The following is a 55,461-nucleotide window of genomic DNA, read 5'->3' as shown; positions in this document are numbered from 1 at the left end:
CGGGACCGCGGCGTACGCCGAGCTGCGCGAGCTGGCCGGGTCCGTGCAGCCCGCCAAGTAGCGCTGGGCTCTAGATCTCGTCGTCCTGGTGGGCGTTCTCGATCGCTGCGTCGAGGCGCTCCTGGGCGCCATCCAGCAGCCGCTGGCAGGTGTTGGCGAGCTTCTCACCGCGTTCCCACAGCGCGATGGACTCTTCGAGCGGGATCCCTCCCGCCTCCAGCTTCTGCACGACCTCCCCGAGTGCGTGGCGCGCCTGCTCGTAGGTCAGGCCGTCGTCGGCGGACTGGGTCATCAGGTCTCCTTCGGGTGGGTCTGCTCGACGGTCAGGTCGATCCGTCCGTCGGTGACGAGCGCGCTGAGCCGGCTGCCCGGGGACACATCGGTGGAGGTGACGACGGCGCCGTCCGTGCGTTGCAGCACGGCGTAACCGCGCTGCAGTGTCGCGGTCGGGGACAGTGCGGTGACGCGAGCCCGCGCGGCTGTCAGCGTCTCACGCTCGATCGCCAGGCGGTGTGTGGTGGCGCGACGGATCCGGTCGCGGCCCCGCTCGATGTCGTCGCGGCGATCCAGAATCATCGACTCCGGTGCGGCGAGCACGGGCCGGGAGGTGAGCTGCTCGATCAGGTGGTAACCCTGGTCGATGGACCGTTGCAGCGCAGCCCGGATCCGGTCGCGGCCCTGCGCGATCCGTGCATTCTCCTCGCCGACGTCGGGGACGACCCGCTTGGCGGCGTCCGTCGGGGTCGAGGCGCGGACGTCCGCGACGTAGTCCAGCAACGGCGCGTCCGGTTCGTGCCCGATGGCGCTGACCACCGGCGTGCGGGCCTGCGCGACGGCACGCACAAGCGACTCGTCACTGAAGGGCAGCAGATCCTCGACCGACCCGCCGCCGCGCGCGATCACGATGACGTCGATCTGGGCGTCGGAGTCCATCCGGCGCAGCGCCGCGACCACCTCACCGGCTGCGGTCTGGCCCTGGACCGCAACATTCAGCACGCTGAACTGGACGGCCGGCCAGCGCTTGCGGGCGTTGCTGAGCACATCCTTCTCCGCAGCACTATCGCGTCCGGTGATCAGCCCGATCCGGCGCGGCAGGAACGGTAGCGGCCGCTTCAGCTCGGCCGCGAACAGGCCCTCGGCCTCCAGCGCCTTGCGCAACCGCTCGATGCGCGCCAGCAGGTCGCCGAGGCCCACCTGGCGAATCTCCCGCGCGCGCATCGAGAACGCCCCGCGTTGAGCCCAGAACTCCGGCTTGCAGTGCACGATTACCCGGTTGCCTTCGGTGAGGCCGCCGTCGACGGCCTGCACCACGCCGACCTGGGCGGTGATCGGCAACGAGTACTGCGCCTCCAGATCGCGTAGCGTCAGGTAGGCCAGTTTGGTGCCCGCCCGAACGTTCAGCTGCGCGATCTCGCCCTCCAGCCAGATCGGCCCCAGACGGTCGATCCAGCCGGCGATCTTCATCGCGATGACGCGGACCGGGTACGGGTTCTCGGGCCCGCGAGCGATCTGCGGCACCGGCTACTTCTGCAGGGTCTCTGCGCGGGCGCGCAGCATCTGCACCACCGCCGGGCGGTTCGTGGCCGCCTCCTCGTAGTCGATGAGCTCGCGCACCTCCGCGAGCTTGAGAGTCTTCAGACGCGAGCGGAGCTGCGGAATGGTCAGCGAGTCGAAGTCCGGCAACGACTGCGGCGTGGCCGGCGCCGCGGCGGGCTGCGTCGAGCCGGCCGCCCGGTCATCGGAAGCCGGGTTCGAGACAGACGCGTTCGTCGTGCTGGAGGTCGCAGGGATCTTGGGGGCGGGCACGTCGAAGGACGCCGGTCCTCCTGGCTGCTCCACGGGCGCGGCGCTGGTTGCCGGCGCAGCCTTCGCGACCGACGGGGCCCTCTTCACCGGAGTCTTCGTGCCGGGGGCCGCCTCCGTTGCAGCGGTGTTCTTGACCGGCGGCGCCTTCTTGACCGGCGGCGCCTTCTTGGCCGGCGCCGTGTTCTTCGCGGGAGTGGCCTTCTTGGCCGGCGCCGTCTTCTTGGCCGGCGCAGCCTTCTTGACCGGCTCCGACGTCTTCGCGGGGCCGACCCGCTTCGCCGGTGCCCGGCGGCGGGCGACCGGCAGGTCGTCGGCGTCCTGCAGGTCGAATGCCGATCCGGGGCCCAGCCCGTTGGACACCCGGGAAGGCGCCGAGCTGCCGGCGTCGACCTGGCTCTGCGGGGAGGCGATCCCAGCGTCCGGGAGATCCTCGTCGAAGGTGGCCCAAGCGGGGACGTCCGGCTGCGGCGCACGGAGCGAGCCGATGAACTCCTCGCCCTTGGCGACCCAGTCCGCGTACTGCTGCTGCACCCGCATGGAGCCGGTGGCGAGCGTGGTGAGCACGGTGCTCGGCAGCTCGCCGACCTTCACCGGAAGGTGGCGAGCGTCCTCGATTGCGGTGATCGTCAGGCCCGCGATCGCCTTCAGCGGCGCCGGCAGGCTCGGCGAGAGCAAGGCGGACAGGGCAGCAGACAGCGGTGATTCGGCCATGCCCTCTAGAGTGCACCATCCCGCCTGACGATGCGTACCCTGGGAGCATGGATTCGCACGCATCAGACCTCACGCCCGAGGCGCTCGCCCAGTCGTCTCGGCCCTCGAACGGCAAGAAGGTCCTGCTGGCCAACCCACGCGGTTACTGCGCGGGCGTCGACCGCGCGGTCGTGACGGTCGAGAAGGCCCTCGAGCTGTACGGCGCGCCGGTGTACGTCCGCAAGCAGATCGTCCACAACGTGCACGTCGTGCGCACCCTCGAGGAACGCGGCGCGATCTTCGTGGAGGAGACCGAGGAGGTCCCCGAGGGCTCCATCGTCGTCTTCTCGGCGCACGGTGTCGCTCCCGTCGTGCACGAGGAGGCGAAGGCGCGCAACCTCAAGACCATCGATGCGACCTGCCCGCTGGTCACCAAGGTGCACCTGGAAGCCCGCCGCTTCGCCTCCGACGACTACGACATCCTGCTGATCGGCCATGATGGGCACGAGGAGGTCATCGGCACCAGCGGCGAGGCCCCCGAGCACATCCACCTCATCGACGGCCCGGACGACGTCGCCAACGTGCAGGTGCGCGATCCGGAGAAGGTCGTCTGGCTGTCCCAGACCACGCTGTCGGTCGATGAGACTATGCGCACGGTCGCCGCGCTGCGTGAGCGCTTCCCGAAGCTCATCTCGCCACCGAGCGACGACATCTGTTACGCCACCCAGAACCGTCAGCTGGCCGTCAAGCGGTTCGCCGCCGACTGTGACCTCGTGCTCGTCGTCGGCTCGCGCAACTCGTCCAACTCCGTGCGGCTGGTCGAGGTCGCGCTCGAGAGCGGCGCCCGCGCGTCGTACCTGATCGACTACGCCAGCGACATCAAGCCCGAGTGGCTGGAGGGGGTGCGCACGGTCGGGCTGACCAGCGGCGCATCCGTCCCGGACGACCTCGTGCGCGGCGTCCTAGGACTGCTGGCCGAGCACGGCTTCGGGGACGTCGAGGTGGTCACCGAGGCCGAGGAGCGGCTCACCTTCTCACTGCCGCAGGAGCTCAAGCGAGATCTGCGGGCGGCCGCTGGCCGCTGAGGCGGCGCGTTCGGGGAGCGACGGCCCGTCGGAGCAAGGTTACGGGCGCTCGCCGACCTTCGAGGTGATCAGCCGTATACCGGCAATGACCGCGGCGACACCGGTCGCGAGCGCCATCACCGGGAACCCCCTGATCGCCATGTCGGCGACGCGGGTCAGGCGGACCTCGCCGCTCATCAGCAGCACCACCGAGGCGATGCCCGCGTACACCAGCGGCGGAGCGACCATTACCGACATGAGATCGCGTTTGCGGGTGGCGAGTGCGGCGAGCGCCGCCCCGACCGTCAGCCCGACGGTGGTCAGCAGCCCGAGACGATCGGTGAACAAGTAGTCGATGATCGCGCCCACCAGGCCGAGCACGATGATCAGCACCACGCCGCCGAAGCCGGCCAGCACGACGCCTCCTCCGCTCGAGGACGACGAGGTGAGGGGGGTCAGCTCGCGGCGCTGCCCGAGCTCGGGCTCGACCCGCGTGGACTCGTCGTGCAGCGGGGCGCGCGCCGCACGCTGCACGCGGCCCGCGGTGTGCGCCGGCGGCTCAGTGCTCGGGCGACGAAGGGGCGGGTGCGCCGCCTTGGGAACCTGCGGGCGGCGCGAACTGATCCGCGTCGGTTGGTCGTCGCGGAAGGGCGCCTTGGTCGCATCGTCGATGATCTCGCGGGCGCTGCGCCGGGGAGTGACGGCGTCCGGGTCACCTGCCGACTCGACCGGAGCCTGGGACGCGCGTTCGGACCGTCGGTCGAATGCGCTACGCACCGAGCCCGGTGCGACGGTCCACCGCGAGCGTGCCGGGGCGTCGTCGGCATCGGCTCCATCACGTGGCGTGTACTCGTCGTTCACTCGGTTACCTGTGCGGTCGGTGCGGGCATTGACTCACTCAGGATAGGGCCGCTCCGTACCGGTTGCCCGCGCGACGCGCGGCGCGACGGCAGCGGCTGGGACCTGGGGATCTTTGGACCCCGACGGCGGGTCGGCAACGTGCAGCTCCCGCACGGCCCGGTCGATCGACTCGGGCACCTCGGTCACGACGCTCGTGGCGCCCAGCTCGTGCAGTCTGCGCGAGGTGCTCAGCAAATTCCGCTCAAGGGATCCGACGGCACTGTTGTAGCTCTTGACGCTGGACTCCAGCGAGCTGCCCACCTTCGCGAGGTGCGCGGTGAAGGTGCCGATGCGCTGGCCGAGCTGCTGACCTAGCGCGAGGATCTGCTTGGCCTCCCGCCCGACGGTGTCCTGCCGCCAGGTGTGCGCGACGGTGCGCAGGAGCGCCAGGAGCGTCGATGGTGTCGCGATTACGACGTTTCGGTCGAAGCCGCGCTCGAGCAGCGCCGGCTCATGCTGCAGAGCCAGCTGCAGAAACGCATCGCTAGGCAGGAACATCACAGTGAAGTCCGGGGAGTCGTCCAGGGCGTCCTGGTATCCCTTCGAGGACAGCAGGTCGAGGTGTGCGCGGACCTGCTTCGCGTGCTCGCGCACGAGCCCGGCCCGCGCCCGGTCGTCGGCATCGATCGACTCGATGAACGCCGTGAACGGGACCTTCGCATCGACCGCGATCGCCCGGCTGTGGGTGAGGTGGACGACCAGGTCGGGGCGCACTCCTCGGTCGTCTCCTCGGACGGCGTACTGCTCGGTGAAGTCGCAGTGGTCGATCATTCCGGCCGATTCGACGATGCGGCGCAGCTGCATCTCGCCCCACCGGCCCCGAACGTGCGGGGCTCGTAGTGCGTTGACCAGCGCCGTGGTCTGAGTGCCCAGCGTGGACTGCATCGCGTGCATCGCTCGGACCTGCTCGCTCAGCTCGCCCTGGGCCTTCGCCCGTTCGGTCTCGTTGCTCTGGAGAAAGCCCTCGACGCGGGACAAGGTCTCGCGCAGGGGGCCGAGCTCGGCACCAAGCTCGAGGGGCGGGTCTGCGGGGGTGGCACGTCGTCCGGCCCAGTAGCCGGCGGCCGAGCCGAGCGCCAGGCACAGCAGCGCGATCAGCAGCACGATGAGGGTGGTAAACTCCATGGCCGTCATCGTGCCGTCCAGGGCTGACGTTTTTCGATGTACCTTCAGCGCATGATCACTACCGGTGGGCGCGCTCGACCCCGGTCGGCCGGGCTTGTGGTCGCCTTGTTGGCGCTTCTCGCCTTCCTCGCGGCCTGCGGACTACCGCACGACACCGACGGCAGCCTCGATCGGATCCGCTCCGACCAGCTGCTGCGTGCCGGAGCGGCCCACCATCCGCCGTACGTAGCGGCAGATGGCAGCGGCGAGCCGGCCGGTAGCGAGGTCGAGCTCGTCGAGCAGTACGCCGAGCACCTAGGTGCGGACGTCGAATGGGAGGTCGACTCGGAGGCAGCGCTGATCGAGGAGCTCGAGGCGGGCCGGCTCGACATCGTGGTGGCGGGCTTCGAGGACACCAGCCCGTGGGCGGAACAGGCGGCCTTCACCCGCCCATACCTTGAGCAGGTCGAGGGGCCAGAGGCGACCAAGCGAGCGCACGTGATGGCGACCCGGATGGGTGAGAACGCCCTGCTGGTAGATCTCGAGCGCTGGCTGGACGAGCACGCTGGTGACAGCGCATGAACGAGCAGACCGTCCGTTTCGGGCACACGGACCTGCCGGCACAGCAGCGGGCCGCGTTGCAGAAGGCCACCCGGCTCGAGTGGATCACCATCGCCTACATGGTCTCGTGCGTGACACTCATCTACGTCGTGATGGGCTCGTCGCAGACGATGAAGGCAGCATGGATCGAGGACATCCTCGCCCTCGTACCGCCGGTCGCCTTCCTGGTCGCTACCCGGCAGGCCCGCAAGCCGCCGTCGTCCGAGCACCCGTTCGGGCGGCATCGCTCGATTGCCAGCGGTCATCTCGCGGCGTCGACGGCGCTGCTGATGGTCGGCGTACTGCTGGTGGCTGACTCGATGATGGCATTGATCGCCGCCGAACGGCCGCCCATCGGGACTCTCAGCATCTTCGGGACCCCGATCTGGGCCGGGTGGCTGATGATCGCGGTGCTGGTTTACACGCTCATCGGGCCGATCATCATCGCCCGGGTCAAGATGCCGTTGGCGCAGACCTTGCACGACCGGGTGCTGTACGCCGATGCAGACATGCAGAAGGCGGACTGGATGACCGCCGGCGGCTCGATTCTCGGCATTCTCGGTGTCGGCATCGGCTGGTGGTGGGCGGACGCCGTCGTCGCGATCGGAATCGCCTTCTCGATCGTGAATGACGGCTGGTCCAACCTGCGCTACGCGCTGCGCGGGTTGATGGATGGGCGGGCGCGAACCTACGACAACAAGCACACGCACCCGCTCGTGGCACAGGTGGAGGACGTGCTGCGTGCTGTGCCGTGGGCGGTGGATGCTCGCAGCCGGGTACGAGACGTCGGCCATCTGCTCCACGTGGAAGCGTTTCTCGTGCCGCGGGCTGGGGCAGTCTCGGCCACCCAGGTCGAAGAGGTCAGCGAACGCGTCAAGGCACTCGACTGGAAGATCCACGAAGCGATCGTGATGATCGTCCAGCGAATTCCGGACGGCCTCCCTGACCCCCTCGCCGACTGCGACTAACTGTCGCCGGCGCCCGCGGGTGGACCCGCACCGTTCTGTGGGGCAGTGGTGCACGCCCAAAGGGCCGAGAGCGTGGTCCACTGTCCCGCAGGTGGAGTCTGACTGGCTTCGCGCGCTATCGGGTGGACACCGGTGCGGGGAGGTGGGTGGTGATGAGGTCGGCGGCGTCGCGGTAGAAGGCGTCGCGGTGTGTGGTGGGGATGTGTGCGGCGATGAGCTGGATGAGCTCGTCGATGTCCTCGCCGGGATCGAGCAGCCCGCCGAGCGGGTCTGCGGGGTCGCCGGGATCTCTGCCTCCGCCGCGAGCTCGTTGTTCTCGAGCGTGCCTGACGGTCTCGGCGAGGTGGGTGATCTCGTTTTGGCAGGGGATCTTGATCCGGGCGTTGATCTGCGGTTTCTGCTCGGGGTCGAGCCACGCCGGTGGGGTCCAGACGGGGATGCCGTTGATGATGTCCACGGCCCAGCCGCGTTTGTCGAATTCGCGGTGGTGGTACCCGCAGACGAGGGTGAGGTTGTCCAGGTCGGTGTGTCCGCCGGACCACCACGCGATCACGTGGTGGCGCTGGCACCAGTCGGGTGGGGCTTGGCAGCCGGGGAAGCTGCACCCGCCGTCGCGGGCGATGAGGGCGTGGGTCTGGGCCGGGGATGCGGTGCGGCGGTCGCGGCCGTAGGCCACGATCCCGTGGATGTTGCTGATCCATACCGGGATCAGGGTCGCGTCCCGGGCCAGGCGCAGGATCTCGTTGATGGTGAGCTGCCCGCTGCCGGCGATGCGGCCGGCGGCCTGCTGCGCGGTCGTGCGGCCGGAGGGGTCGTCTTGGAGCCGCGCGATGGCTTCGATGAGCCGGTCGAGGTCGATGGTGATGTGCACCGTGGCAGCGGTCCCGCCGGACGCGGGCGCTCCGGCGAGCTCGAGGAGGCGTTGGCAGGCGTCTTGTAGGCCGTCGTGGGTGCGCTGGGCGGCGGTGCGGTCATCCGGGCCGTTGGCGTCGGCGGGGTGGGGTGCGGTGAACGGCCCGATCGCGGCATCGAACAGGGCCTTGCCCTCGCGGGTCAGGGCGCCGGAGATCTTGTGGGTGCCGTCGCGGCCTTCGGGCCCGATCATCACCCCTCGCCGCGCCGTGGCGACGTCGTCGCTGGGCAGGGTGCCGTCGGGGTTGATGACCTCCTCGACCTTCTCCGCCGCGACCTCCAGCTCCTTATGCGTCAACCCGGCGGCCTGGTGGACCAGCAGCCGCTCGGCGAGCTCGCGCTGCTGGTGATCCACCTCGGGGTTCTGCGCCACTCGCGCCATGGCCTTGCAGATCACATCCACCTGACCGCTCGACACCCCCGCACCGTCACGGACCGCGTCCGCGAGCAGCGGCAGCGTGGGTGGGGTGGTGCCGCTGCTGAACCCGTTCTGCGGCAACAACTGCTCGGCGCGTTTCGCGCGCGCGTTCGCCTCACCACTGGAGATATGCAGCACCCGGCAAAGCGCGAGGGGGATGCTGCTGGCGCACACGTGATCCTGCAACCGATCCTCCCTCGCCGCCTCGATCACGTACGAATCGACCATCACCAGCCGCGTGCGGTGCGCCTCCAGACGCTGCGCCATCGTGATCAGGCGGTCCGGGCCCAACGCGCCCAGATCGCCCTCTTCCCCGATCCCCAGCAACAGCTCATACCCACGCTGCAGATGCGCGAACGCCTCATCCAGATCGCGGTCCAGCTCCCGAGCAGACTCGCTCGCCAGCCACAACCGCTCCGCATCAGCCGGCGACGCCGCAGCCTGAACCGCCCAGTCCGGCTCCGCCGAGGCGTCCGCAGACTCAGGAGCAGGAGCAGGAGCGGGAGCAGGAGTGAAGACCACCGGTTGCTCGCTTGCCTCGCTGCGGTCCGTTCGCTGCTCGTCCATGGTCGTCACCTCCCCGACGTCTAATCATATCGTACAAGCGTTCGAATGAGTTTGCAATGGGTTCTCGCAAGTTTTTTAGAGAGGGCACCGCGCGGAGAGCGCCTACATTCCGGGGCTATACCCCGAGGTGTAGGCGGCCCAGAGATGCACCGTCAGATACGACCGGTAAGGAGCGAACTGCTCGGCGTACGCCGACAGCTCGCGAGGGGTATCGGGCATACCTAGCTCGGCGGCGCTGCGCCGAACGATGAGGTCGCCTTCAAGCAGCACATCGGCGTCCTGACCGACACGCATCGAGATGTAGCCCGCAGTCCACGGCCCGATGCCTCGGAGCGCGACGAGCTGACGCCGGACGGCGACCGGGTCGGCGCCGAGGTCGATTCGGCCTTCGGCGAGGGCATCTGCCACCCCGACGATCGCGGCGCCGCGCGCACGCGGCATCCGGAGCCGCGTGGGGTTCGCGGCCCGCAACGTGCGAGCGCTCGGGAACAGGTGCGTCAGCCCGGGATCCACGGCCAGCTCGCGTGGCAGTGGCTCGCCGTGCTCGGCAGCGAGCGCGCCGCACGCCGCGGAGGCCCGGGCGATCGAGATCTGCTGTCCCACGATGGCCCGGACGGCGAGCTCCGCGGCGTCCGCGGCCCCCGGCACCCGCAGTCCCGGACGTCGAGCGACTAGAGGGCGGGTATCTGGATGACGGGCAAAGGCCGCGTCGACCTCTGCGGGTGCCGGCCGCAGGTTGAGGACGGCCGTCGCGGCCTGCACGGCCGCCGTCCGATCGGCGCGCTCGGAGAGGAGTCCGGTGACCAGCGCGCGCCGCCCCTCGGTACGTATCAGTAGCGAGCCGGCGCCGCCGGGCAGCCGCAACGAGCGCGCGTATCGCCAGCCGCCGTCGCGGGCCACCGCCTCCACTCCAGGTATGGCGCGACTGGCGAGAAATCCCATCAGCCGGTCTGTGTCGTACGGCGATGGCAGCTCGATCGAGTGCCGAAAGCGATGCGCCCGAGCGGTCATGGCGCCATCCTCCCAGGAGTGACGGCACCGGCGACCGCGGTGCCGCGCCGCTCAGCCGGCGTCCGCGAACGCTCACCCGAGCAGCATCAGCCGCATCGCCCGCTCCGTCGCGTTGGTGACCAGCTCGTCAGCCTCGTCGACGGCTCGAGCGAGGTCCATGGGATCGGCATGATCCCCATGATCGCGTCGATGCCGATGCCGATGCCGATGCCGATGCCGATGCCGATGCCGATGCCGATGCCGATGCCGATGCCGTGGACGTCGGCGGCACCCTTGCCGATGCTGCCGGCGAGCGCGGCGACCGGTTTACGGGCGCGCTTGGCGCGGCGCGCGATCTCGGCACGCACCTTCCCGCGCAGGGTCTGGTAGTCGACCGCGCCTTCCGCCGTGAGCACTAGGTCGGGCCGAGGGATCAGTGAGTCGATGTCGATGCCGACCAGCGATCCGTCCAGCAGGACGTCGAACCGACTGGCCAGCCGCGCGCCGCAGGCTCCGAGCAGTGCGGCACCAAGTCCGCCGGGGGCCCCGGTGCCGCCGCCGGTGCGGAGGTCGCGCTCCTCCGCGACCCGTGGGACGGCCTGCTCGATCAGTCCAGCCCAATGGTCGAGCGATACCGTGAGCGCCTCCACCTGCTCCGGGGTGGCGCCCTTTTGCGGACCGAACACGCGCGCCACGCCGCGCTGCCCGCTCAGCACGTTGTGCATGTTGCAGGCGACCACGATCTCGACCTCGTGAACTCGGGGGCGAGAGTCAGCTGAGATCCAAGCGAGCGGCCCGTGACAGCTCGCCACCACCGACTCCGATCTCCTCACCGGCCCGGTCGAGGATGCGTCCGCCGAGCGCCTGAACCAGCCCGGCGCCGCCGTCCGAGGTGCCTGAGTCCCCGCACCCGATGATCAGCCGTCGGGCACCGGCATCCAGCGCCGCCTGGACGAGCTCGCCGGCACCGCGAGTGGTGGTCACCGTCGGGTCGCGCAGATCGCTGGGAACCAGCCGCATAGCGGTCGTCGTCGAGGCATGTCGCCGAACTGCGCTGTCCAGCCCGGCCGCAGCGGCCATCTCACCACTGCGGGGCTCTCGGCGTCACCGCCGAGCATGGCGAAGTGACCGCGGACGGGTTCCCCTACCGGCCCGGTCACGGTGCGCTCGACGACCCGGCCGCCGGGGCTGTCCGCGAGCGCCAGTGCGGTTCCCTCCCGCCGTCCACCATGGGGACTACGTCGATGACGGCGCCGGACGGCGCCCGGCGATCGCCTGAGCGGCGAGGACGAGCAGGCTCGGGATCGTGAGCGCTTCGAGCGTACGGCGACGCGTGAGAACATCTTCGACATCGGCGAAGACTCTCGTGGGCTCGCATGAACCCAACGTGATTTGTTCATGGGGATACTTCATGCGCATCCCTGCCGGCCTCGTCGAATGCGTGCGCACCGGGCGGTGATCGAGTGTGAGCCAGGACGACTGACCGGGGCACCTAGACTGTCGGGGTGAGTCTCACCATCGGAATCGTCGGCCTGCCCAACGTCGGCAAGTCGACCCTCTTCAACGCTCTTACCCGCAACAACGTGCTCGCGGCAAACTACCCGTTCGCCACAATCGAGCCGAACGTCGGGGTGGTGGGCGTCCCCGATCCGCGGCTGGGCGAGCTGGCCAAGGTGTTCGGCAGCGCCCGTGAGCTGCCGGCGACGGTGTCGTTCGTTGACATCGCGGGCATCGTGAAGGGAGCCAGCGAGGGTGAGGGGCTGGGCAATAAGTTCCTGGCCAACATCCGCGAGGCCGACGCGATCTGCCAGGTGGTCCGCGCGTTCAGCGACGACAACGTCGTCCACGTCGACGGTCGCGTCGATCCGCGCTCCGACATCGAGACGATCAACACTGAGCTGATCCTCGCCGACCTGCAGACCATCGAGAAGGCGCTGCCGCGGCTGGAGAAGGATGCGCGCAACAAGAAGGATCTGCAGCCCCAGGTGGACGCCGCCAAGCAGGCCCAGGAGCTGCTGGAGACCGGCGTCACGCTGTTTGCCGGCGCCGCGGGGGCGGGGATCGACATGACGCAGCTGCGCGAACTACACATGCTCACCGCGAAGCCCTTCCTCTATGTCTTCAACGTCGACACCGACGTCCTGTCGGACGACGCCCGCAAGGCAGAGCTCGCGCAGATCGTCGAGCCCGCCGAGGCGATCTTCCTCGATGCCAAGACGGAGGAGGATCTCATCGAGCTCGAGCCCGAGGACGCCGCCGAGCTCCTTGAGTCGATCGGGCAGCAGGAGTCCGGTCTGGATCAGCTGGCGCGTGCGGGCTTCCGCACGCTGGGCCTGCAGACATACCTGACCGCCGGCCCGAAGGAGTCGCGCGCCTGGACGATCCCGATCGGCGCCACTGCGCCGGAGGCGGCGGGTGTCATTCATACGGACTTCCAGAAGGGCTTCATCAAGGCAGAGGTGGTCTCCTTCGACGACCTGATCGCGAGTGGATCCATGGTCGCGGCCAAGGCCGCCGGCAAGGTGCGCATCGAGGGCAAGGACTACGTCATGGCCGACGGCGACGTGGTGGAGTTCCGGCACGGAGGAACATCTGGCACGGGCGGTAAGAAGTGAGCCAGTAACACGACCAGTCCGCCCCGCTGCCTGAACGAAAGACGATCATGATCAGAGACGCTCACGAGGCCAACGCAACGGTCAAGCCCGCCGACTTCGAGCTTGCGCGGCTCCGCGCTGCCGTGCCCGAGTACTTCGACAAGAACGGCGACTTCAGGCTCGACCGTCTTCAGGAGGCTCTGAGTTCGGCCGACGTGTCGATGACCCGCGAAGGCTACGAGCTCAAGTTCTTGGGGAAGTCGTACGCCAAGTACCTGACCTCGACGCGGACCGAGGCGGTCGTGGTCCCTGACCTCGAGCACAACGCCGAGGCGGCGAACGCTGAGTCGGAGAATCTGTACATCGTCGGGGACAATCTCGATGCGCTCAAGCACTTGCTGGGGTCGTACGCGGGCCAGGTGAAGTGCATCTACATCGATCCGCCGTACAACACGGGTTCCGATGGGTTCGTCTATGTCGACGACTTCGGCTTCACGGCGAAGGACCTGGTCGAAAAGGTAGGTCTTGACGAGGACGAGGCCGAGCGGGTGATGGCACTTCAGGGCAAGTCGTCGCACTCGGCATGGCTTACCTTCATGTACCCGCGACTGGAGCTTGCGAAGGAAGTCCTTGCGGATGATGGTGTCATCTTCATCAGTATTGATGACAATGAGCAGGCGAACCTTAAAGTCCTCTGCGACGAGATCTTTGGTGAAGCGAACTTCGTATCTAACCTAGTCTGGCAATCGCGTCGATCGATCTCAGACGATCGTGAGTTTTCACAGAACCACACCCATACCCTTGTCTACTCAAAGGATCGGTCGCTGCTCGAGGTTTGGGGGAACCAGCTGGATAGCGAGGAATACTCCAACCCTGATGACGATCCACGTGGCCCGTGGAAACTCGTACCTCTAGACGCCAATAAGCCAGGCGGGGACACCATGTATCCGGTAACGAATCCGGCCACGGGTGAGGACCACTGGCCGTCACCAGGTCGCTCTTGGGCGATCAACTCACAGACGATGTCCTCGTTGATAGAGGATGGGCGTGTCGCATTCGGGAAGCGCGGAAATGCGCGACCGCAACGCAAATTGTTCTATGAAGAGCGTGTCGCCAAGGGGGATACAAAGACTCCTAGCACGTTGCTCTTGGACGTTGGGACAACGGTGGATGGAACTGCCGAAGTTGAATCATTGGTGGGTCCGGATATTTTCTCCCACCCGAAGCCTGTCGGACTGGTTAAGAAGCTTGTTGAGTACGCCACTTTGGGCTCAAAAGATGCTGTCGTGCTCGACTTCTTTTCCGGATCTGCATCGACAGCAGATGCTGTTATGCAGCTCAATGGAAGCGACGGCGATGCGGGTCGCCGAAAGTTCATAATGGTGCAGCTTCCGGAGAAAGTAAAGGCTGGTAGTCCGGCCGCTAAGGCCGGCTATGGGCAGATTGATCAGATTGGTCGAGAGCGCATCAAGAGGGCTGCATCGAAGATTAAGAACGAGACGGGTGCCTCGATAGATTATGGTTTCCGTCTCTTCCGTCTAGAGTCGCCGAGTGCGAAGACGCTTGATCAGCTTCAGTCCTTCGATCCCAATGAGGACGGCGTGATGTTCGCTGGCGATTTCGTGTCCAAGTTCGCTTCAAACGGGACACCGGGAGACCAGGTCGCGCTTTCGACTTGGCTCGTCCAGGACGGTTTCGGCCTGACGCCTGAGGTGAGCGACGTAAGGCTCGAAGACTACAAGCTGAAGGTCTGCGAGGACTCCGGTTACGTCATCGTGCCGGGACTCAATAGTGACGACGTGATGGCGCTCGTGGCCAAGCTCGAGGCCGGTGAGCTCGATCTGAAGCGGCTCGTTGTCTTCGGGTACTCGGTGCCGTTCTCGGTCATGCACGAGCTGAAGCAGAATCTCACGTCGCTTCGGTCGGGGCAGACCGTCTCGGTGATCGAACGGTACTGACCCATGCAGATCCGACTTCAGACTCTGGAGCATCAGCAGCGGGCGCTGAAGGCGCTGACCCGCGTCTTCAAGGACGTGGAGTTTGACGCAAGCACCCTGCCGGAGGCGAACATCGCGTTCGACTCGGCCGATCCTCAGATTCGCGAGAACATTAATGCGATCCAGTCCGGTGTCGTAGACGGGATCGCTGCGATCCCTCGTCCATGGCGGGGACATGTAGATGACGGTGTTCTCGGGGTCGATGCCAAGATGGAGACCGGCACCGGCAAGACGTTGGTCTACACGCAACTCATGTACGAGCTGAGCCGGCTCTACGGCTTCACAAAGTTCATTCTTCTCGTGCCCTCGACACCGATCAAGGAAGGCGCGAAGGCGTTCATCCGGTCGGACTACGCGCGCCAGTACTTCGCTGATGCGTACGGCCCGCAGATGGAGCTGCGCCTCGATGTCCTCGATCCCCAGAAGCGATCGAAGGGGCGGAAGATGATGCCGAACTCGATCGTTAACTTCGTGCACGGTTCGCGGCTCTCGCCTGGTCGGATCTCCGCTCTCCTCATGACCGACGGCATGCTGCAGTCGAAGAAGACCATGGCGTTCGACTACGACCAGACGGTGCTCGGCGCGACCAGTGTCCCCTACGAGGCGCTTCGTGGGACTCGCCCCATCGTCATCATGGATGAGCCGCACCGCTTCCGACGCGACAACAAGGCGTATCAGACGCTCATTGACGAGATCCAGCCCTTGGCAGTCTTCCGCTTCGGCGCGACGTTCCCGGAGCTCGGCAAGACGGGGAAGACCGACTACAACAACCTCGTGTTCAATCTCGGTGCCGTCGAGTCGTTCAACGAGCAGTTGGTCAAGGGCGTCCAGGTCCAGTACCCACAGGACAGCAGCAGCGATACGACGCGCCTGAAACTCACGAGCGTCTCTGCGCGCAAGCCGAAGCAGGCGACGTTCCAGAACATCGGCACGGGGAAGTCCCTCACCTTCGATATGGGGGAGTCCCTCGGCATTGCGGACGGCGCATTCGCGGGCATCACAATCGATGGGATCGGTAAGACCGACAACCCGACTATCAAGTCCGGCGTCACGCTGTCCAACGGTCAGGCGCTGGGGACAGGGGACATCCTCTCGGCCCGGGTTTACTCCGACACCTATCAGAGCCTGATGATGCGGCAGGCACTCGACAACCACTTCGAGACCGAGTGGGAGAACTTCCGCCGCTCGTCCAGGGTCAAGACGTTAACCCTGTTCTTCATCGACTCGATCGAGTCCTATCGCGGCAGCGACGGTTCGAAAGGGCACCTCAGGCAGCGCTTCGAGGAGCTCCTTGCTGCACGGCTCACCGCGGAGATCGAGAAGCGCGAGGGCGACTCCTCGCCCGTCGCGAAGGAGTATGTCGCCTACCTGCGGGCGTCGCTCGCTGACGTCGAGGCGACGAACGGTGGATACTTCTCCGCGGACAACTCCACTACCGACGAGGCCATCCAGCGCGAGGTCGACGACATCCTCCGCAACAAGGAGGCGATGCTGTCCTTCGAGACGGCGAACGGTGCGCCGAACACTCGTCGATTCCTGTTTTCGAAGTGGACGCTCCGCGAGGGCTGGGACAACCCGAACGTGTTCCAGATCGTCAAGCTCCGGTCGTCCGGATCGGAGATCTCGAAGCTCCAGGAGGTAGGCCGTGGCCTCCGGTTGCCCGTGGACGCGAAAGGCACTCGTCTCGCGGGCGAGCAGTTCTACCTCACCTACCTCATCGACTACACGGAGCAAAAGTTCGCCGAGTCTCTCGTCGACGAGATCAACTCCGACGTCGCCGTGGGCCCAGCCAAGGTGAAGGAGCTACTGCCCAAGGTCGCCGACGAGCTCGGCAAGACGGAGACGGAACTCTTCATCGAGCTCCTGCAGCAGGGGCTCGTCGATCCCGACAAGAACGTCGTACCGGGGCGCGAAGATGACCTGTTCGCTGCCTACCCCGCGTTCAACAAGACGGGCCTGAAGCCTGACAAGGTGGTGAAGGGAAATCAGAAGGTTAAGGTCGGCATTCGCTCCGAGCGGTACTCCGCGCTCAAGGACCTCTGGGAGACGCTGAACGCCAAGTACTACCTCCGCCTCGACGAGCTCGCGGCCGACGAGATCGATGAGTGCATCGACGAGGTGCTGGGCGCTGATATCTACCGGCAGGAGTTCGGTCGATTCGCGCAAGATGTCGTCGTGCAGGCTGACGAGGGCTCGTCCCTGGAGGTTCGGACGGAGACGAAGAAGGTCTTCAACGCAACCGAGACGATGCCGTACGGCGACTGGCTGAAGCGTGTCCGTGCTCAGACGGGACTGCCGATCGATCGTGTCCACGCGGGGCTCGTCCGCCTCGACGCGAAGAAGAGCCTCCCCGCCGACTTCTTCAACAAGGCGACCCTGCATGAGTTTGTTGCTGGGTTCACGGAGTGGATGGAGCGTAACTACCTCGAGCGGTTCACGTACTCGAAGATCGAGGGGCTCGTACTCGGCACGGAACTCACCGATGCAGATGGTGCCCCGCTCGAGAGCATCACGCAGGGCAACATCGGCGTCTTCCGCGACGACAAGGCCATCGTGCCGGACAAGTTCCTGTACGACGCGTTTGTGTACGACTCACCGAAGGAGCATGGCATGATCCGCGACTCCAAGCTCGATGAAGTCGTCGTCTTCGGGAAGATCCCACGCCGGTCGATCAAGGTGCCCCTGTACTTCGGCGGAACAACAAGCCCGGACTTCATGTACGTGCTGAAGCGCGAGGACGGCGGGCTGTCGCTCAACTTCATCATTGAGACCAAGGACGTCAAGAAGCGCTCCGACCTGCGAGAAAGCGAGAAACTCAGGATGACGGCGGCGCGACGGTTCTTCGAGTCGATGAGCTCGGAGGGCATCGAGGTTACGTTCCGTGATCAGGTGCAACGAGATGACATCGCAGCACTGATCAGGCAGGTTCTGGCGGACTGATCGGGTCGGCCGACACGGCCGGGCGACCTGCACGGTGCTAATCGGAAGCCGTGACACGGTCACAGTCTTGGCGTTACGTCACGTAGACACATCTCGCGCGTACGCTCGTATACGTGACTGAATCGAAGACCCGAGCTGCCGTCTACCTCCGGATCTCGCTTGATCGCAAGATTGGACGGTCTCGCCATCGATCGGCAGCGCGAGGACTGCCTGAAGATCGCGTCCGAGCGCGGCTGGGCCGTCTACAAGGAGTACGTGGACCAGTCCAAGTCCGCGACTGACAAGACCAAGGTTCGCCCAGCCTACGACCAGATGGTGGCCGACTACGAGGCCGGCCGCTTCGACGCGATCATCTCCTACGACCTCGACCGGCTTACCCGGCAGCCCAGGCAGCTCGAGGACTGGATCGATGCTGCCCAGGAGCACGGCCTCGTCAGCGTGACGGCCAACGGTGAGGCCGACCTCGGGACCAACGGCGGCCGGCTCTTCGCCCGCATGAAGGCTGCGGTGGCGCGCTCCGAGGTCGAACGAAAATCGGCGCGTCAGTCCAGAGCCCACGTCCAGCGTGCCCAGCAGGGGCGCGCTCCCAAAGGCGTGAGGCCCCTCGGCTACGCGACGAACGGCGACATCATCGAGCACGAGGCCGCCGCCGTCTACGAGATCTTCCGGCTCTTCTCCATCGAAGACGGTCCGTCCGTCGCCGCGATCGCACGGGGCCTGTCGGGCGGCACCGGTCCAGAAGTGCCGTCCTCTCTGCCTCACCTGCCCAAGCACTCGAGGACGCTCGCGATCGAGCGCAACGAGAGTCGGAAGGAGGCGGGGGAGGAGCTGAAGCCTGTACCGGAGGACGGCCGTTGGCACTCCTCGACCGTCCTCGGCATCCTGCGCAACCCCCGGTACGCCGGCTACTCGGTCTACACCGACCGCCGTGACCGTGCGAAGAACAAGCGGCAGAGCTGGCATACCCAGATCCTGCGCGACGAGAACAACGATCCCGTCCTCGGCCAGTGGACCCCCATCGTGGAGCCCGAGGTCTGGTGGCGTGTCCAGGAGCGGTTGAACGATCCAAGGAGGATCACGAACCGCACCGGATCCACTGCGCGGCAGCACATCGGGGCCGGTCTCTACCTGTGCGGCCTGTGCGATAAGCCCGTCATCACGCACGGCACCCGGTACCGCTGTCCCGATGCCGAGCTGATCCGGACCCGCAAGCAGGTCGATGAGTGGGTCGAGCGCGTTGTCAAGGCGCGTCTGGCGCGGCCTGATCTCCAGGACGTGCGCCTGCGTGTCGATGAGCCCCGCGTCAAGGCGATCAACGCCGACATCAGCGCGCGCAAGGCAAAGCTGCTGCGCGTCCAACAGGACTACGACAACGACCTCATCGAAGCGTTCGACCTCAACCGCGTCCGCAAGCGCGAGAACACGGCGATTGAGGCACTGGAGGCCGAGCGCCGCTCGCTCATGTCCTCGACCGACCTTGACGATGTGCTCGGCGACGACGATCCCGTGGCGGCCTACGAGCGCGCGGACCTGATGATCAAGCGGCGCGTGATCGACTTCTTCTGCACCGTGCGCCTGTTTCCACACCCGCGCGGGAAGAAGACGTTCGACCCCGAGACCGTGCAGATCACGCCGAAGCTTCGGGAGGGCGAGGCGTGATCGCCGCTGGCGACCCGCTCGCGCGCGACGACGAGGGCTACCGCACCTGCGCGCACCCCGTCGGCGAGGGCGTGTGTGGGCGCGACTGCGACCCGGACCCGGTGCCGACCGACGCGGGCATGCGGATCGCCTTCACCTGCCCCGTCCACGGCGTCCACAGCGTCGTCGATCCCTTCGACGGCTGGCAGTAGGCGCGCGCAACACTGCGCGCTGAACATGGATCTGGCCCCGCGCTGCGGGGACACTTGGGGCATGGACTTCGAATCCGCATTCAAGGAGGCCGTGCAGGCCGCGGTGACGCCGAGCGAGGCGGACATTCTCGTCGCCCGCGGGGTCGTCCTCGACGCGATGGACACGGCGACGGAGCCTGTGGTCTCGACGGAGTTCGTCGATCGCTGGCTTGAGGCGATCGGGAGCCAGCGACCGGCTCCTCGGACGAGGTTCACTGCGGCCCCCGCCACGGAGAAGGGGCGTCGCCTCGCCGACCCCGACCCCATGGACCCGCACATGGCAGAGGTCCGCGGCGGGCACGCCGTTCGGTGGGCTGTCTCGCAGCTCGTCGCCGAGGGCGTGCTCACGCAGGGACCAGGCAACAATTATGCGATCCAGCCGGAGCGGATCAGCGTCGACTACCCGGGCGGCAGTTCGGGAGTTCCTGTCCTCGTTCACTCGCCGCTGGTCGGCAATCCCAGGGAATATCAGAGGTTCATGCCTGCTCGGCGCGAGCCCGCGGGGAGCGAGGTTCTGCTGCCGGTGGACGAGCTCCTCGCCGGGCTGGACGAGATCCTCGGCTCCCGCGGGGCGACGATGGTGCGCGAGAGCCGGCGCGCGCTGCAGCGGGGGCTGCACCTCGCTTCGTCGAGCCTGCTCGCCGCGGCGTCGGAGGCCGCGTGGTTCAACCTGGCCCGTGCGGTGCCGGACGCGCCGCGGGCTCTGGAGAAGAAGGTCGGCGAGGGGCGGGACGCCGCAGAGGTCATTCGCCTCACCGAGCAGAAGCTGCGCGAGCTCAAGCCCTCGCCTGGCAGCGCCACGATCACTGAAGTCGTGACGCAGGCCCACATGTACCGCGAGGTGCGCAACTACGCGCTCCACCCGGTCGAGGAGCACGACGGTGACCGTGAGACGTGGCTGACGGAGACCGGGGCGACGCTGCTGGCGATCGCCGCACGCCGGTACTTCGTGAAGATGGCCGAGCTCCAGCGTCGGTTCTTGGAGGATGGCCAGTCGAAGTAGTCGGGGCGCGCCTACCTCCTTCGAGCGCTTATTGGACGAGTAGGTGCCGATGCCGGCGACGACCAAGGAGAGGCCCGAGATGATGAGGGCAGCGATGTCCATGGGGCGACGAGTGGGAAGGGCTAGATGGCTGGCTCGACGCCGAGCGGGCGCTGGGGGCAGCTTTCGGTCGGCAAGTTATGGAGCAGGCGAGGCCGGCGGACACCATCGAGCGGCGGCTGGAGAACCTTGATCCCCTCATGACTTGGGCGCAAGCACTCAGTCACAACCTGCGGCGGCTGAAGGCAACGGGCCACGACGCTTCGGCGCTCAACAAGCTCGCTGACCATGCACAAGGGTTGGTTGCGAGCATCCACGAGCAGAACGGATGGGAGCCGCCGGCACCGACCAACTCGCGGATTCGACCACTCGACTAGGTCGAGGCCACGTGATGTGTTTATGTACCAGAACCGGGTGGAGTTCCGCTTCAACGTGTAGCACGGGTGCTACAATTGGTGCGTGAGTACGGCTGAAGCACCCAGTGAGAGCCTCTCGCAGCGCGAGTTGCGCAACGAATCTGGACGCGTGCTGCGTGAGGTGAGCGAGGGACATTCGTTCGTACTGACCAATCGCGGTATCCCCGTCGGGCGCATCGTTCCGCTCGATGCCCCGCCGTCCGCGCTACCCATCTCGCGACCGGCCAAGCGAGTCGGTGGTTGGTCCGACCTGGAGCCTCAGCCGACTGACCGCGATCGGCCGATGAACCGAATCCTCGACGAACTGCGGGGAGATCGGGTGTGAGTACCGCTCCGCTGGTGTATGTCGATACGTCCGCGCTCGGCGCACTGCTTGTTGCTCAGCCCGAGACTCAAGAGCTAGTGAACTGGCTTGATCGCGAGGATGTGCGCCTTGTCTCCAGTGATCTTCTTGAGACCGAACTACGTCGCATGGCGGTCCGGGAAGGTCGAGACCAGTCGAAAGTGAGCGCACTCTTGGAGGGTGTGTCGCTGGCGACGCTCGACCGTGCAACGTATCGATCCGCAGGCTTCCTGCCGATGCAGTATCTGCGTACTCTTGATGCCTTGCATCTGGAGGCTGCCATTCGCCTTGATGCTGATGCTGTCGTGACCTATGACCGTCGGCTTGGGGAAGCGGCGGAGACGGCTGGGCTCGATGTCATCTCCCCGGGCGCGGTCGGGTGATCCCGGAGAGGCGGCGGCGTCGTGAAGCGCGCTACACATCTGCGGAACTGGCGCTGCTGTCGAGGAGAGGTTGGATCGGGTCAGACACATGGTTGTTTCGTGAGTTGCGTGCACAGGGCGACCCCTTCAACCTGGCCGCCTGGGTCGATCGAGGAGACCGTGATGCGGAGGCATTGGTGGTGGGGGCTGTCGGGCAGTCCTGGACTCGATCGGCGGCTACTTCCAGGTCGGCTACCTCAGGGGCGAGAAGCTGGACGACTTGTAAGCACGCGGCGGCGTCGCATGTGAGCGCCGAGGCGCGGCGAGCGCTCGTCACGCAGATGGTTCTCCGTACCGGAACTCGGTGGAGTTCCGGTTTTCGCTCTAACCTCTCCACGGAACTTTGGCCCGTACCAAGCGATCTGATTCCGGTACTGCGGCGCATCTGCAGGTCTTGCCCGGCGTCTGTCTCCGGCTGACTGATTCAGGCTTCCTGACTTATCGGGAGCTCGCGCGAACGCGACGGTTCGGCGACACGCGCCTGTGTCGCAGGTGCGAGTGAGAGGACCAGGAGAGAGGCGCAGATGCCCGTGAGTCCAGCCCATCCGATAGCGGGGAGGCGCTCACCGACGATGACCACGGCTAGGAGGGCGGCGATCGCGGGTTCAGCGAGCGTGAGCGTTGTCGCGGCGCTTGGCGTGACGCGCGTGAGGCCGTACCCGAAGAGCAGATAGTCCAGGAACATCGGGACCAGTGCCATATAGATTCCGACCATCATCGGTTGGGCGGAAGCGATGAGCGGTGCGCCGGTCAGCAGGAGTACGGGCATGAGGGCAATGCCGCCCAGGCCGAAGACAGCGCCCATCGCCGCAGCGCGCCCGACGCCGCGGTTCATGAGGCGGTGAGCGCTCCACGAGTACATGGCGTAGGTCGCGCCGGCAACCAGGCCGAGGATGACGCCGGCGACCGTGGGGAGCGTCTCGCTTGGCGCGTCGTGCATCTTCGCAGCGCAAGCGCTGCGGCGAGCATCACCAGCCGCTGAGTCTGCGTCGCTCGATCGACCGCTCCAGGAGGCCCGAGGCGATCGGGGCAAAGCCGAGGGACACGACCGTGCCGACCGCGACACCGGCCAGATGCATCGAGCTGTAAAAGGCCTGTAGATCAGCACGACTCCGGCTCCGGCGAGCACTGTCCCACGTTGCGAAGACAGTGCGGGCCGTTCCCGGCGGAGCGAGGGAGCGGCGATGGCTGCCTGCAGGATGCCGCCGATGCCGAGCGCTGCCGCGCCCATGGCCAGCGGCCCGACTGACGGTGCGAATGTCGCAGCAGTCCCCGTGGTGCCCCACAGGAAGGCGGCGGCGAGCACCGCGAAGATGCCGGTGGGGGAGCCTCGCTTCAGAGCGCGGCCAGCATCCGCGATGCGATGGCCCGGGCGTGCTCTCGGCGTACTCGCGTTTGCAGTCGGGACAGGCCGCGCACCGCGGTGATTGGAACTGGCCGGGCTGACGGTGTTGGCTATGGCCAGGAGCTTTGACCTCATCGCCGAGGTGACAGATCGGCCGGTGGAGACGCTCCCGCTGCGCTGACGCGCCTGGGCGCACGCACCCTTTCGTCTTCAGTATCGGGCGTACGCCGCATAGCCCGACGAAGCCCTAGAACTCGACACGGCGGCGAGGACTGTGGACGAGGTCGCAGAAGTCTCGCCCGGCACCGCGGCACGTCCAGGCCGATGTCAGACGTGCGTACTACGCTAGCGTCATGACGACGGTGACCAAGCGTGATCTCAACCAGCGCACAGCGGAAGTCCTCGCCCAGGCCGCGGCGGTGGGCGAGGTGATCGTGACGGAGCGAGGGGAGCCCCGTTGGCGAGTGAGTTCCTACCGGGGCCAGGACGACTCCCTCGCTCGAGCCGAGCGGCAGGGACGTTACACGCCTCCGGCCTCGACGCGCGTGCCGTGGCCCGAGGCGGTCGGCGGGCCTCGCTACGAGTCCGAGGACGTTGACGCGCTGCTGGACGAGCTGAAGGGGGACCGCTGAGCCGTGAGCATCGTCTATCTCGACACTTCGGTGGCGCTGCGGACGATCCTCGACGCGCCTGAACGTCTGCGACTTCAGGATTGGATGGGCGCACCTGATACGGACTTCGTATCGTCGCGGTTGCTGCGGACTGAGGTGGTTCGCGTGCTGCGGCGCGACCGGAGACCGCTGTCTGACGCTGAACCGCTACTCAGTCGTGTGGGGCTTTTCGACATCACCCGTGAAGCGCATACCGTCGCGGAGTCGATCGAGCGGCACATCAGGACACTCGACGCCTTGCATCTAGCTACTGCGCTGTTGATCGGAGATTCAGTGACGGTCGCGACTCATGACGTGAACATGAAGGACGTGGCTGAGCATCTCGGGCTCCCTACGGTCGACCCCGTGGCGTCCGACTGATCGGGCCGCACCGCAGGTTTAAGCCGCCGGTTCGCGAGAGGCGCGGTCGGCCCTGATCGAGGCGACCGTGGAGCCTATCCGTCAGCGGTGCGGTAGCTCGGTCCAGGTGATGACGACCTCGGCGTCCGCTTGCTCGGCGACCTGGCGCAACTCCTCGGCATGATGCGCGATCGAGTCGAAGGCGTCCTCACCCTGCGAGACGATCCAGCGCTCGCAGTGAACCAGGAGAGTGACGCGTTCGCGGCCCGCAGTATTACGACCGCGCCCTACCGCCACCGGGTTCGTCTCCGTGTCGAGGCGCCGGCCGACGACGTCCGCCAGGTGTTCGGGCCGACGATCGCCCCTGGTAGACGACACCGGAGACGGCATCTGCGAGCTGACGACTGAGCCGCACGATCTGCGCGAGATCGCTCTCCACCTTGGGATCAGCGGTTTCCAGTTCCGCATCGTGGAGGGCGCCGGCTTGCGTGACATGATCGCCGACGCCGTTCAACGGCTAGCCGATGCGGTGGTGGCCGGCTGAGCACCGGGGGTATGCGGCATGAGCGTCGGACTGCACTGCTGCTCGGGATGGGACAGCACAGCCGCGTCACCATGCATCCATGAGCGCGGTCGATAGGCTGGGATCATGCTGAAACATGGCTGTGTTCCTCTGCAGCGCACGATGATGTGATGGCGCGAGATCGCGCTGGTGGCGTGCCATCACCGCTGTTGCCCATCGAGCAGGTCGAGCACGTACTCGTGGAGAGTCTCGGCGACCTTGGAGCCGTGGGCGGTGCGGTCGGCGGCGGGATTGGTGGAGGCTGGGCCGGACGGCTCAGCGGTGCGTCGGGAGGTCGTACCGGGGGACGAGCCGGCGCCCGGTACCTGACCCGCATGGACGGCGATCAGCGAACGCTGCACATCGATCGTTCGGAGGCACTCTTGCACGCCGTACGTGTCGGATTCTTCGCAGGCCGCGCCCAGGAGCGCCGCGGGGCTCTCCCAGGAGCGAGCGCCGACGCGGTGCAGATGGTGGGCGTCGTCGGCTCTGGGGCCCTGAGCATGAACCCGTGTGTCGTGCAGCTCGTCTGGTTCCCGCATGAGCTGCACGCGACGGCGCATGCGCGGGAGGGCTTGATCAAGCAGCGGACTTGCGCGAAGGCGTTGGAACGGCTCGCCAGCACGCTCGGCCTCCCCGCGTAACTCCCTTCCACCCCGCTTCGACAAGTTGGCCGTATCTCATCGTGACTCGTCGAGATGACCCAGTGAGCACTTCCGAGGCCGACTGGTCGCGGGACGGTCGTGCAAGGCGTATCGGTCGTATCCAGTTCGGTCGTCAAGCCGCTAGTGTGGCGCCATGAATCGCCGTCTGATCAGCCAGGGACCTGTCTTCGAGGAGCAGCTCAGCTGTTCGTGCAAGGTCTGCGGGCTTGCTGAGGAGTCGATGCGGATCAAGATCGAGCGGACGGCTTACTGGGCGGCCCTGGCGTGAGCGCCTGTCCGTGTGGGGGAGAGTCGTACGAGGCCTGCTGCGAACCACTCCATGACGGAGCGCGGGACGCCGAGACCGCAAGCGAGCTGATGCGCTCGCGCTACTCTGCTTACGCCATTGGAAATCTGAACTACGTCTTCCGCACCTGGGACCCGGCGACGCGGCCACCGACGATCGAGCCAGCCGGCCTGGAGTGGACCGGCTTGCGTGTCGTCGATGTCGTGGGCGGCTCGCCACACGACGACACGGGAATCGTCGAGTTCGTCGCGTCGTTCCGCGACGGCGCTCGTGATGGTGAGCTGCACGAACGCTCGCGGTTCAGATCCCGTAGAGCCCGCTGGGTCTACGTCGACGCCGAGCGGTAATCACGGCACGCCCGGGTCAACGCTCAACCACCACGCCGTACCGACAACGAATCAGCGCCGCAAAGTGTCCACCGGCAGCTCGCCGTAGGCGGCCTGGTAGGCCGCGGCGGAGCGCCCGGCATTGGCGAAACCCCAACGTCTCGCGACGGCAGCAATGGAGTCGCCACGCGTGAGATCGGCCTGCTGCAGATCCCGTCTGGCGGCCTCCAGCCGGACCCGTCGCAGGTACTGCAGCGGCGTGGTGTCGAGGGGGCGACGGAGCCCGTGCTGGACGGCGCGGGCGCTCAAGCCCGCGGCTGACGCCTGTCACCTGGAACGGCACCGGGTGAGGATCGCCTCGGCGGCCTGCTTTGGATTCTTCTCTGGGATCCAATGGTCGGCGTCGATCTCCACGAACCGGTAGTCGCCGTCACAGTAGTCACCGGTGCGCTCGGCCGCCGCTCGCCCGAGGTACTTGTCTCGCCGACCCCACAGATACGTGGTCGGAACGATGATGCGCGCGCTGCGGGGGCGCGGCCGGGTAGGTATCGCCCGATACCAGCCGAGCGCCCCTTCCAGCCCGCCGGGCTCGAGCAGCGTCTCGACGTACTGCCCGGCAAGCTCGTCGTCGATGCCGAGAGAGCGCAGCCCAACGCGGCGCAATCCCTTGCGTAAGAGGAATTCGGGTACTCGCGGGATGTTGAAGAAGCCCATGTAGGCGCTCTTCAGTGCTTGGGTGGAGTGCCGCATCGCCCACGACATCGCCGCAGGGTGCGGGGTGGAGATCACCGTCAGCGTGCGCACCCGCGCTGGCTGCTTCGCTGCCAGCTCCCACGCGAGTGCGCCGCCCCAGTCGTGCCCGACGACGTGCGCATCGGTGAGCCCGGCGGCGTCCAGCAGTGCCGTGACGTCACCAGTCATGGTGTCGAGGCGGTAGTGTCGACGCCCCTTCGGCCGGGCACCGGGGGAGTAGCCCCGCAGATCCGGGGCGAGTGTGCGATAGCCGTCGGCATTCAGGAGCGGCGCGGTGCGGCTCCAGGCCGCCGACGTCTCGGGGAATCCGTGCAGCAGGACGATCGGCTCGCCGTCCGGAGGGCCCGTGTCGCGCACCCGGAATGCCATGCTGCCGCGCAGGTATCGCGTGAGCGCGCTCATCGCCGCAGCCCTCCTCGCTGCGTCGCAGATTCCTGGACGCCGGCCGGACCGACGTGGATCGTCGCGTTGCCGAGATGGTGGACGTAGTGCATCAGGTGCGCCCCGGCGTAGTGCGCGATCTCGTGCGCCTGCGCGAGCGTGGTCTGCGGGTCGACCGAGATCTCTGCCTCGGCGTGCAACCGGTGTCCGACCCACCGCGCGCGAAGCGAGTCCAGGGTCTCGAGCCCTTCGACGTCCGTCAGGGCCTGGCGCGCGGACTCGACGACCTCGGGGGCGGCCCACTCCCAGCCGATCGCGGCGCCTCCCGCGCCGAGCAGCACGGCTAGGCTGGCGAAGCCGTCGGCTCGCGGCGTTGGCTTCGAGAGCGTCGTCGATCTGGTCGGCGTGATCGCGCGAGTGCCCGCCGAAGAAGTCCTGCACGCGGTGCCATGCCCGCGCCCGAGCGGAGCCGACGTGACCGTGATCGTGCGCGGGCGCGTGGGCGTCCTCGTGCGCACCCCCGCGACCGTGGTCGTTCGCAGCCGGGTGGGCGTGGTCGTGCCCGTCGCCGTGCGCGTGGCTGGGGGCGCCCCGCTGTGGAGATGACCCATGTCCTCATCTTCGCAGTCGCACGATCGACGACGTCAAGCCTCCGGTCAGTGTCGCGAGCAGTACGCCGGCCCCGACGACCAGCGCCGGCTCCCACAGCCAGAAGTAGCGCAGGGGTACTCCCATCAGCATCGGGGCGACGACCAGGGTGGCAATCGCCACCAGGCCGGCCAGAGCCGCCCACACGACGACCGCCCGGCGTCCGCCGGGTCGACCGCGGATCAGCGCCACGGCCGCGATCGCGGCGAGCGCCAGCAAGCCCACGGGTATCGCGCTGGCCATCCAGGCCGAGGGGATCTGCGTCTGGTCGCGGCCCGTCGCCTGGTCGTACGCGGCCCGGGTCGCGGCGGCGAGCGCCTCCTCGTGCAGGAAGCCCGATGCGTTGAGCAGGACGACGGCACCGTCCCCCGTTTCGGGATCCAGATAGATGGCGGAGAAATACCCCGGCACCGTCCCGGTGTGCCAGACCGTCGTGCGTTCATCCGGTTCGGAGGTGACCCGCCAGCCGAGTCCGTAGCGGGTGTCCGACCGACCGGTCTCGACCGGCTCGGCGATCTGGGCATCGAACGTCGCTTTCTCGCCGCCCAACTGCGCCACTGCGAAGGCCGCCAGATCCTCGACGCTGCCGCAGGTGTAGCCGTACGTCGCTCCCGCGCCGTCGTAGCCGATCCCGGCGGTCACGGCGAACGGTCCGGCGAGCCGATGGCCGGCGGCCACGCCGGAGCAGTCCTCCGCCGTCGCGCCCGCGCCGGGGGCAACACCGGCCAACGAATCGGCATAGGGCTTGCCGGTAGCCGCCTCGATGGCCGCCTGGAGATACAGATACCCAAGGCTGGAGTATCGATGCTCCCCGGCGGCGTCCAGCTCCGGGTCGAGACCGACCGCTACCTCGACGGCCGTCGTCCCCGGACGCGTGACGTCGAGATCGGCCGCGCCGAAAGGCATCCCTGAGGTGTGGTTCAGCAGGGAGCGCACCGGGACGTCCGGACCGCCGTCGAGATAGCTACTCACCGGTGCATCGAGGTCGAGGACGCCACCCTCGTGAAGTCGCACCGCGACTGCAGCAGCGACTGACTTCGAGGTCGATCCCCACAGCATCTGCGTTGTGGCCTGGACCGGCTCTCCGTCTCCCGTGCTCCCGAACGTCTCGGTGCGCTCCACTACGCCGTCCTCGATGTAGGCGATCGCCCCTCCGGGAGCGCCGGCCTGCGCTGCGAGGTCGCTGAACGACCCGTCGATGGAGTTTGCGTGCGCGGGGGACCCCAGCGCGGTGATCCCGATCGCCGTCATGGCCGCGGCTGCGCGTATCCAAAATTGAACGCTCATACGGTTATGAATACCATACGGTGATATGGTTTCGCCATGGCGCGCACCGCAGATCATCAGCAACGTCGTCGGCAAATGGTGGACGCAGCGCTGCGGATCGCTACCACCGAGGGGATCTCGTCTGTCACGGTGGCTCGCGTGGCCAGCCAGGCGGGCGTGTCCGTCGGTTTGGTTCAGCACTACTTTCCAACCAAGCGCGAGCTCATCACCGCCGCGTACGTCGAGGTTCTCCGGCGCACTGACGACCGAATCGCGGACCTCGTTCAGGACGGGGAGCGGACCGCACGGCCGATTCGCGTCATGGCGCAGGCGGCGCTCGCGCTGCTGCTGCCGCTCGATGCTCGTCGTCGGCGGGAGTGTGCGGTCCGGCAGGAGTTCGCCGGCCTCGCCGTGCGGGACGCCGAGCTGCGAAAGGTGGCCGCCGCGAACGATGCGCGCAGTGTCGCCCGACTGACCGCCGTCATCCGGAACGGGTTGGTCTGCGGCGAGGTTCCGCCCGGCGTGAACCCCGAGCGTGCGGCGCTCGAGCTGCTGGCGGTCGTAGTGGGCGCCGCGGAGCTGGGATCGCGGGCGGGTGCGCCACGGGACGCGCACGCCGCGGTCGACGAGGTGATCGCTCGGGTGTTCTCGGGGGAGTGTCGGGAGCACGCTTGACGGCGACTGGTCTTCACCCGGAAATTTAGGTCACCTGACAGAGTGAGCCGGATCACGAAGGAGCCTGCATCGCCCGTCCTTCCACGCCGATCGCCCGCATTTTCCCCATCCTGACGGCCCGGGCCGGGACGCTGCTGCTGACCGTGGCTGTTCTGAGCCTCTCGACACGCCAAGGGCGCTCACCGCGTGGTGAGCGCCCTTGGGTTTAGGTGAGTACCGGCTAGATCTTCGGGCTCTGACCGGGGGTTCCGGGAGTGCCGGGGGTCCCGTCGACCGAGGTGCCCGGCTGGTGCGCATCGGTCACCGAGCTGGTGGTACCACCGCTGCTGGCGGCCGAGGTCTCACCCGGCGTCGACACGCCCGGGTCGGTCACGGTCTGGGTGGCGGTCTGGACGTCGTCCGCCCCGGCGCCGGCCGGCTCTGCGTTCTTGTTGCGGACCTCGTCGAGCTTGGCGGACACATCGTCGATCAGTGGCTGAGCCTTCTGCTTCGCCTGGTCGAGGTACTGCGGCGCCTTCTCCTTCAGGTCGGCGATCAGCGGCTCGACCTTCGCCTTCAGGTCGCTGAACAGCGGGCCGGCGTTCTTCTTGATCAGCTCGAACAGCTCCTCGGCCTTGACCTTGATCTCGTCGACCGCCTTCTCGGTCCCCGGAACCGGACCACCGGCGTGGGGTCCACCGGCAGCGGAGGTCGTGGTTCCGGCGGTGCCGGAGGTCGTGGTCCCCGGCTCGGCGGGCGGCGTGCTGGGGGTCGTGGCCGCGGTCTCAGCAGCCTTCTGGGTGGGGTCAGGGGTGGTGTTCGGGTTGATGCTCTCGGTCATGTATTTCATCCCTTCGGGAGGTGCAGCGCTTCGTCGGGAAGCGCTCGTAATTGGATCAACGGACGAGTAGCTCTCCACAATTCCCGACCAGAGGCCGGCAGGCCAGTTCTCGGTGGCTGTTGACCTCCCTACTGAACACCCCCTTTACACCTGCGCCCGGCGGCAGGACGTTGACCACACTGGGCCACGCCGGAGGACCGGGCGCCACTACCCTTGAGGGGTTGCCCACCGATCCGCAGCGACGACGCCACCACCTCGAGGAGCTACATGAGCAGCACCATGTCCGTGCGCGAGGACTTGCGCAACGTCGCGATCGTCGCCCACGTCGACCACGGCAAGACCACCCTGGTCGATGCGATGCTGCAGCAGGCCGGGGCGCTTGGCGAACGCCACGAGGGCCAGGCCGAGTCGGCGACGAGAGTCATGGACTCCATGGACCTCGAGCGCGAGAAGGGCATCACCATTCTCGCGAAGAACACCGCCGTGCAGATCGTCCGTGACGGAAAACCCCTGACGATCAACATCGTCGACACGCCCGGGCACGCCGACTTCGGCGGCGAGGTCGAGCGCGGCCTGTCGATGGTGGACGGCGTCCTGTTGCTGGTCGACGCCTCCGAGGGACCGTTGCCGCAGACCCGGTTCGTGCTGCGCAAGGCGCTGCAGGCCGGCTTGCCCGTCGTACTCGTCATCAACAAGGTCGACCGCCCAGACGCGCGGATCGAAGAGGTCGTCGACGAGGCCTACGGGTTGTTCATGGACCTCTACGATGATCTCGGCGTGGCCGACGAGGCAGACCTGGACTTCCCGATCGTCTACGCGCAGGCGAAGGCGGGCAAGGCCTCGCTGAACCGTCCCGAGAACGGCACCAGCCCGGACAACGACGACCTCGGCCCGCTGATCGACGTCCTGCTCGAGACCATCCCGGCGCCCACCTACGACGCCGGCATGCCGCTGCAGGCCCACGTCACCAACCTCGATGCCTCGCCCTATCTCGGTCGCCTGGCGCTGTGCCGCATCCACAACGGCACCATGAGGTCCGGTCAGCAGGTCACGTGGTGCCGCCCGGACGGAAGCCAGCAGCGCGCGAAGATCGCCGAGCTGCTCGTCACCGAGGGACTCGAGCGCAAGCCCGCCGAGCAGGCCGGGCCCGGTGATCTCATCGCGGTGGCCGGGATCCAGGACGTCATGATCGGCGACACGCTCGCTGACGTCGACGATCCCCGTCCGCTGGAGGGCATCACCGTCGACGAGCCGTCGATCTCGATGACGATCGGCGTCAACACCTCGCCGCTGGCGGGCAAGAGCGGCTCGAAGCTCACCGCCCGGCTGGTCAAGAACCGGTTGGATCAGGAGCTGGTCGGCAATGTGTCCATCCGCGTGCTGCCGACCGAGCGCCCCGACGCCTGGGAGGTCCAGGGCCGCGGCGAGCTGGCGCTCGCGGTGCTGGTCGAGACCCTCCGACGCGAGGGATTCGAGCTGACCGTCGGCCGCCCGGAGGTCGTCACCCGCGAGATCGACGGCAAGATCCACGAGCCGTACGAGCACGTCACCATCGACACGCCGGAGGAGTTCATCGGTGCCCTGACCCAGCTGCTGAGCGTGCGCAAGGGCCGCATGGAGACCCTCACCAGCCACGGCACCGGCTGGGCGCGAATGGAGTGGATCGTGCCCTCTCGCGGCCTGATCGGCATCCGCACCGACTTCCTCACTGAGACCCGCGGCACCGCCGTCATGAACGCGATCTCGCACGGGTATGACGAGTGGGCCGGCGAGATCCGTGGCCGGCAGAACGGGTCGATGGTCGCCGACCGCACCGGCGTCGCGACGGCGTACGCGATGTTCTCGCTGCAGGAGCGCGGCACCATGCTCATCGAGCCCGGTGCCAACGTCTACGAGGGCATGGTGGTCGGCGAGAATTCCCGCCAGGACGAGATGGACGTCAACATCACCCGCGAGAAGAAGCTCACGAACATCCGCCAGTCGACCGCGGAGGAGCTGCAGAAGCTGGTCCCGCCGCGGGTCCTCTCCCTCGAGCAGGCGCTGGAGTTCTGCTCGTTCGACGAGTGCGTCGAGGTCACTCCCGATGCCATCCGGGTCCGCAAGGTCACGCTGAACTCCTCGGAGCGCAAGCGGGAGGCCGCGCGTCGCGCGACCGGCCGACTGTAGCCGAGCTCTCGGTAGGGTTCGTGGATGGCCGCGGACGCGGCCGAACCGAGGGGAGGAGTGAGGCGAATCGTGCGCGGACGAATCGGACACAAGAAGCTGGCTGAGAAGGTCTGCTCCGCCGACGAGGCCGCCGCCCTGATCAGTCCCGGTGACAACATCGGGATGAGTGGGTTCACCGGATCTGCCTATCCCAAGGCGGTTCCGCGGGCCCTGGCCCGCCGCATCATGGACAGGGCTCAGAACGGGGAGCCGATGCAGGTCGGCGTGTGGACCGGTGCCTCGACCGCCCACGAGCTCGACGGCGCGCTGGCTGAGGTGGACGGCGTCGAGCTGCGCCTGCCCTACCAGTCTGACCCGGTCAGCCGGGCGAAGATCAACGCCGGGCGGATGGAGTACCTGGACATCCACCTTTCGCATGTGGCCCAGCAGGTCTGGCAGGGCTTCTTCGGCCGGCTCGACGTCGCGCTGATCGAGGTCGCTGGCATCACCGAGGAGGGGCATCTGATCCCCGGCACCTCCATCGGCAACAACAAGACCTGGCTCGACCTGGCCGACAAGGTGATCCTCGAGGTCAACTCCTGGCAGTCCGAGCAGCTGCGCGGGATGCACGACGTCTACTACGGGACGGCGCTCCCGCCGCACCGCAAGCCGGTGATGATCATCGATCCAGGGGACCGGATCGGCGTCCCGCACCTGATCTGCCCGCCGGAGAAGGTGATCGCGGTCGTCGAGACCGACGCGCCCGACCGCAACAGCCCGTTCAAGGCGCCGGACGAGATCTCCCAGCGCATCGCCGGCCATGTCATCGAGCTGTTCGAGGCCGAGGTCGCCGCCGGCCGGGTCCCGGCGAACCTGCTGCCCCTGCAGTCCGGCGTCGGCAACGTCGCCAACGCGGTGCTCGCCGACCTCGCAACCGGCCCGTTCGAGGGCCTGACCTCATACACGGAGGTCATCCAGGACGGCATGCTCGACCTGATCGACTCCGGCAAGCTGGTGAGCGTCTCCGCGACCGCGCTGTCGCTGAGCGAGCAGGCCGTGCAGCGCTTCACCGACGACGCCGCAAAGTACCGCGACAAGGTGGTGCTGCGTCCGCAGGAGATCAGCAACCACCCCGAGGTGATCCGTCGTCTCGGCGTCATCGGCATGAACGGGTTCATCGAGGCCGACATCTACGGCAACGTCAACTCGACCCACGTCATGGGCAGCCGCATCCAGAACGGGATCGGTGGATCCGGCGACTTTGCCCGCAACGGCTACCTGTCGATCTTCGTCAGCCCCTCGGTAGCGAAGGACGGCGCGATCTCGGCGATCGTCCCCATGGCATCGCACGTCGACCACACCGAGCACGACGTCGATGTCGTCGTCACCGAGCAGGGCGTGGCCGATCTTCGGGGGCTGTCCCCGAAGCAACGCGCCCGCAAGGTGATCGAGAAGTGCGCCCACCCCGACTACCGGCCGCAGCTCACCGACTACTTCGAGCGGGCCCAGCGCGAGAGTCATGGTGGCCACACCCCGCACCTGCTGGGCGAGGCGCTCTCCTGGCACCAGCGCTTCCTGACCGACGGGACAATGCGAGCCCGATAGCCGCCCTACCCGGCCTCGGCCCGTCGTCCTGCCGAGATCTGCTTGGTGATCCTGCGCGCGTCGATCCGCATCTCACGCAGCATCCCCGAGATCGGGTTCGGGTGCCGCGAGCCGACCGGCGCGCGGCCCCGGGCGCGGCATCAGCGGCGCGGGGTGATCGCCTACGCTGACGGGCGTGGATCAGACGCATCAGGACGGCCCGGCGCCGAGCGGCCCACCGACCTCCGTGGCGCCTGCCGAGAACGATGACGAGACCATCACCCGATGGGCAAACCTCGTCGTCTGGACGATCCTCACGGTCCTGGTGACATTGCTCGGCGTCCTGCTGATCCCGTGGACGACTCGCGGCGGGGTGAGCATCCCGGTCGCGCCATTGGTACCGCTCGTCGCCAATGTCATGCTGCCGCGGATGATGCTGCGCGGCACCGGGTGGCGGTGGACGCGATTCGTGCCGGCCGTCATCTTCATCATCATCACCCTCGTCGGGTCGACGCCCAGCTCCGGCGGTGACCTGCTGATCCCCACAGTGAGCCACTCCAGCGCCGTCGGGCTGGCCTTCCTCGCCGCAGGCGCGATGAGCGCGATCGTCGGGACCGCGTTCGCTGCGACCGACCTACGCTCCTTCCGCCACAGAGGAGGCGCTGGTCACCCGGTGTCCGGGCCCCGACCCGGCGGCGCCTCGGACTAGTATCGAGAGGTGGCCGGCCTCGGCCATTGCTGCACCGTTCGTGGAGAGGAACATCGTGACCTACGTGATCGCGCTTCCGTGTGTCGACGTGCTCGATCGGGCCTGCATTGAGGAGTGCCCGGTCGACTGCATCTACGAGGGCGAGCGGATGCTCTACATCCACCCGGACGAGTGCGTCGACTGTGGCGCCTGCGAGCCGGTCTGTCCGGTCGAGGCGATCTACTACGAGGACGACGTCCCCGAGGAGTGGAAGCAGTACTACGACGTCAACGTCGAGTTCTTCAACGACCTCGGCTCGCCGGGCGGCGCGTCGAAGATCGGCAAGCAGAACTTCGACCACCCCGTGGTGGCCGCGCTGCCGCCGCAGGCCGAGTAGCCGCGGCGATGCGCGAGATCGCCCTCCCGGACTTCCCGTGGGACACCCTCGCGCCGTACGGCGACAAGGCTCGCGCGCACCCTGACGGCATCGTCGACCTGTCGGTCGGCACCCCGGTCGATCCCACCCCCAAGGTGGTGCAGCGGGCTGTGCGCGACGCCGCCGATTCGCCCGGCTACCCGCCGACCATCGGGCTGCCCGGCGTCCGCGAGAGCATCGTCGAGGCGTGCGAGCGGCTGTACGGGATCACCGATCTCACTCCGGAGCACGTTCTGCCGGTGATCGGCACCAAGGAGATCATCGGAACCCTGCCGACCCTCCTTGGAATCGGCGTCGGCGACACGATGATGATCCCCGAGCTGGCCTACCCGACGTACGCCGTGTCGGCGGCGTTTGCCGGTGCGCAGTCCATCGCCTCCGACGGGTACACGCGCGTTGGTCCGCAGCGGCTGGCACTCACGTGGATCAACTCGCCGTCCAATCCGACCGGCCGGGTGCTCGGCATCGAGCACCTGCGCAAGATGGTCGCCGAGTCGCGGCACCGCGGCGTCCTGCTGGCCAGCGACGAGTGCTACATCGACCTGCCGTGGGAGGGTGCCAAGCCGCTGTCGGTGCTGCATCCCGACGTACGGGACGGATCCTTCGACGGCCTGGTGGCCGTTCACTCGCTGTCCAAGCGCTCGAACTTCGCCGGGCTGCGCGGTGGGTTCATCGCCGGTGACCCGCAGGTGATCGCCAGGATCACCGAGATCCGCAAGCACCTCGGGTTCCTGGTGCCGCGCCCGGTGCAGCAGGCGATGATCGCGGCGTACTCCGACGACGCACACGTGCGCGCGCAGCGGACGGTCTACGGCGAGCGGCGTCAGCTGCTGCGGGCCGCGCTGCTGGAGGCCGGTTTCCAGATCGAGCACAGCGAGGCCGGCCTTTACCTCTGGGCGACCCGCGGTGAGCCGTGCTGGCAGACCGTCGACCTGCTCGCCGAGAAGGGGATCCTGGTCGCCCCCGGGGCGTTCTACGGCGCGGCTGGCGCCACTCACGTGCGGGTCGCGCTGACGGCGTCCGACCACGCCATCGAGCAGGCCGCCGCCCGCCTCACCTCCTGACCCCCCGCAGATCGCGGTCCTCTGACAGACTGGGCGGAATCGTTAGCCGACCGAAGTACCGATGGGATGATCAGATGGCCAAGACCGAGACCGGCACCAACGACCTGCTCGCCGAGGTGAAGGACGGCGTCGGCACGCTGACCTTCAACCGACCCGATGTCCGCAACGCGATGACCGACGACATGATGGCCGGCCTGGCCGATCTGCTGGCCGCCTGGGAGGACGACGACGAGGTCGGCGCCGTTATCATCACCGGCGCCGGAGGCGCCTTCTGCGCCGGCGGGGATGTGAAGGGCTTCAACGAGAAGGGCGGCGAGGGTGGCCCCTCGGGTGAGGTCGACCCGGCCCGCGTCGACGCCCAGCGCACGAACCAGGAGGAGACGGTCGGCCGGATCTACCGCTACGCCAAGCCAGTGATCGGTGCGATCCCCGGCGCCGCTGCCGGGGCCGGTCTGGGCTTCGCCCTTGCCGCCGACGTCCGCGTCGGTACTCCGAAGACCGTGATGGCCACCGCCTTCGGCGGCGTCGGACTGTCGGGTGACTACGGCGTGACCTGGCTGCTGAACCAGCTGGTCGGGCCGGCGAAGGCGCGTCAGCTCCTGCTGTTCAACGACCGGGTACGCGGCGACGAGCTGCGCGAGCTCGGCCTGCTGAACTGGGTGGTCGGCGTCGACGAGCTCGAGGCCAAGGCCTTCGAGCTGGCCAAGACCCTGGCCGACGGACCGCGCGGCTGCTTCTCCCGCATGAAGGCGAACCTCGTCGCCGCGCCCACGGTCGACCTCGCGCAGTCGATGCACGACGAGGTGCAGCGCCATCTCGAGTGCGGCGTGACCGACGATCATCGCGAGCTGGTTGCCGCCTTCGTAGAGAAGCGTGAGCCCAACCTGAAACGCTAGCGGCCTGAGTCGAGCCGACCTGGCGGGCTCGTCCGGACCCAGCTGCCGCGGAGCGGAACACGCCGGCGATTAACCTCGCTCAGCCGGCCGGGCTGCAGTTCCCAACCGGGCGCGTGTACTTCCCAACCGGACGCCGCATCCGTCCGCGGACGGCTGTCGCAACGCGATCTAGTTGGCGTGCAGCGCCTCGTTGAGGACGACGCCGTCGCTCTTGCGCGGCCTGGCTTCGATGGCGCCGGTGACGCTGTTACGGATGAACAGGATGCCGTTCTGCCCGGACAGCTCCGAGCCCTTCTTCGTCGATCCGTCGGGCATGACGACCTTCGAGCCAGCGGTGACATAGCAGCCGGCCTCGACGACACAGTCGTCGCCGAGCGAGATACCGACGCCGCCGTTGGCGCCGATCAGGCAGCGCTCGCCGATCGTGATGGTCTCCTTGCCGCCGCCGGACAGGGTGCCCATGATCGAGGCGCCGCCGCCGATGTCGGAGTCGTTCCCGACGACGACGCCGGCGCTGATCCGGCCCTCGACCATCGCGTTGCCGAGCGTGCCGGCGTTGAAGTTCACGAAACCCTCGTGCATCACGGTGGTGCCCTCGGCCAGGTGCGCGCCGAGCCGCACCCGGTCGGCGTCCGCGATCCGGACGCCGCTAGGGACGACGTAGTCGACCATGCGGGGGAACTTGTCGACCCCGTAGACGGTGACCGGTCCACGGGAACGCAGCCGCGCGCGCACCGCTTCGAAGCCGCCCACCTGGCACGGGCCGTGGTTGGTCCACACCACGTTGGTGAGCTTGCCGAAGATGCCGTCCATGTTGGCCTCGTGCGGTTTGATGACGCGCACCGAGAGCAGGTGTAGCCGCAGGTAGGCGTCGTACGCGTCGGCCGGAGCGTCGGCGAGCGAGCCGATCTGGGTGTGGACGACTACCTGCCTCACGCCGCGGGCGTCGTCCTCTCCGGCGAGCGCGATCAGGTCGGCGTGCTCCTTCGGGATGTCGCCGGCCTCGGGGCTCGTCGTCCCCGTCTCGGCCGAGTCGACCAGTGTCGGCGCGGGGAACCACGTGTCGAGCACGGATTCGTCGGCGGCGATCGTGGCGAGACCGTAGGCAGCAGCGGCGGACGTCAGGGCAGGCATGTGGCGGCTCCGGGGATAGGTGAGTCTTCAGCCGCCCAGCCTACCGACCCGGGACGCTAGGCTCGTCGTCGTGACCGACAACGCACCCGCCCTCGACCTCACTCAGAACGTCGTCTCGCTGACCGGAGCCCTCGTGGACATCCAGTCGGTCTCCGGAGGCGAGAAGCCGCTGGCCGACGCGATCGAGCGCGAGCTGCGTGCAACCGGCCGGTTCGAGGTCGTGCGCTGCGGCGACGCGGTGCTGGCGCGCACCGAGAACGGCAGGCCGGAGCGGATCGTCTTTGCCGGGCACATCGACACCGTCCCGGTCGCGGGCAACCTGCCCAGCCGTGTCGAGGGCGACCGGATCTACGGCTGCGGCACGTCCGACATGAAGGCCGGGGACGCCGTGATGCTGCGGCTGGCCGCGACGCTGGAGGACCCGGCGTACGACCTGACCTTCATCTTCTACGACAACGAGGAGATCGAGGCCAGCAAGAACGGGCTCGGCCGGGTCGCGCGCGAGTACCGGCACTGGCTGTACGGCGATCTAGCGATCGTCATGGAGCCCACCAACGGCGTCCTGGAGGCCGGCTGCCAGGGCACCATGCGGGCGCGCGTCACCACCAAGGGACTGCGGGCGCACAGCGCCCGTGCCTGGCTCGGCGACAACGCGATCCACAAGGCGGGGGAGATCCTCACTCGGCTGCACGGCTACCGGCCGCAGACGCACGTGATCGATGGCATGGAGTACTGCGAAGGGCTCAACGCCGTCCGGATCGAGGGCGGGATCGCCGGCAACATCATCCCCGACGAGTGCAGCGTGCAGGTCAACTTCCGGTACGCCCCGCATCGCTCCAGCGAGGACGCCGAGGCGTTCATGCGGACCTTCTTCGACGGCTTTGACCTGGAGATCACCGACAATGCGCCCGCGGCGTTGCCGGCGTTGAGCGACCCGATGATGCGGCGGTTCGTCAGCCACGTCGACCAGCCGGTCGCCGCCAAGTACGGCTGGACGGATGTCTCCCGGTTCAGCGCGTTCAAGATCCCGGCGATCAACTACGGCCCCGGCGATCCGAATCTCGCTCACAAACCGGAGGAATCCGCTCAGACGCACCTCATCGAGGAGTCCGAGCGGACTCTCCGCACCTTCCTTATCGGCCGCTAGCCCTGGCCGTCGGGTGCCCAGGTGATGTGCACGTCGCCGTCCTTGTTGTCGTAGTGCATGTGCAGCGGGCTGGTCGTCTGCGGCATCTTGAACACTACGTCGCCGAAGGCATAGTTCTCGGTCGCATCCGGGCGGTTGCCGATCGGCGTCTTGTCGGCCAGGAAGTCCGTCGTCGCGCCTTCACCGGTCGGCTGCAGCGGCTCGGCCTGGTAGACCTGCCCGTCGACCTCCATGGTGAACTCGTCGCGCACGATGATGTCCGATCCGCCGTACGCGTTGAAGTAGACGTTGACCCGGTAGCCGCCGAGCTCTGTGTCGTACTCCGGCTCCTCGGTAGACAGCACGATCCACCCCGGGTACTGGTTGACGTAGTTGACGATGTAGCCGTACTTGAACGGCGCGGCGGTGTCGTCGGGCGTGAAGCCGGACGGCTGCGTGTCGGGCAGGATTTCGCGGCCGTTGGCGTCCGTGGGCGCGGCGGAAGTGGTTTCGCTCTCGGACGCCTCCGGTGTCTCGGACTTCCCGGACTCCTCTGGTTCCGTGGAGGCATCGGAGTGCCCTCCGGACGCGCTGCTGGAGTGCGCTGGCGGCGTCGAGGCGGCGTCGTCGGAGTCACCGCTGCACGCGGTGAGCAGGGTGAGGGCGGCGACGGCGATGCTCGCCACCGTGGGACGGATATTCATGACGGGGAGGACTCCTAGGTCGTTTGCGTCTGAGGCTGGGCTGGCCGAGGCCACTGAGTAGGACGCTGCCGACGTCCGGCGCGCTCCACCCGATGACGCCCGATAGCCGACCCGCTACCGCTGCCGGAGCCGGCGTCCGGTCCGCAGGTCCGCGGCGACCTGGGTGGCTCTGCGGCCCACGACGTACGCCGACTGCAGGTCGGCGTCGGTGGGCGGTAGCTCCCCGTTGCGCGAGACCGACGAGGCGCCGTACGGGTTGCCGGTCTCGAACAGACCCGGCTCGGTGTAGCCGGGAGGCACGATGACGCCGCCGAGGTGGCACACCGTCGTATAGATCGACATCAATGTCGTCTCCTGGCCGCCGTGGTTCGTGGCGGTCGAGGTGAACGCCGAGAAGACCTTGTCGGCGAAGGCATTGGCGCCCCACAGCTCACCCCACGTGTCGATGAAGGCCTGCAGCTGGGAGGAGACGTGACCGAACCGGGTCGGGGTGCCGAGCAGGATCACGTCCGCGGCGCGGACGTCGGCGAGGGTGGCGAGGGGCACCCGCTCTGTCGCGTCGAGGTGCCGGGCCCACAGCGGGTTGCGCTCGACGATGTCGCGGGGGACGGTCTCGTGGACCCGGACGACGCGCACGCTGCCGCCGGAATCGCGTGCTCCGTCAGCCACCGACTGGGCGAGGGCGTGCACGCTGCCGGTCGCCGAGTAGTAGATCACCGCGACCTTGAGTGGGTCGTCGTCCGCTCGCCGCGGCGCCGGCTGCTGGCTGTGCAGCACTGTCGTGCGCTGCGTGCCGTCGTCCCGCATTCAGTCACTCCATCAGTGAGGCTCGAGGGTTGTCCCGGCCCGGCTGCGCACGGGACCGTCGGTACGGTTGAGCCTATGACATCGCTCGATCCCGACCGCCTGCCTGAACCGGACTACGCCGAGCGTCAACGTGGCCCGGTGACGTTGCGCCGTGACCAGGTCACTCCCAGCACCACCGACCAGCGGCTGCTGGATCATCGCGGACCGAGCGACTGGGTGCACACCGACCCGTGGCGGGTGCTGCGGATCCAGTCGGAGTTCGTCGAGGGCTTCGGGCTGCTTTCGGAGCTGCCGACCTGCGTGTCGGTCTTCGGCTCGGCCCGCACCAAGCCCGAGGAGTCCGACTACGAGGTGGCGCTCAAGGTCGGCCGCCGTCTGGTCGAAGCCGGCTACGGTGTGATCACCGGCGGCGGGCCGGGAATCATGGAGGCGGCGAACAAGGGCGCCCAGGAGGCCGGCGGGCTGTCGATCGGGTTGGGCATCGAGCTGCCCTTCGAGCAAGGCCTCAACCCGTGGGTCGACCTCGGCGTGAACTTCCGGTACTTCTTCGTCCGCAAGACGATGTTCGTCAAGTACTCCCAGGCCTTCGTGATCCTGCCGGGCGGATTCGGCACGCTGGACGAGCTGTTCGAGGCTCTCACCCTCGTGCAGACCAACAAGATCACGCGGTTCCCGGTCGTGCTCGTCGGGACCGACTACTGGCGCGGGCTGCTGGACTGGATCAAGGGCACGATGGCCCGTGAGCGGCGGATCAGCCCTGAGGACCTCGACCTGCTCTACCTGTCTGACGACCCCGACGAGGTGGTCGAGGTCATCAAGACCCAGCACGGTCGCCAGGCCCAGAGCTGAGCCACCGCGGGGCGCGCACCGCGGGCTCGCTCACACGAGCGCGCGTCACACAAGCGCGGTCACACGAGCGCGCGCAGCGTGCGCCGTGGCGGCCGATCGCCCCGAATCACCGCGAGCATGTCCAGCGCCTGGCGCGTCTCGGCGACGTTGTGCGCCCGGAACACCCGGGCGCCCTTCAACGCCGAGTAGACGGTTGCGGCGAGCGTGCCCGACAGCCGCTCGGCGATCTCGACGCCGAGCGACTCGCCCACGAAGTCCTTGTTCGACAGCGCCACCAGCACCGGCCAGCCGGTGTCAGTGAGGACGTCGAGCCGCCGCGTGAGCTCCAACGAGTGGTAGGTGTTCTTGGCGAAGTCGTGGCACGGGTCGATCAGGATCCCGTCACGGCGCACGCCGGCCGCGGTCGCCCGCTCAGCCAGCCCAGTGACCGTACGGACGACGTCCTGAACGACATCGTCGTAGGCGACCCGGTGCGGGTCGGTCCGTGGCGCAAGCCCGCCGGCGTGCGAGCAGACCAGGCCGGCCCCACTTTCCGCTGCCACCACGACGATCCCCGGGTCGGCACCGCCCCACGCGTCGTTGATCAGGTCGCACCCGGCGCGCACCGCCTCCCGCGCCACCGCGGTCCGGTAGGTGTCGACGCTGACCACCACGTCGGGCCGCTCGGCCTTGAGGGCCTGCACGACCGGGATGACCCGGTCGATCTCCTCGGCCTCGCCGACCTCGGCCCCGGACGCCGCCTTGACCCCGCCGATGTCGACGATGTCGGCGCCCTGCTCGACGACCTGTAGCGCGCGTTCGATCGCCGCGCTCTCGTCGAAGGTCGCGCCCCGATCGTAGAAGGAGTCCGGCGTCCGGTTGACGATCGCCATGATGAGCAGGTCCGAGTCGTCGTACGCGTGCTCGCCCAGCCGCAGTCTCATGGTCGGCCCCTTCGTCGTCCACTCATGAAAGTATCGGTAATCGTGATGGGATTCCTGCTGGTGGTGCTATGCATCGTCGCGGTCGCGGTCGTGCTGTACTTCGTGGTCGCCTACGTCTTCGGGCCTGGGGAGGCGCCGCCGCCCAGCGAGCCCGTCGCCTCGCCGCTGCCGCACGACCGACCGATGACCGCCGGCGACCTGCGTGCGGCCACCTTCCCGGTCACGCTCCGCGGCTACCGCATGGCGGACGTCGATGCGCTCATCGAGCGGATGGCTCGCGAGCTCGAGGAGCGCACTGCGGCCGAGCCGGTACCGGCCGAATCGCCTGGCTCGGCTGAGCCACCAGCAGACGCCTCCGCGCTCCAGAATGCCAACCCCGTGTCAGCGGATGACTCGACGTGAGGATAATTGGTGTAACTCGCGTCTCAGTTGCGGCGAGAGGCGACGATCAACCCCGCGAGCCGTTGCGGCTCTAGACCGGCGGTCGCCTGAGCAGATCGGGCGGCGGCGAAGGAGGAATACATGGCGGCGATGAAGCCTCGGACCGGTGAGGGCCCACTCGAGGTCACGAAGGAGGGTCGCGGCATCGTCATGCGCGTACCGCTCGAGGGCGGCGGCCGGCTCGTCGTGGAGATGACCCCGGACGAGGCGCAGGCACTGTCCGACGCGCTCAAGGGCGTCGTCGAGTAGGACCGCCCAGTACGTAGACCGCCGGAGGGTGGGCGAGCACGGTGCTCGCCCGCCCTCCGGCGTATTTGGTGGCGCCGCCGGTTCAGCGAAGGGTGCGCACGAAGGAGCGGAGGTCGTCGATCAGCAGGTGCGGCTCCTCGAGCGCCGCGAAGTGGCCGCCGCGGTCAGTGACGTCCGTCCACGAGACGATGTTGTTCGACTGCTCGGCGAACCGTCGGATGCCGATGTCGTGGGCAAACTGGATCGCAGCGGTCGGGACGCCGGAGCTCGTCAGCTCCTCGCCCCAGCCTTCCTCGGATGCGTAGCCAACCAGGGCCGCCGAGCCCGCAGAGCGGGTGAACCAGTACAGCGACACGTTCGCCAGCAACCAGTCCATGCCCAGCACTTCGTGCGGCAGGCGGTCGGCCGGATGAGTCCAGGCGTGCAGCTTGTCGACGATCCAGGAGAGCTGACCGACGGGGGAGTCGGCCAGCATCGTGCCCAGCAGGCCCGGACGGGTCGACTGAAGACTGATGTAGCCGAACTCTTGCTGCATGAACGTCGCGGTGCGCTCGAGACGATCGCGCTCAAGGTCGGTCAGCTGCGCGGCAGTCTCGTCGTCCACCTCCGCAACGAAGTCGCCGAGTGCCCCGTTGACGTGCACTCCGAGCACGCGGTCCGGTGCGACTCGCCCGATCTCAGGTGCGATGCCGGCGCCGAGATCCCCACCCTGATTGACGAAGCGGTCGTAGCCGAGCCGGTCCATCAGCTCGACCCATGCCCGGGCGATCGCGTTCGTCGTCCAGCCGTCGGTCGTGAGGGGAGTCGAGAAGCCGAAGCCCGGGATCGACGGAATCACCACATGGAAGGCATCGGAGGCATCGCCGCCATGCTTCTCGGGTGAGGTGAGCGGGCCGATGAGGTCGACGAATTCCAGGAACGATCCGGGCCAGCCGTGCGTGAGCAGCAGCGGGACCGCACCCGGTTGCTCGGATCGGATGTGCAGGAAGTGGATCTGCTGCCCTTCGATGACAGTGGTGAACTGCGGCAGCCGGTTCATTCGGTCGAGGTAGGCGCGCCAGTCGAAGTCGATCCATGCGGAGACGAGCTCGCGCAGGTAGTCCTGCGGTACGCCCCGGCTCCAGTCGTCCGAGGGGAGCGGGGTGGCCCAGCGGGTTGCGGCAAGTCGTGCGCGCAGGTCGGTGAGCTCTTCATCCCAGGCGGTCGCGGTGAACGGGTGGACAGCGGTATCGGTGTGCTCGAAATCTGTCATGGCCAGCACGTTAGGGACAATCACGGTCAGGATACGACCGGATCTCTGGATATTCTTCGAGCATGGCGACAACGACCGGACGAACGCTCGAGCTGCTCGGGCTGCTGCAGGCTCGCCGTCTCTGGTCGGCCCGCGAGCTGTGCGAGCGGCTCGAGATCGGCGAGCGCACGCTGCGGCGTGATATCGACGATCTGCGGGGCCTCGGGTACGGGATCGAGTCGGTGCCCGGTCCCGGCGGCGGATACCGGTCCGGACCCGGGGCGTCGATCCCGCCATTGGTGCTGAGCGGGGACGAGGCGGTCGCGATCGCCGTAGGACTGCGCGCTGCCGCGGCAGCTTCGGTGGCTGGGATCGAGCAGGCGGCGGCGTCGGCGCTGGAGAAGCTCGAGCGCTCCCTCTCGGCGCCAACCCGGCGCCGGATCGAGACGATCGACCGCGCCATGGTGACGCTCGCAGGCGGTGGCGAGGTCGGTGTCGACGTCATGGACTCGGTCGCGCACGCGATTCGCGAATCGCGCCGGTTGAGGGCGTATTACCGGCGGCATGACGGCGTGGGCAGCAGCCGCACGCTGGAGCCCCATCGGATCGTCCATTCAGGCCGCCACTGGTATCTCTACGCGTGGGATGTCGAGCGTGCCGACTGGCGCACGCTGCGGCTCGATCGACTTGCGCCGAAGGTCCCGCTAGGGGAGGTGTTCACGCCGCGCCAGGTGCCGGATGAGGTGTTGCGCTCGCTCGTGGGTCACGCCATCAGCTCGGCACCGTATCCGTACGTGTGCCGGGTACGGGTGCACGCGCCCGTCGACGCCGTGGCGAGCGCGTTCGGCCCGACCGTCGCATCAGTGAGCGATCTCGGTGATGGGATGACAGAGCTGGTCGCAGGCGCCAACAACTTGGCCGAGTTCGTGCTCTACCTCGGCGCCAGCGGCATGGAGTTCGATGTTGTCGAACCGACCGAGCTTCGTGAGGTGATGAAAGCGGCAGCCGCGCGGCTGATGCGCGCGGCTGCCTCGTGACAGGTGGCCGGGTGCTACTTCGCGGCGCGGACGACGGCCTCGTAGAGGTTGTTGACCTGCTCGGCGATCCGGTTCCAGCCGAAGTCGTTCACCGCGCGCTCGCGGCCGGCCCGGCCGAAGTCGTCGCATAGCTGGTCGTCGGCGAGCAGCTGGTTGACCGCCTCGGCGAGCCCGGCCTCGAACTGCTCCGGCTGGTCCTTGTCGTAGTGCACCAGCAGACCGGTCTCCCCGTTGACGACCACCTCTGGGATGCCGCCGACGTCCGAGGCCACCACCGCCGTCTCGCACGCCATCGCCTCGAGGTTCACGATGCCGAGCGGCTCGTAGATCGACGGGCAGATGAACATCCGCGCGTGCGTGAAGACCTGTGCGACCTTCTTCGGCGGCAGGTGTTCGCTGACGAGGAAGACGCCGTCCCGCTGCTCGCGCAGCTCGGCCAGCAGCCGGTCGGTCTCCTCCTTGAGCTCGGGAGTGTCGGCGGCGCCGGCCAGCAGCACGATCTGCACGCCCTCGCTGAACTGCTTGGCAGCGTTCAGCAGGTGCGGAACGCCCTTCTGCCGGGTGATCCGGCCGACCCACATCACGTACGGCTTGCTGAGGTCGACGCCGATCTCCTCCAGCACGTCGGTGTCGGGGTCGGGCTGATAGAGCTCGGGGTCGATCCCGTTGTAGATGGTGTGCACCTTGTCGGGGTCGACGTCCGGGTAGGCCTGCAGGATGTCCCGGCGTACGCCGTTGCTGACCGCGACGATCGCGTCCGCGGCCTCGTAGGCCTGCTTCTCCACCCACGACGACAGGCGGTAGCCGCCGCCGAGCTGTTCAGCCTTCCACGGCCGCAGCGGCTCGAGGGAGTGCGAGGAGATGACGTGCGGGACGCCGTACAGCAGCTTGCCGAGGTGGCCGGCGAAGTTGGCGTACCAGGTGTGTGAATGCAGCACCTCGCGGTCGGCCAGCGCCGCGGTCATCGCGATGTCGGCGGCCATCACCTTCAGGGCGGCATTGGCGTCCGGTGCCCCGGGTACCTCCTCGGGGAAGGTCTGCGCCTTTGGCCGCTCCTCGCCGGTGCAGTAGCCCTGGACATCGGTGAGCTTCTCGAGCTCGCGGACCAGGAAGTCGACGTGGACGCCGGCGCCGCCGTAGACGAAGGGTGGGTACTCGCGCGTGAGGATGCCGATTCGCATGACTCGACCCTAGCCCGCCGAAGAGGCCGTCCGGACAGGTGCCAGTCGGTGTTCACGAACCGGTAATGCGGGCGCCGATCGGGCGCGTTAGGGTCAATCTCGTGGCCGCTAATCCGAGAGTCCTGGGAATCGTTCTGGCCGGTGGCGAGGGCAAGCGACTGATGCCGCTGACCGCCGATCGCGCCAAGCCCGCGGTGCCGTTCGGCGGCTCGTATCGGCTGGTCGACTTCGTGCTGTCGAACCTGGTCAACGCCGGCTACCACCGCCTGTGCGTGCTCACCCAGTACAAGTCGCACTCGCTCGATCGGCACATCACCCAGACCTGGCGGATGTCGACGTTGACCGGCAACTACGTGACGCCGGTGCCGGCGCAGCAGCGCCGCGGGCCGCACTGGTTCACCGGCAGCGCGGATGCGATCTACCAGTCGATGAACCTGATCCGCGACGAGAAGCCCGACATCGTCGTGGTGTTCGGCGCCGACCACGTCTACCGCATGGACCCCCAGCAGATGGTGGACCAGCACGTGGCGACCGGCGCCGCCGTGACCGTGGCGGGGATCCGGGTGCCGCGGCACGAGGCGACCGCCTTCGGCGTCATCGACACCGACGAGACCGGGCGGAAGATCACCCAGTTCCTCGAGAAGCCGGCCGACCCGCCTGGGCTGCCCGACGACCCCGACGCCACGTTCGCCTCCATGGGCAACTATGTCTTCAGCACCGATGCGTTGGTCGAGGCCCTTGAGCGGGACGCTGCCGACGAGAGCAGCGTGCACGACATGGGCGGCAACATCATTCCGATGATGACCGGGGACGGCACGGCGTACGTCTACGACTTCGCCGACAACGTGATCCCGGGCGCTACCGACCGTGATCGTGCCTACTGGCGCGACGTGGGAACACTCGACTCCTACTACGACGCGCACATGGACCTCGTGTCGGTGCATCCGATCTTCAACCTGTACAACCAGCAGTGGCCGATCCTGACCTCCTCAGCGCAGCGGCCTCCGGCGAAGTTCGTGCTCGGTGGCCTGGCGACCGAGTCGATGGTGGCTGCCGGTGCCATCATCGTCGGCTCCAACGTGCGGCACTCGGTGGTCGGCATGGACGTGCGCGTCAACGACGGCGCGGTGGTAGACGGGTGCGTGCTGCTCGACGGCGTCCAGATCGGCAAGGGCGCGATCGTGCGCCGGGCGATCCTCGACAAGAACGTGGTCGTGCCGGACGGGGCGACCCTGGGCGTCAATCTCGAGCGCGACCGCGAGAACTACCACGTCACGCCGAGTGGCATCGTGGTGGTGGGCAAGGACGTCGTAGTCCGCCCGTGAGCCCTTCCCCCTTGAGCGCGCGCCTAGCTGGCTTCTGTGACGTAAGCGGCCCATCGGGCGAGCATTGACCTACTCGACCTGACCAGCCGCGCTGCTGATGACCGGAGTGGCTTGATCGCCCTGTAGGGGTGCGGTCATCAGGCTGCGCCGTCGGCCGCCCGTGCCAGCCTCGGGCGGCCCCTCGGGTGATGCCATGACCTGCTCGCCGGTCTTAGTCCGGCCGGTGCACGGCAGCGATCAGCCCCTCACCGACCGGCAGGATGGCCGGCACCAGGTGGTCGTGCTCACGGATCAGCCTGCCCAGGTCACGCAGCGCCACCGACTCCGCATCGCGCGCGGACGGGTCGGCGACGCGGTCCTTATGCAAGGCATCGTCGAAGACCACCACGCCGCCGTACCGCAGCAGCCGGAGCGCCTCGTCGAGCAGCTCGGCGTAGTCGGCCGGGTCGGAGTCGACGAACACCAGGTCGTAGGCGCCGTCCGTGAGCCGGGGGAGCACGTCGCGCGCTGCACCGGTGATCACCCGGGCTCGCGAGCTCGCGACTCCGGCCTCTGCGAACGCTCGCTTGGCGGCACGCTGATGCTCGATCTCGGTGTCGACCGTGGTCAGCACGCCCTCCGGATGCATGCCCTCCAACAGCCAGAGACCCGAGACGCCGGTCCCGGTCCCGATCTCGACCACGGCGCGCGCGTCGATCATCGCCGCGAGCAGGCGCAGCGCTGCGCCAGCACCGGTCGACACCGTCTCGACGCCGAGCTCCTCGGCGCGCTGTCGAGCCGAGGCAGCCACCGGCTGCTCGGTCACGAACGACTCGACGTAGGTACGGCTCGCGGCGTTGGTCATGCACACACCCTATCGAGCGACCGGCGCGGGAGGCCGCAGCGACGCATCGCGCCCTGCCGGGCATTCCGGTGAGCTTGCTGCGCCTCGCGGCCCTTGACGGCACGACTACGGCGGGTGCGGCAGAATTGAACACATCCCACCGGCCGAGCCCGCCAGCCAGCCAAACCCAGCACGTGACGCGTGAGGAGAAAACACCCCGATGACCCAGCAGGCCACGAGCAGCACGATGGCCGAGAACGACCGCGGCGACACCGAATGGGTGGCGCCGTCCTGGGAGCAGATCGTCCGTGAGCACTCCGTGCGCGTCTATCGGCTGGCCTACCGCCTCTCCGGCAACCGGCAGGACGCCGAGGACCTCACGCAGGAGACCTTCATCCGTGTCTTCCGCTCGCTCGCGTCGTACCGGCCCGGCACCTTCGAGGGCTGGATGCACCGCATCACGACCAACCTCTTCCTCGACATGGTCCGTCGCCGCCAACGAGTCCGCTTCGACAACCTGTCGGACGAGGCCGAGCGGCTACCGGGCACCCACGCCGACCCGGTGACGAGCTTCGATCACAACAACGTGGACGCCGACGTGCAGGCGGCGCTCGCCGACCTGCCGCCTGACTTTAGGGCGGCCGTCGTCCTCTGCGACATCGAGGGCCTGTCCTACGAGGAGATCGCCGCGACCTTGGGCATCAAGCTCGGCACGGTCCGCAGCCGCATCCACCGCGGCCGGCTGCAGCTTCGCGAGGCGCTGGCGCACCGCTCGCCCGAGGCGGTGCGGTCGGGAGGCGCCGAGTGAAGGCCTTCGAGACCCACCTGTCCACCGAGGCGATCTCGGCGTACGTGGATGGGGAGCTCGCCGCCGGCGCCCGCGCCCGGGCGGCCCGCCACATCGCCACGTGCTTCGAGTGTGCCTACGCGGTCGGCGTTCAGCAGCAAGCGAAGGACACCCTCAGCTGCGGGTGCGACGGCGTCGACGTCCCGGCCACGTTGCTGAGTCGGCTCGGGCAGATCCCCTTCTCGGCGGACCTCGGGGCCAGGAGCCTGGACGACGTGGGGTTGTACGCCGACGGGGCCGGCCGGTTCGAGTTCCGGGTCGCTGCGCCGGCCGACCCGCAGAGGTCCTCCCGAACCGGTCTCGGCAACCGCCGCGGCCGGACCTTCCGCAGCAGCGCGGCCACTGTCGCGCTGGTCGGGATCGTCGCCGGCCCGGTCCTGCCCCAGGCCGGTGGGCAGCCCGCACGAGGGCACCAGATCCAGGTCGCGAACGTCCTAACCCGGCACCTGGATCACGACGCGACCCCGACAGAGCGCTAGGGTCGCTCGATCGACCGCCGATAAGGACTGTGATTGATGTCGAACGACGGCCCGCGCCACTCTGACCCGTCCTCATTGCCCGAGGATGCCGGAAGCACGCCGCACGCTCCTGAGGAGGCCGCGAGCACGCCGCGCGCTCCTGAGGACGCCGCGACGTACGCGCGCCCGGACGGCGTCGATGGCGGCTTCGTGCGGCCCGCCGCCGGGCCGCCACAGGGCCGCCCGGCCGCACCGCAGCCCTCCCCGGGTGAGCAACAGGCTTTCGGCCGGCCGGCCGGTATCGCCGGCGGATTCGTGCAGCCGCCCGGCACCCAGCCCCGGTTCCACCGACCGCCGCCCCCGGCCGCCTACCAGCAGGCGTTCGGTCGCCCGCAGGGCACCCCGGGGACCTTTGGCGCCAACCGTCCGCCGTTCGAGCAGCGCTACACCCAGGCATCCCCGCCGATCGCTTACCAGAAGGCGTTCGGCCGCCCCCAGGGCGCGGCCGATCTACAGCGCCAGCCCGGCCTGCCGCCGTACACCGGGGGCGAGCTGCCCTCGAAGACGTGGTGGGAGGAGGCGCCTCGCGACCCGTGGCGCGACCCCGAAGCCGACGCCGCTCTCGCCCCCGCGCCACGGCTCGCCGGCGACGAGGACCCCAGCGACGACGGTGCGGTCGAGCTGGACAAGAAGCGCCGCCGCCGGATCCGGCTCGGCGACATCCCCGTGCGGGTCGCCGCGGCCCTCGCCGCGCTCGCCCTCGTGCTGGGCGTCGCCGGTGGGGTGGGTGGGTTCTTCCTGGCCAAGTCCGCCTCCCAGACTCCGCTCACTAAGCCGAGCCCCGAGTACAACGAGGTCGCGAACAACAAGGAACCGGGCAGCATCGTCGAGATCGCCGAGAAGGTCTCGCCGAGCGTCGTGTCCATCGAGGTGCTGGTCGGCAATAGCGGGGGCACCGGCTCGGGGGTCGTCGTCGAGGCGGACGGGTACATCCTCACCAACAACCACGTGATCTCCATGGCCGCCGACGCGCAGGATGCGACCATCAACGTCTACTTCGTAGATGGCAGCATCAGCCCGGCGCAGATCGTGGGCCGCGATCCGCAGGCCGACCTCGCGGTTCTCAAGGTCGACAAGCCGGGTCTGGTGCCCGTCGACATCGGCAAGTCCAGCGAGCTGAAGGTGGGTGAGGATGTCATCGCCTTCGGCTCGCCGCTGGGTCTGGCCGGCACCGTCACCACCGGCATCGTCTCGGCACTCGACCGGCCGATGCACCTGGCGGGAGAGGGTGCGGACACCGACGCCTACATCCTCGCGGTCCAGACCGATGCCTCGATCAACCCGGGCAACTCCGGTGGCGCCCTCGTCGACTCACAGGGCGCGCTGATCGGCATCAACACCGCGATCGCCAGCTTCTCCTCCGGCGGTGGGCAGGCAGGCAGTATCGGCCTCGGGTTCGCGATCCCGGTCGACTATGCGATGAGCGTGGCCACTGCGCTGATCACCGGGGAGCAGCCACAGCACGGCAGCCTCGGCATCAACGCTCAGTCCGTCTCCGACGGCACCACCGACGGCGTGCTGGTCGTCCGGGCGGACGCCGGATCGCCCGCTGCAGAGGCAGGCATCCAGGAGAAGGACGTCATCATCGAGGCCGACGGCAAGCGGGTCGGCAGCGTCGAGGACATCAACGCGATCACCTACACCCATAAGCCCGGCGACAAGATCACGCTCACCGTGGTTTCCGGTGGTCAGGAGAAGACCGTCGAGGTCACCCTCGGCGCCGCCTGACCGGCCGCTCGCGAGCGACCCTACGCCCGCCTGGCGAACGAGCACTTCGGCGGCGCTGTTAGCCTCGCAGAAAGCCCTGCCGGCGCGCCGAACGCGCCCGCAGCGCCATCCGCGATCTGGAGGACATGCCCATGCGCAGCGCCAAAGACTTCTTCAAGCCCCTCGCCGTGGGGGCGCCGCAGCCGGTGATGGAGGTGCCCGCCCGCCCGTCGCGCGCGATCCACTTCTTCGACCCGAGCAACGAGAAGATGGCCGGCAAGATTCCCGGGATGGTCGGCAAGGTCGACGTCCTGCTCGGCAACCTCGAGGACGGCGTCAAGGCCGACAACAAGCAAGCCGCTCGCGCGGGTCTGGTGAAGATCGGCAAGGAGGTCGACTTCGGCGAGAACACCCAGCTGTGGACCCGCCTGAACAGCCTCGACTCGCCGTGGTTCCATGACGACGTCACCACCCTCGTCGCGGAGATCGGCGACAAGCTCGATGTGATCATGATCCCGAAGGTCGAGGGGCCGGAGGACATCCACTTCGTCGACCGGCTGCTAGCCCAGCTGGAGGCCAAGGCCGGCATCCAGAAACCGCTGCTGGTGCACGCGATCCTCGAGACCGCCCGCGGAATGGCGAACGTTGAGGAGATCTGCGCGGCCAGCCCGCGGATGCAGGGGCTCTCGCTGGGCCCCGCGGACCTCGCGGCCGACCGCCGCATGAAGACCACCCGCGTGGGCGGGGGCCATCCGGGCTACCTCGTGCGGCAGGACCCGACCGACGGCGACATCGAGGGCGAGCGCACGGTCTACCAGCAGGACCTGTGGCACTACACCATCGCCCGCATGGTCGACGCCTGCGTGATGAACGGGATCTTCCCGTACTACGGCCCGTTCGGTGACATCAAGGACACCGTCGCCTGCGAGGACCAGTTCCGCAACGCCTTCCTCCTCGGCTGCGTCGGTGCCTGGTCACTGCACCCGGCGCAGATCGAGATCGCCAAGAAGGTCTTCAGCCCCAGCGTCGAGGACGTCGCGCACGCCCGCCGGGTCGTCGAGGCCATGGGCGACGGCACCGGCGCCGTCATGCTCGACGGCAAGATGGAGGACGACGCCTCCCTCAAGCAGTGCCAGGTCATCGTCAAGCTCGCCGATCAACTCGGCGCGCTCGACCCCGAGCTGGCCGAGAAGTACGCCTCGGCCGGACAGGAGAAGTAAGTCGTGAGCCACGACGCCTACCGCCCCCGCCGCTCCGTTCTCTATATGCCATCGGCGAACGCGCGAGCGCTGGAGAAGGCCAAGACGCTACCGGCCGACGCGATCATCTTCGACCTGGAGGACGCCGTCGCGCCCGACGCCAAGGAAGCCGCTCGCGAGGCGGCTTGCATCGCCGTTCAGAGCGGTGAGTACGGCAACCGCGAGCTGACCATCCGGATCAACGGCATGGACACCCAGTGGCACGCGGACGACATGAAAGCCGCCGCCGCTGCCGGACCCGACGGCATCGTCGTCCCGAAGGTCGGCTCGGCCGAGGAGGTGCGCCAGCTGGTCGCCGCGATGGAGGCCGCCGGGGCACCGGAGAAGACCAAGCTGTGGGCGATGGTCGAGACCCCGGCCGCGATGCTCTCCTGCCTGGAGATCGCCTCGGCGTCCGACCGGCTCGCCGTGCTCGTCATGGGCACCAACGACCTGGCGAAGGAGCTCTACGCCTCGCACGTGCCCGGCCGCGGCCCGCTGCTGACCGGACTCGGTCTTTGCCTGCTCGCTGCGCGTGCCGCAGGCAAGGTGATCCTGGACGGCGTCTACAACGACGTGAAGAACGCCGAGGGATTCGAGGCCGAGTGCCGCCAGGGCCAGGAGATGGGCTTCGACGGCAAGACGCTGATCCACCCCAGCCAGGTCGAGCCCTGCAATGACGTCTTCGCGCCGTCCGAGCAGGAGGTCGCCGACTCCGAGGAGATCGTGCGGGTCTGGGAGGAGACCCTCGCCGCGGGCAAGGGGGTCGCCACCGTGAACGGCCGGATGATCGAGAACCTGCACGTCGAGAACGCCCGCCGCATCCTCGACATGAGCAACGCGATCACCGAGCTGCAGTCGCAGGCGTAATCTGGAGGAACACCACTCTCAGCAGGAAAGCGCCCACAGTGTTCAGCTCGCTCGGGTGGCCGGAGATCGCCGTCCTGATCGTCGTCGCCCTGTTCATCTTCGGTCCGGACAAGCTCCCGGGCGCGGCCAAGCAGGCCGGTGAGGCGCTGCGCGGGCTACGCAAGCAGATCACTGGCGCCAAGAAGCAGATCAAGGAAGAGCTGGGCGACGAGATGCCCGACTTCGATCGGGACCTGCTCAACCCGCGCGCGTTCGTGCGCAAGCACCTGTGGGACGACCTCGAGACCGACAACGAGCCGTCAGGCCGGGGCGCGACCGTCGTATCGAAGGAGCCGGCGAAGCCGGCCCCCTTCGACTCCGAAGCCACCTAGCGCTCCCACACCTCGCCACCACCGTCGCCACGTCTCGACGTCGCTCCTCCGTCGCTCGCTCGACGACCGCTTGGTAATACCCGGTCGTCTCCAACGCGGTGCGGTTACCTTCGTTCGGTCGTCGAGCAAGCCTGAGAGATGGTGTGGTTACCTTCGTTCGGTCGTCGAGCGAGCCTGAGAGGTGGTGTGGTTACCTTCGTTCGGTCGTCGAGCGAGCTGGAGCGCTAGCGGAGGCGACGTCGAGACGCAGTGCGGGTACCTTCGTGCGGTCGTCGAGCGAGCCGGAGCGCTAGCGGAGGCGACGTCGAGACGCGGTGCGGTTACCTCAGTCGGTCGTCGAGCGAGCCGGAGCGCTAGCGGAGGCGACGTCGAGACGCGGTGCGGTGCTCAGCCGCAGGCGCGCAGCACCCGCGCCCCGCCGTCCGGCCCCTTCTCGGCGAGCACGAGGTCTACCGTCGCGCGGCACTGCCGCTCCGGTTAGCCCTTGCGGGTCGGCGTGATGCCCAGGCTCATGCCGGCCAGCCCGCGCTCGCGGGTGGCGAGCTTGCCCGCGATCTCGTGCAGCACCAGGCCGGCGCCAGAGCTAGGGTCAGACAGCACCAGCGGCCGGCCGTCGTCCCCTCCCTCACGCAGCCGGGTGTCCAGTGGCACCTGCCCCAGCAGCGGCACCCGGGTCCCGGTCGACTGGGTGAGCGAGTCGGCGACCGCCTGCCCGCCGCCGGACCCGAACAGCTCGATCGGGTCGCCGCAGTGCGGGCACGGGAAGGCCGACATGTTCTCGATGACGCCGACGATCTGCTGATGCGTCTGGTTCGCGATCGCGCCGGCGCGCTCGGCCACCTCACGCGCGGCGATCTGCGGCGTGGTG

Annotated in this window: 60 protein-coding genes and 1 pseudogene (2 of these 61 running past the window's edge); 36 read left to right on the top strand and 25 right to left on the bottom strand. The window is 68.0% G+C overall.

What is annotated here, in order from left to right; all coding sequences use genetic code 11:
* On the top strand, positions 1-61 hold the end of the coding sequence (locus DAA40_RS04775) for a DUF4245 domain-containing protein (RefSeq protein WP_158716241.1). The gene continues 497 nt to the left of window position 1, outside the view; 61 of the gene's 558 nt are visible here — the last part of the coding sequence; its start codon lies beyond the left edge, outside the window; its stop codon occupies positions 59-61.
* A gap of 9 nt (positions 62-70) precedes the next feature.
* Here the strand turns inward: DAA40_RS04775 and DAA40_RS04770 are convergent, their stop codons facing one another.
* Genes DAA40_RS04770 through DAA40_RS16110 form a run of 3 tightly spaced genes read right to left on the bottom strand, consistent with a single transcriptional unit; the run spans position 71 to position 2,517 of the window.
* The gene (locus DAA40_RS04770; protein WP_106848520.1) at positions 71-292 is read right to left on the bottom strand and encodes an exodeoxyribonuclease VII small subunit; all 222 of its coding nucleotides are present in this window, start codon (positions 290-292) and stop codon (positions 71-73) included.
* Complete coding sequence (xseA, locus tag DAA40_RS04765; RefSeq protein WP_234356238.1) at positions 292-1,518, bottom strand: exodeoxyribonuclease VII large subunit; 1,227 nt, start codon at positions 1,516-1,518, stop codon at positions 292-294. The genes DAA40_RS04770 and xseA overlap by 1 nt, the downstream gene beginning before the upstream one ends.
* A 3-nt stretch (positions 1,519-1,521) precedes the next feature.
* Positions 1,522-2,517: a lipid droplet-associated protein gene (locus DAA40_RS16110; RefSeq protein WP_158716240.1), complete on the bottom strand. Its 996-nt coding sequence runs from the start codon at positions 2,515-2,517 to the stop codon at positions 1,522-1,524.
* Positions 2,518-2,564: 47 nt separating this feature from the next.
* Here DAA40_RS16110 and DAA40_RS04755 point away from each other — a divergent pair, with 47 nt between their 5' ends.
* On the top strand, positions 2,565-3,581 hold the full coding sequence (locus DAA40_RS04755) for a 4-hydroxy-3-methylbut-2-enyl diphosphate reductase (protein WP_106848518.1): 1,017 nt from the start codon (positions 2,565-2,567) through the stop codon (positions 3,579-3,581).
* A gap of 39 nt (positions 3,582-3,620) precedes the next feature.
* Here DAA40_RS04755 and DAA40_RS04750 read toward each other — a convergent pair whose 3' ends face one another.
* Together DAA40_RS04750 and DAA40_RS04745 are read right to left on the bottom strand one after the other, a co-directional pair.
* Complete coding sequence (locus tag DAA40_RS04750) at positions 3,621-4,421, bottom strand: DUF6542 domain-containing protein (protein ID WP_106848517.1); 801 nt, start codon at positions 4,419-4,421, stop codon at positions 3,621-3,623.
* A gap of 33 nt (positions 4,422-4,454) precedes the next feature.
* Positions 4,455-5,585, bottom strand: a complete 1,131-nt coding sequence (locus tag DAA40_RS04745) for a DNA recombination protein RmuC (RefSeq protein ID WP_158716239.1) — start codon at positions 5,583-5,585, stop codon at positions 4,455-4,457.
* A 51-nt stretch (positions 5,586-5,636) separates the two neighbouring features.
* Here DAA40_RS04745 and DAA40_RS04740 point away from each other — a divergent pair, with 51 nt between their 5' ends.
* Both DAA40_RS04740 and DAA40_RS04735 read left to right on the top strand, forming a co-directional pair.
* Positions 5,637-6,146 carry an ABC transporter substrate-binding protein gene (locus DAA40_RS04740; protein ID WP_158716238.1) on the top strand — a complete coding sequence of 170 codons (510 nt, stop codon included), beginning with the start codon at positions 5,637-5,639 and terminating at the stop codon, positions 6,144-6,146.
* Entirely contained in the window at positions 6,143-7,132 is a 990-nt protein-coding gene (locus DAA40_RS04735; protein WP_106848514.1) for a cation diffusion facilitator family transporter, read from the top strand. Before DAA40_RS04740 ends, DAA40_RS04735 begins: the two co-directional genes overlap by 4 nt.
* Before the next feature lie 115 nt (positions 7,133-7,247).
* Here DAA40_RS04735 and DAA40_RS04730 read toward each other — a convergent pair whose 3' ends face one another.
* From DAA40_RS04730 to DAA40_RS16575, 5 genes are all read right to left on the bottom strand, one after another.
* Positions 7,248-9,029, bottom strand: a complete 1,782-nt coding sequence (locus DAA40_RS04730) for an HNH endonuclease signature motif containing protein (RefSeq protein ID WP_106848513.1) — start codon at positions 9,027-9,029, stop codon at positions 7,248-7,250.
* A 102-nt stretch (positions 9,030-9,131) separates the two neighbouring features.
* Positions 9,132-10,040 (bottom strand): DNA-3-methyladenine glycosylase, encoded by a 909-nt coding sequence (locus DAA40_RS04725; RefSeq protein ID WP_106848512.1) that lies wholly within the window; start codon positions 10,038-10,040, stop codon positions 9,132-9,134.
* An 86-nt stretch (positions 10,041-10,126) separates the two neighbouring features.
* Positions 10,127-10,831: a glycerate kinase gene (locus DAA40_RS16355; RefSeq protein WP_255413451.1), complete on the bottom strand. Its 705-nt coding sequence runs from the start codon at positions 10,829-10,831 to the stop codon at positions 10,127-10,129.
* A complete protein-coding gene (locus DAA40_RS16855) occupies positions 10,791-11,099 on the bottom strand; it encodes a glycerate kinase (RefSeq protein ID WP_199849511.1) in 309 nt (102 codons plus the stop codon). The genes DAA40_RS16355 and DAA40_RS16855 overlap by 41 nt, the downstream gene beginning before the upstream one ends.
* A gap of 156 nt (positions 11,100-11,255) precedes the next feature.
* Entirely contained in the window at positions 11,256-11,438 is a 183-nt protein-coding gene (locus DAA40_RS16575) for a hypothetical protein (RefSeq protein ID WP_234356237.1), read from the bottom strand.
* An 86-nt stretch (positions 11,439-11,524) separates the two neighbouring features.
* Here DAA40_RS16575 and ychF point away from each other — a divergent pair, with 86 nt between their 5' ends.
* From ychF to DAA40_RS04675, 8 genes are all read left to right on the top strand, one after another.
* Complete coding sequence (ychF, locus tag DAA40_RS04715) at positions 11,525-12,634, top strand: redox-regulated ATPase YchF (RefSeq protein WP_106848511.1); 1,110 nt, start codon at positions 11,525-11,527, stop codon at positions 12,632-12,634.
* A gap of 47 nt (positions 12,635-12,681) precedes the next feature.
* On the top strand, positions 12,682-14,571 hold the full coding sequence (locus tag DAA40_RS04710; RefSeq protein WP_106848510.1) for a site-specific DNA-methyltransferase: 1,890 nt from the start codon (positions 12,682-12,684) through the stop codon (positions 14,569-14,571).
* A gap of 3 nt (positions 14,572-14,574) precedes the next feature.
* Complete coding sequence (locus DAA40_RS04705; RefSeq protein ID WP_106848509.1) at positions 14,575-17,550, top strand: type III restriction-modification system endonuclease; 2,976 nt, start codon at positions 14,575-14,577, stop codon at positions 17,548-17,550.
* Positions 17,551-17,709: 159 nt separating this feature from the next.
* Entirely contained in the window at positions 17,710-19,209 is a 1,500-nt protein-coding gene (locus DAA40_RS04700) for a recombinase family protein (RefSeq protein ID WP_234356236.1), read from the top strand.
* Entirely contained in the window at positions 19,206-19,400 is a 195-nt protein-coding gene (locus DAA40_RS04695) for a hypothetical protein (protein WP_106848508.1), read from the top strand. The genes DAA40_RS04700 and DAA40_RS04695 overlap by 4 nt, the downstream gene beginning before the upstream one ends.
* 61 nt (positions 19,401-19,461) lie before the next feature.
* Positions 19,462-20,442: a hypothetical protein gene (locus DAA40_RS04690; protein WP_106848507.1), complete on the top strand. Its 981-nt coding sequence runs from the start codon at positions 19,462-19,464 to the stop codon at positions 20,440-20,442.
* Positions 20,443-20,940: 498 nt separating this feature from the next.
* Positions 20,941-21,222, top strand: a complete 282-nt coding sequence (locus DAA40_RS16965; protein ID WP_106848505.1) for a type II toxin-antitoxin system prevent-host-death family antitoxin — start codon at positions 20,941-20,943, stop codon at positions 21,220-21,222.
* Complete coding sequence (locus tag DAA40_RS04675) at positions 21,219-21,623, top strand: type II toxin-antitoxin system VapC family toxin (protein WP_106848504.1); 405 nt, start codon at positions 21,219-21,221, stop codon at positions 21,621-21,623. The genes DAA40_RS16965 and DAA40_RS04675 overlap by 4 nt, the downstream gene beginning before the upstream one ends.
* 463 nt (positions 21,624-22,086) lie before the next feature.
* On the opposite strand, the gene DAA40_RS16345 is transcribed toward DAA40_RS04675, so the two are convergent.
* Positions 22,087-22,602: an EamA family transporter gene (locus DAA40_RS16345; RefSeq protein ID WP_199849510.1), complete on the bottom strand. Its 516-nt coding sequence runs from the start codon at positions 22,600-22,602 to the stop codon at positions 22,087-22,089.
* Positions 22,603-23,360: 758 nt separating this feature from the next.
* Between DAA40_RS16345 and DAA40_RS04660 the strand changes: the two genes are divergently transcribed.
* Positions 23,361-23,639, top strand: a complete 279-nt coding sequence (locus DAA40_RS04660) for a type II toxin-antitoxin system Phd/YefM family antitoxin (RefSeq protein ID WP_106848503.1) — start codon at positions 23,361-23,363, stop codon at positions 23,637-23,639.
* A 3-nt stretch (positions 23,640-23,642) separates the two neighbouring features.
* Positions 23,643-24,038, top strand: coding sequence for a PIN domain-containing protein (locus DAA40_RS04655; RefSeq protein WP_106848502.1), 396 nt, complete (start codon positions 23,643-23,645; stop codon positions 24,036-24,038).
* An 81-nt stretch (positions 24,039-24,119) separates the two neighbouring features.
* Here DAA40_RS04655 and DAA40_RS04650 read toward each other — a convergent pair whose 3' ends face one another.
* Positions 24,120-24,395, bottom strand: a complete 276-nt coding sequence (locus DAA40_RS04650) for a hypothetical protein (protein WP_158716237.1) — start codon at positions 24,393-24,395, stop codon at positions 24,120-24,122.
* Between the two features lie 339 nt (positions 24,396-24,734).
* Between DAA40_RS04650 and DAA40_RS16340 the strand changes: the two genes are divergently transcribed.
* The 3 genes from DAA40_RS16340 to DAA40_RS04630 all read left to right on the top strand — a co-directional run bounded on the left by DAA40_RS16340 (position 24,735) and on the right by DAA40_RS04630 (position 25,877).
* Positions 24,735-25,223, top strand: coding sequence for a hypothetical protein (locus DAA40_RS16340; protein WP_199849509.1), 489 nt, complete (start codon positions 24,735-24,737; stop codon positions 25,221-25,223).
* Positions 25,224-25,377: 154 nt separating this feature from the next.
* Positions 25,378-25,512, top strand: coding sequence for a hypothetical protein (locus DAA40_RS16850; RefSeq protein ID WP_255413450.1), 135 nt, complete (start codon positions 25,378-25,380; stop codon positions 25,510-25,512).
* Positions 25,509-25,877 carry a YchJ family protein gene (locus tag DAA40_RS04630; protein ID WP_106848497.1) on the top strand — a complete coding sequence of 123 codons (369 nt, stop codon included), beginning with the start codon at positions 25,509-25,511 and terminating at the stop codon, positions 25,875-25,877. Before DAA40_RS16850 ends, DAA40_RS04630 begins: the two co-directional genes overlap by 4 nt.
* Positions 25,878-25,928: 51 nt before the next feature.
* On the opposite strand, the pseudogene DAA40_RS04625 reads toward DAA40_RS04630, so the two are convergent.
* From DAA40_RS04625 to DAA40_RS04610, 4 genes and pseudogenes are all read right to left on the bottom strand, one after another.
* A pseudogene (locus tag DAA40_RS04625) lies at positions 25,929-26,168 on the bottom strand (helix-turn-helix domain-containing protein); the annotation flags it as partial.
* Positions 26,169-26,183: 15 nt separating this feature from the next.
* A complete protein-coding gene (locus DAA40_RS04620; RefSeq protein WP_106848495.1) occupies positions 26,184-27,011 on the bottom strand; it encodes an alpha/beta fold hydrolase in 828 nt (275 codons plus the stop codon).
* Positions 27,008-27,331: a cation transporter dimerization domain-containing protein gene (locus tag DAA40_RS16095; RefSeq protein WP_158716235.1), complete on the bottom strand. Its 324-nt coding sequence runs from the start codon at positions 27,329-27,331 to the stop codon at positions 27,008-27,010. The genes DAA40_RS04620 and DAA40_RS16095 overlap by 4 nt, the downstream gene beginning before the upstream one ends.
* Before the next feature lie 274 nt (positions 27,332-27,605).
* Entirely contained in the window at positions 27,606-28,925 is a 1,320-nt protein-coding gene (locus tag DAA40_RS04610; RefSeq protein ID WP_158716234.1) for a serine hydrolase, read from the bottom strand.
* A 36-nt stretch (positions 28,926-28,961) separates the two neighbouring features.
* On the opposite strand from DAA40_RS04610, the gene DAA40_RS04605 reads away from it, so the two are divergent.
* Positions 28,962-29,579: a TetR/AcrR family transcriptional regulator gene (locus DAA40_RS04605; RefSeq protein ID WP_106848492.1), complete on the top strand. Its 618-nt coding sequence runs from the start codon at positions 28,962-28,964 to the stop codon at positions 29,577-29,579.
* Between the two features lie 220 nt (positions 29,580-29,799).
* On the opposite strand, the gene DAA40_RS04600 is transcribed toward DAA40_RS04605, so the two are convergent.
* Positions 29,800-30,399: a hypothetical protein gene (locus DAA40_RS04600; protein ID WP_106848491.1), complete on the bottom strand. Its 600-nt coding sequence runs from the start codon at positions 30,397-30,399 to the stop codon at positions 29,800-29,802.
* Positions 30,400-30,678: 279 nt separating this feature from the next.
* On the opposite strand from DAA40_RS04600, the gene typA reads away from it, so the two are divergent.
* The 6 genes from typA (at position 30,679) to DAA40_RS04570 (ending at position 37,212) form a co-directional block, all read left to right on the top strand.
* Positions 30,679-32,565 carry a translational GTPase TypA gene (gene typA, locus DAA40_RS04595; RefSeq protein ID WP_106849263.1) on the top strand — a complete coding sequence of 629 codons (1,887 nt, stop codon included), beginning with the start codon at positions 30,679-30,681 and terminating at the stop codon, positions 32,563-32,565.
* Between the two features lie 69 nt (positions 32,566-32,634).
* A complete protein-coding gene (locus DAA40_RS04590; protein WP_199849508.1) occupies positions 32,635-34,149 on the top strand; it encodes an acetyl-CoA hydrolase/transferase family protein in 1,515 nt (504 codons plus the stop codon).
* 175 nt (positions 34,150-34,324) lie between these two features.
* On the top strand, positions 34,325-34,837 hold the full coding sequence (locus DAA40_RS04585; protein ID WP_106848489.1) for a hypothetical protein: 513 nt from the start codon (positions 34,325-34,327) through the stop codon (positions 34,835-34,837).
* Positions 34,838-34,892: 55 nt separating this feature from the next.
* Positions 34,893-35,213, top strand: a complete 321-nt coding sequence (fdxA, locus tag DAA40_RS04580) for a ferredoxin (RefSeq protein WP_106849262.1) — start codon at positions 34,893-34,895, stop codon at positions 35,211-35,213.
* An 8-nt stretch (positions 35,214-35,221) separates the two neighbouring features.
* Positions 35,222-36,316: a succinyldiaminopimelate transaminase gene (gene dapC, locus DAA40_RS04575; protein WP_106848488.1), complete on the top strand. Its 1,095-nt coding sequence runs from the start codon at positions 35,222-35,224 to the stop codon at positions 36,314-36,316.
* Between the two features lie 74 nt (positions 36,317-36,390).
* A complete protein-coding gene (locus DAA40_RS04570; protein ID WP_106848487.1) occupies positions 36,391-37,212 on the top strand; it encodes an enoyl-CoA hydratase-related protein in 822 nt (273 codons plus the stop codon).
* A gap of 168 nt (positions 37,213-37,380) precedes the next feature.
* Here the strand turns inward: DAA40_RS04570 and dapD are convergent, their stop codons facing one another.
* Positions 37,381-38,346 carry a 2,3,4,5-tetrahydropyridine-2,6-dicarboxylate N-succinyltransferase gene (gene dapD / locus DAA40_RS04565; RefSeq protein ID WP_106848486.1) on the bottom strand — a complete coding sequence of 322 codons (966 nt, stop codon included), beginning with the start codon at positions 38,344-38,346 and terminating at the stop codon, positions 37,381-37,383.
* A 70-nt stretch (positions 38,347-38,416) separates the two neighbouring features.
* Between dapD and dapE the strand changes: the two genes are divergently transcribed.
* Positions 38,417-39,493, top strand: a complete 1,077-nt coding sequence (gene dapE / locus DAA40_RS04560) for a succinyl-diaminopimelate desuccinylase (protein ID WP_106848485.1) — start codon at positions 38,417-38,419, stop codon at positions 39,491-39,493.
* Here the strand turns inward: dapE and DAA40_RS04555 are convergent.
* Positions 39,490-40,176 (bottom strand): hypothetical protein, encoded by a 687-nt coding sequence (locus tag DAA40_RS04555; RefSeq protein ID WP_106848484.1) that lies wholly within the window; start codon positions 40,174-40,176, stop codon positions 39,490-39,492. The genes dapE and DAA40_RS04555 overlap by 4 nt on opposite strands.
* 114 nt (positions 40,177-40,290) lie before the next feature.
* Complete coding sequence (gene wrbA, locus DAA40_RS04550; protein ID WP_106848483.1) at positions 40,291-40,983, bottom strand: NAD(P)H:quinone oxidoreductase; 693 nt, start codon at positions 40,981-40,983, stop codon at positions 40,291-40,293.
* A gap of 75 nt (positions 40,984-41,058) precedes the next feature.
* Between wrbA and DAA40_RS04545 the strand changes: the two genes are divergently transcribed.
* A complete protein-coding gene (locus DAA40_RS04545) occupies positions 41,059-41,832 on the top strand; it encodes a TIGR00730 family Rossman fold protein (protein WP_106848482.1) in 774 nt (257 codons plus the stop codon).
* 59 nt (positions 41,833-41,891) lie between these two features.
* Here the strand turns inward: DAA40_RS04545 and folP are convergent, their stop codons facing one another.
* Positions 41,892-42,755, bottom strand: a complete 864-nt coding sequence (gene folP, locus DAA40_RS04540; RefSeq protein WP_106848481.1) for a dihydropteroate synthase — start codon at positions 42,753-42,755, stop codon at positions 41,892-41,894.
* Between the two features lie 24 nt (positions 42,756-42,779).
* On the opposite strand from folP, the gene DAA40_RS04535 reads away from it, so the two are divergent.
* Together DAA40_RS04535 and DAA40_RS04530 are read left to right on the top strand one after the other, a co-directional pair.
* Positions 42,780-43,157 (top strand): DivIVA domain-containing protein, encoded by a 378-nt coding sequence (locus DAA40_RS04535; protein WP_106848480.1) that lies wholly within the window; start codon positions 42,780-42,782, stop codon positions 43,155-43,157.
* Positions 43,158-43,277: 120 nt separating this feature from the next.
* The gene (locus DAA40_RS04530) at positions 43,278-43,445 is read left to right on the top strand and encodes a DUF3117 domain-containing protein (RefSeq protein WP_106848479.1); all 168 of its coding nucleotides are present in this window, start codon (positions 43,278-43,280) and stop codon (positions 43,443-43,445) included.
* An 82-nt stretch (positions 43,446-43,527) separates the two neighbouring features.
* On the opposite strand, the gene DAA40_RS04525 is transcribed toward DAA40_RS04530, so the two are convergent.
* Positions 43,528-44,697: an epoxide hydrolase family protein gene (locus DAA40_RS04525; protein WP_106848478.1), complete on the bottom strand. Its 1,170-nt coding sequence runs from the start codon at positions 44,695-44,697 to the stop codon at positions 43,528-43,530.
* Between the two features lie 62 nt (positions 44,698-44,759).
* On the opposite strand from DAA40_RS04525, the gene DAA40_RS04520 reads away from it, so the two are divergent.
* The gene (locus tag DAA40_RS04520; RefSeq protein WP_106848477.1) at positions 44,760-45,713 is read left to right on the top strand and encodes a YafY family protein; all 954 of its coding nucleotides are present in this window, start codon (positions 44,760-44,762) and stop codon (positions 45,711-45,713) included.
* Between the two features lie 14 nt (positions 45,714-45,727).
* On the opposite strand, the gene glgA is transcribed toward DAA40_RS04520, so the two are convergent.
* Complete coding sequence (gene glgA / locus DAA40_RS04515) at positions 45,728-46,894, bottom strand: glycogen synthase (protein ID WP_106848476.1); 1,167 nt, start codon at positions 46,892-46,894, stop codon at positions 45,728-45,730.
* 101 nt (positions 46,895-46,995) lie between these two features.
* Here glgA and glgC point away from each other — a divergent pair, with 101 nt between their 5' ends.
* A complete protein-coding gene (gene glgC / locus DAA40_RS04510; protein WP_199849507.1) occupies positions 46,996-48,219 on the top strand; it encodes a glucose-1-phosphate adenylyltransferase in 1,224 nt (407 codons plus the stop codon).
* Positions 48,220-48,430: 211 nt separating this feature from the next.
* On the opposite strand, the gene DAA40_RS04505 is transcribed toward glgC, so the two are convergent.
* Positions 48,431-49,063 (bottom strand): O-methyltransferase, encoded by a 633-nt coding sequence (locus DAA40_RS04505; RefSeq protein WP_106848474.1) that lies wholly within the window; start codon positions 49,061-49,063, stop codon positions 48,431-48,433.
* Between the two features lie 199 nt (positions 49,064-49,262).
* Between DAA40_RS04505 and sigE the strand changes: the two genes are divergently transcribed.
* The 6 genes from sigE (at position 49,263) to DAA40_RS04475 (ending at position 54,593) form a co-directional block, all read left to right on the top strand.
* Complete coding sequence (sigE, locus tag DAA40_RS04500; protein ID WP_106848473.1) at positions 49,263-49,850, top strand: RNA polymerase sigma factor SigE; 588 nt, start codon at positions 49,263-49,265, stop codon at positions 49,848-49,850.
* On the top strand, positions 49,847-50,368 hold the full coding sequence (locus DAA40_RS04495) for a zf-HC2 domain-containing protein (protein WP_106848472.1): 522 nt from the start codon (positions 49,847-49,849) through the stop codon (positions 50,366-50,368). Before sigE ends, DAA40_RS04495 begins: the two co-directional genes overlap by 4 nt.
* A 36-nt stretch (positions 50,369-50,404) precedes the next feature.
* The gene (locus DAA40_RS04490) at positions 50,405-52,135 is read left to right on the top strand and encodes a S1C family serine protease (protein WP_106848471.1); all 1,731 of its coding nucleotides are present in this window, start codon (positions 50,405-50,407) and stop codon (positions 52,133-52,135) included.
* 131 nt (positions 52,136-52,266) lie between these two features.
* Positions 52,267-53,334 carry a CoA ester lyase gene (locus DAA40_RS04485; protein WP_106848470.1) on the top strand — a complete coding sequence of 356 codons (1,068 nt, stop codon included), beginning with the start codon at positions 52,267-52,269 and terminating at the stop codon, positions 53,332-53,334.
* A gap of 3 nt (positions 53,335-53,337) precedes the next feature.
* Complete coding sequence (locus tag DAA40_RS04480) at positions 53,338-54,222, top strand: CoA ester lyase (protein WP_199849506.1); 885 nt, start codon at positions 53,338-53,340, stop codon at positions 54,220-54,222.
* 38 nt (positions 54,223-54,260) lie between these two features.
* Positions 54,261-54,593 carry a sec-independent translocase gene (locus tag DAA40_RS04475; protein ID WP_106848469.1) on the top strand — a complete coding sequence of 111 codons (333 nt, stop codon included), beginning with the start codon at positions 54,261-54,263 and terminating at the stop codon, positions 54,591-54,593.
* A gap of 477 nt (positions 54,594-55,070) precedes the next feature.
* Here DAA40_RS04475 and DAA40_RS04470 read toward each other — a convergent pair whose 3' ends face one another.
* A protein-coding gene (locus DAA40_RS04470; RefSeq protein WP_106849260.1) for an Mrp/NBP35 family ATP-binding protein crosses the window boundary here: on the bottom strand, positions 55,071-55,461 show its final stretch. 749 nt of this gene lie beyond the right edge of the window; the window shows 391 of its 1,140 coding nt (coding positions 750-1,140); the start codon falls outside the window, past its right edge — the gene reads right to left on this strand; the stop codon is at positions 55,071-55,073.

Source organism: Blastococcus sp. Marseille-P5729 (genome assembly GCF_900292035.1).
In the GTDB taxonomy this organism is placed as follows: domain Bacteria; phylum Actinomycetota; class Actinomycetes; order Mycobacteriales; family Antricoccaceae; genus Cumulibacter.
The sequence above is the reverse complement of the archived record's forward strand: the minus strand, read 5'-3'. Positions and strand labels throughout refer to the sequence as shown.

Excerpts from the sequence above, each read along its gene's own strand:
- DAA40_RS04770 (WP_106848520.1), bottom strand. The coding sequence starts at position 292 with ATGACCCAGTCCGCCGACGACGGCCTGACCTACGAGCAGGCGCGCCAC.
- DAA40_RS16110 (WP_158716240.1), bottom strand. The coding sequence starts at position 2,517 with ATGGCCGAATCACCGCTGTCTGCTGCCCTGTCCGCCTTGCTCTCGCCG.
- DAA40_RS04755 (WP_106848518.1), top strand. The coding sequence starts at position 2,565 with ATGGATTCGCACGCATCAGACCTCACGCCCGAGGCGCTCGCCCAGTCG.
- DAA40_RS04745 (WP_158716239.1), bottom strand. The coding sequence starts at position 5,585 with ATGGAGTTTACCACCCTCATCGTGCTGCTGATCGCGCTGCTGTGCCTG.
- DAA40_RS04740 (WP_158716238.1), top strand. The coding sequence starts at position 5,637 with ATGATCACTACCGGTGGGCGCGCTCGACCCCGGTCGGCCGGGCTTGTG.
- DAA40_RS04735 (WP_106848514.1), top strand. The coding sequence starts at position 6,143 with ATGAACGAGCAGACCGTCCGTTTCGGGCACACGGACCTGCCGGCACAG.
- DAA40_RS04730 (WP_106848513.1), bottom strand. The coding sequence starts at position 9,029 with ATGGACGAGCAGCGAACGGACCGCAGCGAGGCAAGCGAGCAACCGGTG.
- DAA40_RS04725 (WP_106848512.1), bottom strand. The coding sequence starts at position 10,040 with ATGACCGCTCGGGCGCATCGCTTTCGGCACTCGATCGAGCTGCCATCG.
- DAA40_RS16855 (WP_199849511.1), bottom strand. The coding sequence starts at position 11,099 with ATGGCCGCTGCGGCCGGGCTGGACAGCGCAGTTCGGCGACATGCCTCG.
- DAA40_RS16575 (WP_234356237.1), bottom strand. The coding sequence starts at position 11,438 with ATGCGCATGAAGTATCCCCATGAACAAATCACGTTGGGTTCATGCGAG.
- DAA40_RS04710 (WP_106848510.1), top strand. The coding sequence starts at position 12,682 with ATGATCAGAGACGCTCACGAGGCCAACGCAACGGTCAAGCCCGCCGAC.
- DAA40_RS04705 (WP_106848509.1), top strand. The coding sequence starts at position 14,575 with ATGCAGATCCGACTTCAGACTCTGGAGCATCAGCAGCGGGCGCTGAAG.
- DAA40_RS04690 (WP_106848507.1), top strand. The coding sequence starts at position 19,462 with ATGGACTTCGAATCCGCATTCAAGGAGGCCGTGCAGGCCGCGGTGACG.
- DAA40_RS16345 (WP_199849510.1), bottom strand. The coding sequence starts at position 22,602 with ATGCACGACGCGCCAAGCGAGACGCTCCCCACGGTCGCCGGCGTCATC.
- DAA40_RS04660 (WP_106848503.1), top strand. The coding sequence starts at position 23,361 with ATGACGACGGTGACCAAGCGTGATCTCAACCAGCGCACAGCGGAAGTC.
- DAA40_RS16850 (WP_255413450.1), top strand. The coding sequence starts at position 25,378 with ATGAATCGCCGTCTGATCAGCCAGGGACCTGTCTTCGAGGAGCAGCTC.
- DAA40_RS04620 (WP_106848495.1), bottom strand. The coding sequence starts at position 27,011 with ATGAGCGCGCTCACGCGATACCTGCGCGGCAGCATGGCATTCCGGGTG.
- DAA40_RS04610 (WP_158716234.1), bottom strand. The coding sequence starts at position 28,925 with ATGAGCGTTCAATTTTGGATACGCGCAGCCGCGGCCATGACGGCGATC.
- DAA40_RS04605 (WP_106848492.1), top strand. The coding sequence starts at position 28,962 with ATGGCGCGCACCGCAGATCATCAGCAACGTCGTCGGCAAATGGTGGAC.
- DAA40_RS04600 (WP_106848491.1), bottom strand. The coding sequence starts at position 30,399 with ATGACCGAGAGCATCAACCCGAACACCACCCCTGACCCCACCCAGAAG.
- typA (WP_106849263.1), top strand. The coding sequence starts at position 30,679 with ATGTCCGTGCGCGAGGACTTGCGCAACGTCGCGATCGTCGCCCACGTC.
- dapC (WP_106848488.1), top strand. The coding sequence starts at position 35,222 with ATGCGCGAGATCGCCCTCCCGGACTTCCCGTGGGACACCCTCGCGCCG.
- DAA40_RS04570 (WP_106848487.1), top strand. The coding sequence starts at position 36,391 with ATGGCCAAGACCGAGACCGGCACCAACGACCTGCTCGCCGAGGTGAAG.
- dapD (WP_106848486.1), bottom strand. The coding sequence starts at position 38,346 with ATGCCTGCCCTGACGTCCGCCGCTGCTGCCTACGGTCTCGCCACGATC.
- DAA40_RS04555 (WP_106848484.1), bottom strand. The coding sequence starts at position 40,176 with ATGAATATCCGTCCCACGGTGGCGAGCATCGCCGTCGCCGCCCTCACC.
- wrbA (WP_106848483.1), bottom strand. The coding sequence starts at position 40,983 with ATGCGGGACGACGGCACGCAGCGCACGACAGTGCTGCACAGCCAGCAG.
- DAA40_RS04545 (WP_106848482.1), top strand. The coding sequence starts at position 41,059 with ATGACATCGCTCGATCCCGACCGCCTGCCTGAACCGGACTACGCCGAG.
- folP (WP_106848481.1), bottom strand. The coding sequence starts at position 42,755 with ATGAGACTGCGGCTGGGCGAGCACGCGTACGACGACTCGGACCTGCTC.
- DAA40_RS04535 (WP_106848480.1), top strand. The coding sequence starts at position 42,780 with ATGAAAGTATCGGTAATCGTGATGGGATTCCTGCTGGTGGTGCTATGC.
- DAA40_RS04530 (WP_106848479.1), top strand. The coding sequence starts at position 43,278 with ATGGCGGCGATGAAGCCTCGGACCGGTGAGGGCCCACTCGAGGTCACG.
- DAA40_RS04525 (WP_106848478.1), bottom strand. The coding sequence starts at position 44,697 with ATGACAGATTTCGAGCACACCGATACCGCTGTCCACCCGTTCACCGCG.
- DAA40_RS04520 (WP_106848477.1), top strand. The coding sequence starts at position 44,760 with ATGGCGACAACGACCGGACGAACGCTCGAGCTGCTCGGGCTGCTGCAG.
- glgA (WP_106848476.1), bottom strand. The coding sequence starts at position 46,894 with ATGCGAATCGGCATCCTCACGCGCGAGTACCCACCCTTCGTCTACGGC.
- DAA40_RS04505 (WP_106848474.1), bottom strand. The coding sequence starts at position 49,063 with ATGACCAACGCCGCGAGCCGTACCTACGTCGAGTCGTTCGTGACCGAG.
- sigE (WP_106848473.1), top strand. The coding sequence starts at position 49,263 with ATGACCCAGCAGGCCACGAGCAGCACGATGGCCGAGAACGACCGCGGC.
- DAA40_RS04490 (WP_106848471.1), top strand. The coding sequence starts at position 50,405 with ATGTCGAACGACGGCCCGCGCCACTCTGACCCGTCCTCATTGCCCGAG.
- DAA40_RS04485 (WP_106848470.1), top strand. The coding sequence starts at position 52,267 with ATGCGCAGCGCCAAAGACTTCTTCAAGCCCCTCGCCGTGGGGGCGCCG.